A 55,994-nucleotide genomic window follows, 5' to 3' on the forward strand; every position below is an offset into this window, starting at 1 on the left:
GATAGAGCACCGCCCTCCGGAGGCGGTGGCGCAGGTTCGAATCCTGCCGGGGGCACCACGCTTGACCTGCAAGAACGAGACACAGAGCGGTGCTTGAGACTCTCCAGCGTGGCATGGTTTATGCCATTAGGGCGCCTGGCCAGCCAAGGACGGGAGACAGCGACCCGTCTTCCGTTAGGCGCGAAAATGTCTACTTGGTTTAACTTTCCGCATCTTGCAAGCAAATCAGCTGGCCCCAAGCGGGACTCAACCTCTCCTAGATATTCAGGTGACCAGGGAGTTCCGACAGACTTCGCAGAATCACGGTATCCGTTCGAGACTCCACCTTGGCGATGTGCAAATCATGCCATCGATGCTTCTCGGTCACCACGATCTCGCAATACGGCACAGCAAGGCTCATGCCGTCGATGTCGAAGATGTCATTGGGGCTCCATACCTTGGATGCGTTGCGGTGCTGCTCCGTCTTCAACAATGCTGACACGTACGAGACCGGCATCGCTCGTACAACATCTCGTGCCGCCGCCTTGTCAGCAAAAAGCACTTTAATGTCATCGATTCCCCGACGTAGCAAGCCCTCCAGCAAGGGGCCTATCAACTCAACGATGGCTTCCCGCGCCATGACAACGTCGCCGAGCTTCTGCCCTGCCCCCCACTTGGTGCCGTGATGGCGTTGATGCTGCTCGTTTTCCTGTTCTGCGCGCCGTCTATTGACTTTTAGCGCCTCCACCTCCCGGTATCCGAACTCTTTCAGCTGCGGAAGATCTACGTCCGCAGGGTCGCGAAGCATTCCACGTTCGGCAAAAAGGTCGGCTTTCATCATGAGATCGTCGAAAACGGCCTTACCCAGCCGTGCTCGGGCAAGATCACTGGCGTCACGACCATTAGCCTTGTGGCGCAGCGTGAAGCCGCCCTTCATTCCGAACGCATGACCAAAACCTCGGCCGAGCAGGGTGGCAGTCGGATACGGCTCCACCCAAGGCCCCAATCGATCGTCTAGCACTGACTCGATTTCCAGTCTGATGACGATCTGGCGGTCGAGAAGAGTGACAAAACCCGACAGCTCCTCCATCACTTCGGTGAGCCGGCCGCGCTGAGCGGGGTCCTTGATTTTCGTCATCTCCATGTAGTGGACGCCTGCTAGGACGAACACCGCCGTTCCGGCTGCTCGCGCATGGCGACATGCGTCGAGGGCTGGCCGATAGCGCTCACCGTTGACGCTGCCGCTGGCTGCTTGGGACAGGTAGATCCAGTGGTTGAGATCGAGGTAGACCAGCTTTGGCGGGGCCGTCGGCCGCACCAGCGCCTGTGGCCACAGCAGGTCCGGCAACTCGGCGGCGGGAGTGGGCATCTGGAGAGTGTCATCCAACCACCGCCGCTGGGTCTAACCGATTCGGGCACTCATGGTGCCGTGTCCTGCGTCCAGGCGATTGAGAGGCGTTCGGCGCTCGTTGCGGCGATGGGTCGGTTTGGCGGCGGCGTTCGAGGAAGACGGCGTCACGCCAGCGGCCGTGGTGCTGGGCGATGCGATCGCGGACACCGAGGTGCGGTAGCCCGCCCTGTGGTGCAGGGCGAGGCTCGCGCGGTTCCCAGGGAAGATTGACGTTTGCAAGGTCCACAGGTCGTACGCGTCGGCGGCGGTGATCTGCTTGCGCAGCAACGCTTTGCCGACACCTCGACCGCGGAGCTCGTCGCCGACGTAGACCGATGTTTCGGCAACCCCGGCGTAGCAGTCACGGGCTGACACCGCGGTCGAGGCGGCAGCCGGCGACCTGTCCATCGGATCTCGGCGACCCAGCGGTGATCCGGCAGCCACGTGACTTCCAGGGTGGCGCGACTGGGTGTCTCGATTTCGAAGGTGGCGTCGCTGGTGCCGATGCTTTCGGCGTAAATGCGCCGAGCGGCCGTCCAGTTCGTGGCTCGCAGCTCAACTCACCGGGGTCACTTCCTCGGCGGCGCCATGGATGACTCCCTTCAGTCCCCTGTCGGGGCATGCCTGGAAAGCCTCTCAACTAACGGGAACCTCAACGCGCCTTCCGATCACTGGATGCGGGTGCCGGTGACTACGTGGTTGCACAGGCTCATGTGCCGAAGTCACGGGAGCTGTTCAAGACCAGCTTGGGTTGATCTTCGCAGTCATGACGACACCCGGCTGGCTATGGAGCAGTACAGGCTTCACGGGTGGCCCGGCGCCATGCGGCGGCGCGTAGCAGGCGCAGGCCGTTCAGTCCGACGATGACGGTGGACCCCTCGTGGCCGGCGACTCCGAGTGGCAGCGGGAGGGTGCCGATGAGGTCCCACAGCACGAGTGCGGTGATGAACGTGGCGGCGATGGCCAGGTTGGCGATCACGACGCGGTGCGCGCGGCGGGAGAGCGCGATGACGGCGGGGATCGTGGTGAGGTCGTCGCGGATGACGACGGCGTCGGCGGTCTGCAGGGTGAGGTCGGCTCCGCCGCCGCCCATTGCGATGCCGGTGTGGGCGGCTGCCAGCGCGGGGGCGTCGTTGATGCCGTCGCCGACCATGGTCACCCGATGCCCGTCGGCTTTCAGGTCACGCACGGCGGCGACCTTCGCGTCGGGCAGCAGTTCGGCGCGCACGTCGGTGATGCCGACCTGGGCGGCGAGCCGGGTGGCGGTGGCGAGGTTGTCCCCGGTGAGCAGCGTCGGGGCGGCGTTGGTGAGCCTGGTGAGCGCGGCGACCGTGGACGCCGCTTCGGTCCGGAGCTGGTCGGTGATGCCCAGCACTACCGACGGGGTGCCGTCGAGAAGCACGATGACGGCAGTGTGACCGCGTTGGTGAACGGTATCGACGATGGCGGCGATCTCACCTGATCCGTTCGCTGGGGGCACCAGCGCCGGTGAGCCGACCTGGACGAGGTGGTGCTCCACCCGCGCGGAGACACCCCGGCCGGGCTGTGCGGTGAACTCGTCGGCGGCGGGCAGGTCGAGTCCTCTGGCTCGGGCCGCTCGCACGATCGCGGCGGCGAGCGGGTGCTCGCTGGGGTGCTCCGCGGCGGCGGCCAGCCGCAGCAGCCGGTCCTCGGTGAGCCGGGCGTCGGCCACGGTGTGGATCTCGGTGAGTTCGGGGGTGCCGCGGGTCAGTGTTCCGGTCTTGTCGAACGCGATCCGTGTCGTGGTGCCGAGCTGTTCCATGATCACGGCGGACTTCACCAGCACGCCGTGGCGCCCGGCGGTGGCGATGGCCGCCAGCAGTGGCGGCATCGTGGCGAGCACGACGGCGCACGGTGAGGCGACGATCATGAACGTCATCGCCCGCAGCAACGATTCCTGCACTGCCGCTCCCCACAGCAGCGGGGCGATGAAGATGACCAGGGTGGCGATGACCATGCCGATGGAGTAGCGCTGCTCGATCTTTTCGATGAACAGCTGGGTCGTGGCCTTGGTTCGGCTCGCTTCCTCGACCAGGGTGGCGATGCGGGCCACGACGAAGTCCTCGGCGCGGCGGTCCACCCGCACCCGCAGGGAGCCGGTGCCGTTGAGGGTTCCGGCGAACACCTCGCTCTCGACGGCCTTGTCCACCGGTAGCGGTTCCCCGGTGACGGTGGCCTGGTCGACTTCGCTCGCCCCGCCGATTACGGTGCCGTCGGCGGCGATCCGCTCCCCCGGCCGGACGAGGACCACGTCACCGACCTTCAAGTCGGCGGCCTCGACAACGTGCTCACCGTCGTCGGGGGCGATGCGGGTGGCGGTGTCGGGGGCCAGGTCGAGCAGGCCGCGCACGGAGTCCTCGGTGCGGGCGGTGGCCAGTGCTTCCAGTGCGCCGGAGGTGGCGAAGATGACGATCAGCAGCCCGCCCTCCAGCACCTGCCCGATTGCCGCCGCCCCGATCGCGGCGACCACCATCAGCAGGTCGACGTCGAGGGTCTTCTCCCGCAACGCTTTCAGTCCGGCCAGTCCCGGTTCCCAACCGCCGGTGGCGTAGCAGGCCAGGTATAGCGCCCACCACAGCCAGTCCGGTCCACCGGACAGGTGGACGGCCAACCCGGCCAGGAACAGGGTCAGCGACGCGGCGGCCCACCGTGTCTCCGGCAATGCGAACAGCCGGGTCCGACGACGCGGCGACCTCGCGACCTGCGGAACAGGCGTGGGACGGGTCGGCGTGGCGGTGGACGAAGCCACGGGGCACCTCCAGGAGCAGTGGTCGACCACCCGAACGATAACAGAACATATGAAGACGTCTTCATGCATAAGACTCGCAGTTAGACTCCGCCCCCATGGGACATGGCGCGCAGGGCCACGAGCCACCGGCCGGCCGACTGGACGCCGAGGCCGCCGCGCACGTCGCGACCACACTGCAAGCCCTCGCGACCGCCAGCCGACTGCTGATCCTCAGCGAACTACGCCAAGGACCCCGCCCGGTCACCGAACTGGCCGAGGCGATCGACATGGAACAGTCGGCGGTGTCGCACCAACTACGACTGCTGCGCAACCTCGGCCTGGTCACCGGGACCCGCACCGGACGCAGCATCGTCTACAGCCTCTACGACAACCACGTCGCCCACCTGCTCGACGAGGCCGTCTACCACAGCGAGCATCTCCGACTCGGTTTGGCCGACCGCCCCGGCAACGACTGACATCGTCGTCTGGTTCCCCACCTTGTCCGTCTCGTTCGAGGCTGACGTCGAGCACCGCGAACGCGGATTCCCCGTGAGTGCATGACATGTATCGCCCAGTCGCATCACTATGACTATATTTGGTGTTGATAATCGTTGTCGTCAAATCGCATTGAGGGTTCCCATGTCCGCGTCAGCGAACGCGATCAGCGACGCACGTCGCCGCCCCATGCCCCCTACCCTCGGCCCCACGGCTGGCGAGGTCGTGAGAGTGCGCGCCAGACTCGGCAGGATGCGCGCCCTCGGCAATCGGGGGCTGCTCGCCGCCGACGCGGCCCTCGTGCCGGGCGTCGGTATCGATGACGCGCAGGCTGTTGCGTACGGCGGCAGCGCTGGGCGCAACATCGGTGAGCGGTTCCGGTCGGTGGTCTGTCCCGGCGACCTCGCCATGCCGGTCGGCCGCGGCGGCCAGGACAACACACGCAGTGAGTTCGAGGCCTTGTCGAACGCCAACGGATGCACTGCCGCCCACATCGTCGCGCCGCCTCCCTCCGGACTCTGCCTCATCAAGGCCGCGGTGTCGTGAGTGCACATGGGGATTCGTGACATGAGCGGGCAGGTCCTCAACCGAGGTACAGAGGCGCGCATGACACCTCAACGCCAGTCGGTGCTGCGCGTGTTGGCCGACCTGCCCGGCCCTTCCACGGCCAACGCGATCCATCACCTGCTGCGAGCCGGGGGCGGACAGATCGGGTTGACCACCGTCTACCGACACCTCGCCTCGCTCGCGGAGGAGAGCATCATCGGCATCACGCAGGACGGAGCAGGTCGACACCTGTTCCACCTGAGAACCGACAGCCACGGCCATTACCTCACGTGTGTGCGGTGCGGCCTCACGGTCGGCGTGGACACCACTCCCGTCGCGCGGTGGGCCGCGGAAACGGCGGCGAGCCACGGGTTCACGGGCATCCGGATGTCAGTCAACCTGGCGGGTCTGTGCGTGCAGTGCCGATCCGACCCGCTGGGCGGGGTCACCGCGGCGAATGGGCCACCCAGGTGACGAGTACGGGCGATCGGGTGGCCGGCCTTCACGCCCGGCACTACGGCGGTGCACGGTGAACGTGGTGATCTGGACCGTTTCCGCCACGGGAGGCCGTTATGACTGTGGAATCCACGACGTCGTCGCAACCGCACGCCGGTGGTTGCAGCTGCTGCAGCGGCTGTACGGGGCCGGGCTGCGGCTGCTGTTCCGGCTGCTAGCGCAGTGTCCTGCGGTGCGCGTCCGAGCAGTCAACTCGGACGGGCACCGACACCGACCAGCACCCGTGCGCGGAGCGCCGCTGTTCCTTTCATCAAGGCCAGGTAGCGGGCTTTCACCGCCGCCACGCTGTCGTCGTCCAGGTCCGCGAGCACCGCGCGGACAGCTGAACCGGTTGCGAACTTCCACGCCAGTTCCGGCGTGATGGGAACATCGCGTTCCACCGGGTGGACGACGACGTCCGCCAATCCCTTGTTCCTCAACCATGCTGCGAGTTTGTCGCCCGTGTCCAGGCGCGCAGCCTGGTCCGCTGCCGTCGGACGGCTGGGCGGTGTGCCCGTGTGCTCGGCGAGCGCTTGGAACAACGGTCCGATCACGTCGTCCACGCTACTCTGCCGCCACGTGGTCACGGTCATGGTGCCGCCAGGACGCAACAGGCCGATGAGGTGCGCCACCGCGGTGTCCATGTCGGGCAGGAAGAAGACGCCGAACCCGCTCTGCACCCGGTTGTAGAGCCCGCGGTCCGGGGGTTCCCACCCTGCCGCGTCCCCGTGGTGGAAACGCAGGTGCGGCATGTCGGCGGCGCGCTCGGCGCCTTGGTCGAGCAGTGCTCCGGAGAGGTCTACCGCGTGCACGACGCCGTCCGCACCGACGGCCCGTGCGGCCGGGATCGCGGTCGAGCCCGAACCGCAACAGACATCAAGCACCCGATCGCCGGGTAGCGGCCGGGCGTGCTCGACGGCCTCGGCGCCGATCGGATCCCACAGCAGTGGCGTCCATTCCGCGAACTCGGCGCTGCCTTCGTCGAACGCCTTCGCTATCCAGGACTTCACCCGCACTCCGCTCTTCATCCTTCGACAGATGGATCGAGTAACGACAATCATGTTCGTGTACGTTCGCGTTGACCTTGCCACGCGCCGCGACGGAGCGGAAGAGGACCGGTACCGAACGAACCCGGACGGCACTGTGGATTCCGGGCACGGCCAGACCGGACACCAGGTCGAGTAGTACAAACCACCGCTGGAACCAGCGAAGGAGGGTTGAACCATGATCAGCATAGATCCCACGGACCCGGACCCGGACACGACGGGAGCGGACGGCTACGCCGTTAACGCCCAGTACTACGACCTGATCTTCCCTGCCGCACAGCGTGATGCGATGAGCGCGGCATTGACCACCCTGCTGCCTGGCGCACGAAGGGTGGTGGAGATAGGCGCCGGTACCGGCCAGTTCACCGAGGTCTTGGTGGCGAACCTGCCCGAGGACGGCGAAGTGTTCGCTGTGGAGCCTGCCGCCGTGATGCGCGCGGCGCTGACCACCCGACTGGCGGCGCTGGGCGCACCTCCGGTGACCGTGTTGCCCGACGACGCCCTGACCGCCGAGGTCAACGGTCCGGTGGACGCCGTGGTGTTGCTGCACGTGCTCACCCATTTCTCCCCTGTTGATCGCAGGGCCCTGTGGGCGCGCTGGGTTCCTCGCCTCACTCCGGGCGGGTTGGTCGTGGTGGACGTGCAAGCGCCGCAGACGCCGGTGGACGTTCCTCCCACGGTCATGCCGGGCCGCACCCTGGGCCGCCGCCGTTACGACACGGTGAGCCGGGCGGCCGTGGAGGGCGACGGTCTGGTGTGGACGGTGACCTACCGCGTCCACGAGGGCGACCGGCTCGTGTCGGAGGATTCCGTGTCGTTCCCGTCGTTCATCGCCTCCGACGCGGTGCTGCACGCCGAATTGCGGGAGGTCGGGTGCCGACCGGTGACCGACCCTCCTGCCGGCGTGCTGGCGTGGCGAGCAGGGAACGGCCCCGGCTGACGGGCGAGGCCGTTCCCTCAGTCACGAGCGGCGCCGGCGGCCGTCACAACAAGCCGCGCCGGTAGGCCGCGACCAGGCGACGGGGCACCGACAACTTGCGGCCGTCGAGGGTGGTGACCGGAACCAGGTCGGGCACCACGGCCTTCCACTGCGCGCGGCGGTGGCGGGTGTTGCTGCGCGAGGTCTTCCTCTTGGGAACGGCCATGTCAGTGGTTCCTCTTCCCGTAGCGGCGGTTGAACTTCTCGACCCGGCCCGCGGTGTCCATCACGCGCTGGTTTCCGGTCCAGAACGGGTGGGAGTCCGAGGTGACGTCCACGGTGATGAGCGGGTAGGTGTTCCCGTCCTCCCACTGCACCGTCTGGGTCGAGGTCACCGTCGACCGGGTCAGGAATGCCTTGCCCGTCGACTGGTCCCGGAACACCACCGGGTGGTAGTCGGGGTGGATGCCCTGCTTCACAATTCCTCCATCTCGTCGTGCCACTCGGCGAACGGGTCGGCGAACTCCAACTCGTCCACCAGTGCCAATTCCTCGTCGGTCACCAGCGCGGCGCGCAGCGCGGTGACGATCTCTTCCCGCGCTTCGGGGATCGCGGTGATGACGACCAGCTCCTGCGACCGGTCGCCGTAGTCCGGGTCCCACGTCGCCGAGGCCACCGCCCGGCGTTCGGCCGGGAACTCCGACCAGTCGTCCACGGCGGCGAGCCACGGTCCGAGGTTGCCCACGCTCAGGCCGCCACCCGCGGATTCCAGCCACAGCGCGGCATCCGGCTGGCTCGCCACCCATACCCGGCCGCGGGTGCGCACCACGCCGTCGAACAGGACGTCGAGCGCCTCGTGCAGCCGCACGGGGTGGAACGGCCGTCGTTCGACGAAGTGGACGACGGCCACTCCGTGGGTGGGTTCCAGCGGTGGTTGTCCGCGCAGCAGAGTGCCGAAGCCGTCGTCGAATCCGCCCCGGCGCGCGTCGTCGGGGATGGCGGCCAGCAGCGTGGGTGCGTCCAGCGTGTGTCGGTCGCGTCGTGGTGCGCGTGGGTTGAGCCGGTCCAGCACGGCGTCGAGCACCGGATCGGCCCCGGCACCGGTGAGCACCAGTGCGTCGGCGAACTCGGCCTGCCCCACGACGACCTGCGCCACGGTCCGGTCGTCGCCCTCGACGGCACCCAGGCTGCGGTCGACCAGCGAGTCCTCGCCGGTGGCGTCGGCCAACCAGGTGGCCCGGTCGACCACGGTGATCACGGCTTCCACCCGGACATCGGCCTCGCGCAGGGCGAAGCAGACGGCCTCGGGCTCCAGTGCGGGGTCCAGGTGGACCACGACCCGGCCGCCGAGCCGGTCGAGCAGCGGCAGCAGGTCCAGGCGCAGCGTGCAGGAGACGCAGCCGTGCGCGAGTTCCAGCACGGTCAGTTCGCCGTCGACCCACCGGCGCACCACGCCGTCGGCGAGGTCGCGCAGGTCGTGGCGCACCAGCACCGATCCCGGACAGGCGCGCCAGAACTCCTCCGCCACGTCGTGCTCGGCCAGCCCGGCCACCAGTACGACCTCTGTTCGCATGTGCGCTAGCCTAACGGAAACGATTGTCATTTCGGAAATGGAGGTTGGCGTGTCCTCACGGCACTGCCAGGTGACCGGGCGCAAACCCGGCTTCGGCAAGCAGGTCTCGCACAGCAACCGGCGCACGTCCCGGCGCTGGCTGTCCAACACCCAGCGCCGCCGGTACTGGCTGCCCTCGGAGAACCGGTTCGTCGCGCTCACGGTGTCCGTCAAGGGCATCAAGACCGTGGACCGCCGCGGCATCGAGTCCGTGGTCGCCGAGCTGCGCAAGCAGGGGGTGAAGCTCTGATGGCCAAGAGCACCGACGTGCGGCCGATCATCAAGCTCCGGTCCACGGCCGGGACCGGCTACACCTACGTGACCCGCAAGAACCGTCGCAACGACCCCGACCGGCTCGTGCTGCGCAAGTTCGACCCGGTCGTGCGGCGGCACGTCGACTTCAAGGAGGAGCGCTGATGGCCAAGAAGTCCAAGATCGCCAAGGATCGGCAGCGGCGCGAGGTCGTCGCCCGCTATGCCGAGCGCCGGCGTGAACTGAAGGAACTCATCCGCGCGGACCCCGTCCGGCGGGGTGAGGCGTTGGCCGCGCTCCAGCGGTTGCCCCGCGACGCCAGTCCCACGCGGCTGCGCAACCGTGACACCGTCGACGGCCGTCCACGAGCGTTTTTCCGGGCGTTCGGGCTTTCCCGGATCAGGTTGCGGGCGATGGCCCATCGGGGAGAGTTGCCCGGCGTGACCAAGTCGAGCTGGTAGGAGGAGACGTGCCCCGCCCCGAACGCCCCGCCAAGCGCCGCTCGAACCTGCTGACCAAAGAGGGTTTGGCCACAGCGGACTGGAAGGACGTGACGCTGCTGCGGAAGTTCATCTCCGACCGCGGCAAGATCCGCTCCCGCCGGGTCTCCGGCCTGACACCGCAACAGCAACACCAAGTGGCCACCGCGATCAAGAACGCCCGCGAAATGGCCCTGCTCCCCTACCCCACCAAAGGCCGCTGAGCGCGTCGGTGTGCTCCGCCCATCTCCACGATCACCGGGTTGACATGACTTCCGATACGCGCGTTCCCGTCACCGTGCTGTCCGGCTTCCTCGGCGCGGGCAAGACCACACTGCTCAACCACGTGCTCGCCAACCGCGAGGATCGCCGGGTGGCAGTGGTGGTCAACGACATGAGCGAGGTCAACATCGACGCCTCGCTGATCTCCGGCCGGGGCGGCGAACGCCTGGTCGAGCTCACCAACGGCTGCATCTGCTGCACCCTGCGCGAGGACCTCCTGGAAAGCGTCGGCGCCTTGGCCCGAGAGGGCCGCTTCGACACCATCCTCATCGAGTCCACCGGGATCTCCGAGCCGATGCCGGTCGCGGCGACGTTCGAGTGGGCCTTCGAGGACGGCACGAGTCTGTCCGATCATGCCCGGTTGGACACCATGGTCACCGTGGTCGACGCTTCCGGGTTCCTCGCGGAGTTGGAGCGCGGCGACCGGCTCGACGAGCGTGCCCTCGCCGCGGCCGAGGGCGACGAGCGTGGGATCTCCGACCTGCTGGTGGACCAGGTCGAGTTCGCCGACGTGCTGGTGCTCAACAAGACCGATCTCGCCACGCCCGAACAGTTGGCCACCACCGAAGGCCTGTTGCGCAAGCTCAACCCGAACGCGCGGCTGATCCGCTCGCACCGAGGCGTGGTGGACATGGCCGACGTGCTCGACACCGGCCGCTACGACCCCGTCACCGCAGCCACGTCACCGGGGTGGGCCGCGGAGCTGGCGGGCTCCCACACCCCGGAGACCGAGGAGTACGGCATCCGCTCGGTCACCTACCGCGCCGACCGCCCCTTCCACCCCGCACGCCTCGCCACGGCCTTGGAGGACTGGGAGGGGGTGTTGCGCAGCAAGGGTTTCTGCCACATCGCCAGCCGCCCGCACACCCTGGCCGTGTGGTCGCAGGCAGGGCCGAACCTGTCCATCGAGCCCGGTGAACTCCTCGACCGCCACACCGCGCGGCAGGAACTGGTGTTCATCGGTGTCGATCTGGAGCGCGGCGAGCCCCGCCGCAGGCTCGACCCGGCGTTGCTCACCGACGCCGAACTGGCCGCCGGCCCTGCGGCGTGGCGGCTGTTGGACGACCCGCTGCCGCCGTGGGACGACCTCGAAGTCCACGACCACGAACACTTGGTTCCGTTTGCTCGTCTCCCGCTGGGGCGCTCAACGAACGGTGGGCGTGGACTCCTCTGAGTCCACGCCCACCGTCATGGCGGAATCCGCGTCAGCTGCTTCGCCTGCGGCGCGTGAGGACCAGCGCGACGGTACCGGTCGCGGTGAGCAGGACGGCGATCAGGACGGCCGTTCCCACGCCGCCGACACCGGTGGACGCCAGTCCGACCGGCTTGGGCGCGGACGGCCCCTGGTCGGTAACCGGGACCGGGTCAGTAGTGGTGATGGCCGTACCGGCGGACGTGGTGGTGCTGGTGGGTGTACTGCTCGGAAGTGCGCAGGAGCCGCTGGCGGTGGGGTCCACGTCGCCGACGGCGATGGTGAACACGTCGCTGTCGGCGACCGTGCGGCCGTCGGTGAGGGTGGCGGTGACTTCGATGGTGATCCGGTAGGTGCCCTCGCCGCCGAAGGCCCAGTTGGCGTGGGCGTGAGTGCCGAGCGGGACGGCGGTGGTGTCGGGCAGGCCGTCACCGGAGTCGACCAGCACGACGGGGGCCAAGCCGGTGAGGAAGACGCCGAGGCGACCGGGTCCGTCCACCGAGGTCACCCGGAGGTCGACATCCCCGGCGACCTCTTGGGGGCTGAGGGATTCGGTGTTCCAGCCCGCCCACACGATGCCGGGGATCTGGGTCTGTGGGATGAGCCAGACCGGTGCGCCCGGCGCGCCCAGGAACGAGTAGGCGGGGTCGGCGGGCACGGTGTTGCGCGCGGCGGGGACCAGGTGCAGCACGACGTCGGCCGGGTCGCGCCACACGGCGCGGTCGGGCCCCTGAGTGCCGTCCTTGATCTGGGTGCTCAGTTCGCCGTCGAGGAGGCGCGGGGCGATGAGGTCGATGTGGCCGTCGTTGAGGACCACGCACGACGTGGGCGGCGCTGAGGTCGTCGTGCCCGTAGTAGTCGTGCCCGTGGTCGTGGTTGCGCTCGTGGTCGTCGTGGTTGTTGTCGCGGTGGTCGTGGTTGTCGTGGTGGTGGGGTCGGTTCCCGTGCCGGGTTTCACGGTAGTGGGGTCGACCGCGCCGACGGCGATGGCGTAGGTCGTGGTGTCGCGCAGTGACGTGCCGTCGGGGGTGGTGGCCTGCACGGTGAAGGTGAGCCGGTAGACGCCCTCGGCGGAGAACGTCCAGTTGGCGTGGGCGTGGGTGCCCAGCACCAGCGGGTGTTGCTGCGGGAGTGGCTGGGCGGTGTCGAACACCCTCGGTAGGGGGTCGCCGACCGGGCCGGTCTGGAACACGGTGAGCTGTCCGGGGGCGGGGCTGCCCGCGGTGTCTCCGCCGATGGCGTCCAGGGTCCAGCGCACCGAGTCGGGGTCGACCTGCTCGGCGGTCAGGGATTCGGTGTTCCACCCGGCCCAGACCACGTTCGGGTCTTGGACTTCGGGGATGAGCCACAGGTCGCTGCCCACCGGACCGAGGAAGGCGTACTCGGGGTTGTCGGGGACCTGGATGCGGGACTCGGGCTTGATGTGCGTGACGACCCGTTCGGGGTCGCGGACCGTCGGCGGCTCGGTGCCGCCGTCCTTGTAGCGGATGTCCAGCGCGCCGTCGACGACCACCGGGGCGAGCAGGTCGACGTGCCCCTGATCGACGACGGTCACCGCTTCCTGAGCAAAAGCCGGAGTGAAGGCCGGCGTCAGAGCCAGTGCGGCGAGCGCGGTAACCGCGAAAGCTGCGAGCGCGGCCCGTGTGCGGTTTGGGGTGGTCACGAAATCTCCTGGGCGGGACGGCGGCGGGTGAGCACGAGAACGGCGGCACCGGTCACGATGAGGCCGAGCGCCAAGCCCGCGGTGGCGGGCACCGCCGCGGGGCCGGTGGACGCCAGGCTGGTGGGCGTACCGGCCTGCCGGTCGGTGGTGCCGGGCTGCTGTTGCTGTTGCTGTTGGTTCGTGCCGGTTGTGCCGTCGCCGACGACGAAGGTGTAGGTCTCGGTGTCGGTCAGCGTGCCGCCGCCCGCGCCGGGGGCGGCGACGGCGAACGTCAGGCGGTAGCGGCCGGGTTCGGCGAACGCCCAGTTGGCGTGGGCGTGGGTGCCCAGCGCGACGCTGTGGTTGTCGGGCAGGCCGTCGGTGCTGTTGAAGATGACGCTGGGTGCGCCGAACGAGCCGGTGGTGAACAGGCCGAAGGCCCCTGGTCCGTCGACCGCGGTCAGCGTCCACGTCATCGGGCCGGACACCTCGGCCGGGCGCAGTTCCTCGGTGGACCAGCCCGTCCACAGCAGGTCGCCCTGCTGGGTCTGCGGCAGCAGGAAGATCTGCTTGCCCGCCTCGCCGAGGAAGGACAGCACCGGTTGTGCCGGGAGTTCGGTGCGTGCGGCGGCGGTGATGGCGAACTCGACGTCGGCGGGTTCGCGCCAGGTGGTCGTGCCGGTGGCTGTGCCGTCCTTGACCTGGATGTGCAGGCCGTCCGCGAGCAGGCGGGGCGCGAGGGCGTCGACGTGGCCGTGGTCGAGGGTGACCCGGCCGGTCGCGGTGGGCGATGGCTGCGCGGCCGCCGCGAGCCGCGGCTGCGGTTCCGGTTGTGCTGGTGCCTGTGCGGCGGTGACCGGTGCTTCGAGGAGCGGTTGTGGTGGCGCGGCGATCGCGGGTCGGGCTTCTTCGGCAACCAGGATCGAGTAGTCGTGCGTGATCGTCAGCGGGCTGCCGTCGAGGGTGTGGGCGGTGGCCTCGACCCGCAGCAGGTGCTCGCCGGGCGGGGGCGCGTCGACCTCGACCGTACCGCTGGAAGCGACGGGGACCACGACCGGTTCGTCATGTGCTGCCGCGTCGAGAGCGGCGGGTGTGGAGGCGTCCGCGACGGAGGTGCGGAGCTTCACGGTGTCGCCGAAGACGGTGCCGGGCTCGATGGCCGTGGTGTTCCAGGTCAGCGACACCCGCTCGGTGGCGGCCGGGACCGCGAGGGGTTCGGACTCGGCGTCCAGTTCCAGGCTTCCGTTCTCGATCGCGAGCACGGCGTCGGCGACGGGTTCGGTGTGCGGTGTGGTCGGTGTGGGTTCGGCGGCAGCGGTCGGTGCCGTCATCAGCAGCGCGGCGGCCACGCCGAGCAGCGCGCCGGTTCGGGCGTGGGTCACGACTTCTCCTGGGTGAGGACGGCGGCGGGAGTAGCCGCTGTGGCGATGGCGGCCTTGCGGGGTTGGGTGAGCAGGCCGTGGCGCGGTGCGAAGAACCAGCACAGCAGGAACACCGCGGTGAGGGTGAGCACGATCAGGCCGCCTGCGGCCAGGTCGAACGCGTAGGACAGGTAGAGGCCCAGCACGCTGCCGCCCGCGCCGATGAGCGGGGCGAGCAGCATCATCACGCCCAGGCGGTCGGTGAGCAGGCGGGCCGCCGCTGCGGGGGTGACCAGCAGGGCGAGCACGAGAACGTTGCCGACGGCTTGCAGGGAGATGACGATGGCCAGGGTCACCATCACGTGCAGCACCACGTCGAGCCAGAACACCGGCAGTCCAACCGCGCGGGCCTGTTCACGGTCCAGCGTCGCGGCCGTGAACCGGCTGTTGAACAGCGCCGTGCACAGCAGCACCGCCGCTCCGATCACTGCGACCGAGACCACGTCGGAGTCGCTGATGCCCAGGATCGAGCCGAACAGGAACGACTCCAGCGAGCCGCCGTAACCGGGGGCGGTGCTGAGGATGACGATGCCCAGCCCGAACGAGGCGGCGAAGAAGATCCCGATGACGGAGTCCTCCTTGAGCCTGCGGTTCTGGGTGAACACCGCGATCAGCAGCGCGGTGATCACCCCGGCGACCGCGCCGCCGAGCACCAGGTCCAGGCCGAGCACGAAGGCGATGGCGATGCCGGGGAAGACCGAGTGGGCGACCGCGTCGCCGATGAACGCCATGCCGCGCAGCACGACGTGGCTGCCGATCACGCCGCACACCAGGCCCGACATCAACGCCACCAGTAGCGCGCGGCGCCAGAAGTCGTACTCCCACGGCGCGATCAGCGCCTCCAGGAACGCGGTCACCTGGTCACCCCCAACGTCTTGAGCAGTTGCTCGGACCGGTCCAGGCCGAAGGTGCGCAGCCAGATGTCGGTGTCGGCCAGGGCGGCGGGTTCGTCGTCGGCGATCACGACGCGGTTGAGCAGGCACAGGCGGCTGCACAGGGTCGTCGCGGCGGCGAGGTCGTGGGTGGTCATCAGCACCGCCACCCCTTCGTCGCGCAGTTCGGTCAGCAACGTGCTCAGCAGTTCCTGTGTGGGGGCGTCGATGCCGGTGAACGGCTCGTCGAGCAGCAGTACCTCAGGCCGCAGGGCCAGCGCTCGTGCGACCAGGACGCGTTGCCGTTGGCCGCCCGACAGCTCGCCGACCGGCCTGGTCCTCAGGTCCGCCATGCCGACGCGGTCCAGGGCCTCGGCTACGGCCTCGCGGTCGCGGATGGCGCGGCGGCGCAGCAGCCCGGTCAAGTGGGTGCGGCCGGTGGCGACCGCACCTTCGACCGTGATGGGAAAGTCCCAGGCGAACTCGTGGCGCTGGGGCACGTAGCCCAGCGAGCCCTGTGCCTGGCGCGGCGTGCGGCCGTCGACGACGATCGAACCGCGGTGGACCGGGATCAGTCCGAGGGCGGTGCGCAGCAGGGTCGTCTTGCCGGCGCCGTTGGGGCCGATCAAGCCGACCAGCTCCCCGCGCCGCAGGCGGAAGTCCACATCGGACAGGACTTCACGGCCGCCCAGGTGCACGGTCACACCGGAGATGTCCAGCACCGTGTCAGTCATTGCTCCTCCCGGCGGTACGACGGGACCGAACGACGAGCGTCGTGGCAACGGCCAGCACGACCACACCGCCTGCCGCCGCGATCCACACCAAAGGAAGCCTTCCGGCAGTCGTGTCGGCGGGTTGTGCCGCGGCCGGGCCGGAAGGAGAAGTGCTGGGTTCGGCCGTGGGGAACGCCGTCGCCGGATCGCCTGGTCCGACGTGGACCTTCAGCGTCGCGCGGTCGCCGCGGCCGTCGGCGGTGGCCATCTCGACATCCAGTGAGTAGGCGCCGGGTGCGGTGAACACCCAGTTGCCGTGCACGTGAGTGCCTGCTTCGACACCGGTTTCCTGCGGGTAGGGCCGTTCGCTGCTGAAGATGGTCTCCGGTGTGCCGAAGTTGCCGGTGAGGAACAGCTCGAATCGGCCGGGGCCCTCGACGCCGAGCAGGCGCCAGTCGACCTCGCGGCCGACGACGTCGGCGATGCTGGGGTCCTGGGTGTTCCAGCCCGGCCACACCACGTCGGGGTCCTGGACCTGCGGCAGCACCCAGACCTCGCCGCCCGGCGTGCCGAGGAATTTGTAGGCCGGGTCGTCGGGAACGGTCGTCTTGGCCGCGTCCGCGACTTGGAGCACCACGTCGGAGGGGTTGCGCCACACCGGCCCGTCACCGGTGTCGTCACGGATCTCGACGGTCCACTTCCCATCGACCAGGCGTGGGCCGAGGTCCACGTGGCCGTCGGCGATGACAACGGGCGCGGGCTGGGCGTGCGCTGCAGGCGGGAGGAGCAGCAGCACGGCGGCAGCCGCGAGCACGGCCTGGATCAGGCGAGGCACCGGGCGACCTCTTCCGCGTTGTGACGCATCATGTCCGCGTAGCTGCGGGTGCGCTCGTCGAAGGAATCCCCGTACAGCAGGCAGACCTGGACGCCTTGGTCGCGGGCCACCTGGCTGAGCACCGAGCCTCGTTGGGCGAGGTTGGGTTCCATGAACACGGCGGGCACCTTCAGGTTGCGGATGGTCTCGGTCAGCTTGCGCACGTCCTCGACGCTGGGTTCCTGCGCGGGGTTGGGCACCACGAACCCGGCCACGGTCATGTCGTAGGCGCTGGCGAAGTAGCCGAACCCGTCGTGGGTGGTGACCAGGTGGCGGCGCTGCCGGGGCACTGCCGCCACGGTCTGGCGGACCTGCGCGTCGAGCTCGTCGAGCCGGGCAAGGTACTCGCGGGTGTTGCGGTCGTAGTCCGCCGCGCCGTCGGGATCGGCCGTGCGCAGCGTGTCGCGCATCAGCTCGGCGTAGGCGCGGCCGTTGCGCACGTCCTGCCACAGGTGGGGATCGATCTCACCGTGCACGTGCTTGCCCAGCACCGCCTGCGGCAACTGGTGCACCGAAGCGCCCGCCGCGCCCAGGAACGCGAACCTCGCGTCGCCGGGCACGGTGGCGATCGCCTTGTTCGGCACCTCGATGACGGCCTGCGAGGCGGGCACGACCTCTTGGGTGGTGCCGCCGGCGCGATCGTTGAACGTGTACAGCTCACCGCTGTCCAGGTCGACCGTCAGGTCGGTGTGCCCCTCGTTCAGCACGGTGCCCGCGATGCCGGTCGGGTCGACTCCTACCGCGAAGGTGAACGTGCCCTCTCCCAGAGGTTTCTGCTCGCCGTCGTTGAGCAGGGACGCGCGCAGCGTCAGGCGGTAGGTGCCCGGTGCGGTGAACGCCCAGTTGAGGTGGGTGTGGGCGGCGGGAGGCAGAGTGGTGGAGTCCACATCGGACATCCCGTCACCGGAGTCGAAGTACACCACCGGTTTGCCCAGGGATTCGGTCAGGTAGGTCACGAGCTTTCCGGGGCCTTCCACCGCGGTCGCGGTCAGCCGCACTTCCGAGGTGCGGGTGGCGCCGCGCGCCTTGCCGTCGCCGCGCACGCGCAGGCCCAGCCACAGCACGTCGAGCCCGACGTTCTCCACCAACGGGATCACGTGCGCGCCGTAGGTCTCCGATGCCTCGGCCAGTGAGACGTTCGGCGTTCCCTCGCGTGCGTTGGCGTCGATGGCCTTGATCAGCCGCTGCTCTTCCAGCAGCAGGTGGTTGGTGAACGTCACGTCCGCCGCGGCGACCTTCTTCGCGTCGGCGGGGGTGGGCTCGTAGGAGTGCGGGTCGCCGCCGGGTGGTACGAGCGAGTCGACTCGGACGCGGTCTCCCCCAACGTTGCGTACCAGGTCGGCGAGGATCTCGGTGGTCGTGACCACGGACAGACCGTCACCTCCGCTTCCGGCCTTGCTGGAGGTGCACGCGGTGGTGGCGAGCAGGACCGCGCACAAGGACGCGGCAGCCCGTGAGGGCGCACGCAGGCGCATCTGTTCTCGAACCTCCAGACACCCGTCGTCGGACCGACGGAACCTCGTGAACCTAATACAAACGACAACCGTTACCAATAGACTGAGTGGACCGACACACAGCGGCCATCCGGCCCTGTTGACAATGATTGCCGTTGGCAACACTGATGATGTCGCATCACGTCGCTCCCCCCCGCGACGGCGGCCGTCGTGCCGCGGTGCCGTCTCCTCCCCGTGACGGCACCGCGGTCGCCCGCCCGACGGGGCCGAGACCGCGAAGACCCACCGCCACCGGCGCCGCGACACCGGGGAACGGAACAAAGCCCATGGCCTCCACGTCGAACGACCGCCGCAATCCCACAGGTCCGTCCACGGAGAACCCGGCCGAGGCCGAGGCGGTTTTCCTCGACGCCCACCTCGCGCTGCTCGCCGATCTGCCTGTTCGACATGGTGACGCGGTGGCGGACATCGGCCCCGGCGCGGGTTCGGTCACAGTGGCCCTGGCCCGCGCGGTGGGCGCCTCCGGCCGGGTCTACGCGGTGGACCACGACCCGGAGATGCTCGAGGCGGTGGCGCGGGCAGCACGTGCGGCCGGTGTGGCGGAGCGTGTTGTGCTGATCCACCACGACCTGGACGACGGTCCGCCACCCCTGCCGGAGCCGGTGGCGGCGGTGTGGTCGTCGACGTGCGTTCACCATGCGTTGGACTGGCGCGCCGCCGTCGCCGGACTCGCCGAACTCCTGAGTCCCGGCGGCGTGCTCGCGCTGGCCGAGGGCGGACTGCCCGCGCGCTGCTTGCCCTGGGACGTCGGAGCGGGGCGGCCCGGCCTGGAGATCCGCTTGGACGAGGCGCACAACCGCTGGTTCACCGACTGGTTCGAACACCGACCAGGGGTGACGCGGCCGGACCGGGGCTGGGTGGACCTCCTCGCCGACGCGGGCCTGGTCGACGTCGGCAGCCGCAGCGCGCTGGTCGACGTGCCGACGCCGCTGCCCGAGGACGAGCGTGCCGCGGTCGTGCGCGAATTGGCCGCGCGGGTCGATCGGGCACGGCGGTTCCTCACCGAGGATGACGTCGAGGCGTGGTCGCGCCTGCTCGATCCCGCTGACCCGGCGTGGTTGGGCAGCCGCACGGATCTCGCGCTCCTCACCGCTCCCACGGTGCACCGGGGCCGGGCGCCGGACCGCACGTAACCGAGGACATCGTGAAGCACCAGCGTGATCACGCGGGGTCATCGCGACGGCGCTTCACGCCCGGATGTCGACCTCGTGCTGGGTGGGACTGATCCATTCGGTCGTATTGATAATGATTATCGTGTGCAACACTACCGCTGCGGTCCACCCGGACCGCGAACCCGCACGATGGGAGTGCACACCCGTGCGCACGACTGCACACATCGCTTTGCTCCTGGCCGCGGCGACCGGCCTCACCGGCCTCGCCGCCGCACCCGCCACCGCGACACCGGTCACCGTCATCAACTCCGGCCACGTCGACGTCTTCGGCGTGGCCTTCGAGGACGGCGCGTTCGACCTGCACGTCCACGACGAGGGCGCCGAAGCGGAGTACGCCCCGTCCGAGGTCCTCCTGGTGGCCGAATCCGCGGCGCGCACGACCGTGCCCGCCGACCCCGCCTACGCCTTCCTCGGCGCCCCCGGCCGTCCGGTATGGGTGTTGCCGCAGGTGCAGGACCCGAACCTGCTGTGGCCCGGCATCGCCGCCGAGGAGATCGAGCCCGGCGTCTTCGTCGACGGCACGCTGCGCCTGAAGGTCCAGCGCGTGCGGGGTCCCGGCGACTTCAGCATCTTCACCACCGACGCCGTCGGCGCGCCGACCGTCCTGGTGGACAGCGGCAACGGTCTGCCCGACCGCATCGATCTGGTCGCGGGCGATCACCAGCACGCGAACTGGGCGTTCGAGGCCGCGGGCACCTACAAGGTCACCGTCCGCGCTTCGGGGACCCTCGCCGCCACCGGCGAGAAGGTCGTGTCCGAGCCCGCCACCTACAGCTTCAAGGTGAACCGATGATCGCCCGCCTCGCCGCCGCCGCGCTCGCCGCCGGAATCGCCCTGCTCACCACCGGCACGGCCCACGCGGCCGTCACCCTGTCCTCCGGCCACGTCGACGCACTCGACGTGGACTGGACCGGCAGCGCGCTGACCCTCGACGTCCGCGACTCCACGGTCTCCCCCGCCGTCGACCGCGACCCGTCGACGGTGACGTTCAACGCCGTCTCGGCGAGCCGGACCACGGTGCCCTCCAGCGCCGCTTACTCGTTCCTGGGCACGCCCGGTTCCCCGGTGTGGATCCTGCCGCAGAGCCAGGTCAGCGGAATCCTGTGGCCGGGCTTCGACACCGCGGGCGTTCCCAGCGGCGTTCTGCAGGGCAACACTCTGACCGTGAAGCTGGTCTCGGTCACCGGGCCCGCCGACTTCTCCGTCTACACCACGAGTTCCTTCGGCACCCCGACCGTGTGGTTCGACAGCGGCAACGGACTGCCCGACACCCGCTCGTTGGCGGTCAACACCCACGCCCACGCCAACTGGGCGTTCGAGGCGGCGGGCACCTACACCGCCGTCTTCGAGATCACCGCCACCAAGGCCGCGGGCGGCACGGTCACCAGCGGTCAGAAGAGCTACACGTTCACCGTGCAGCTCTGATCTGACCGCTTACAGGAACAACTTCCTCGCAGGGAAGCCGGGTCCGCGGCACCGTTTCGACGGTGTCGCGGACCTTCGTGGTCGCTGCTGCGGCCGCTCTGTCCGCGAACGATCGACACCAAGCACGGGGCGTCAACACGACGCCCGCATGCGGGGTTCGTCCTTGCCGGTCAGTGCTCGTCGTAGTGCTCGCCGTGCGCGGCGTGGCGGTGACCGTCGTGCACGTAGTCGGTGTGGTCGCCGTGCGGGACCGCCACATGGCCACAGCCCTCGCCGTGGGCGTGGTCGTGGGCGTCGTGGGCACCGGGTTCGCAGTCGTCGAAGTGACCGTCGTGCGCGCGGTGGAGATGGCCGTCGTGGGCGTAGTCAACGTGGTCCTCGTGCGGAACGGAAACGTGACCGCACCCCTCGCCGTGGACGTGCCCGTGATCGGTGTGCTCGAGATGTGCCGTGGTCATGATCGACCGCCTTCCCACTTCGCTTATAACGCCCTCACCCGGACGCCTCAGCATCGATAACTGAACGTAACGAGATATTAGGCCATGCGCATGAATGACGCAGACCGAGAACTCGATCAGCCCAAGCCGTTCATTGAAATGAAAATCATTTCTATTTATGCTGTCGGCATGGAGAACTCGGTGATGCTGGTGGCCGGACTCGGTGAGCACAGCGTCGCCGAGGAGGTGTGGCGAGCCACCGCCGGCTCCACCCTGGTCCGCCACGACCTGAGCAGGCTCGCCGACGGGATCGTGCACCGCTGGATCGACGGACTGCTCACCGAACTGCGTCTGGAACACGGGTGCGTGTCGTGCACCATGAGGCTGGACCTGATCCCCCTGCTGCGAACCCTGCCAGGCCCTGTGGTCGTGCACCTGGACCCGGCCCTGGAGCCCGAGGCGGTGTGCCTGGCCTTGGAGGGCGAACCGGTTCGCGTGGACGCCGTGGTCACCGTCGTGGACCGGGCGACCTGGCTGGCCGACGCGACCGGCCACGACTCCTTGGCCGGTCGCGGCCTGAGTGCCGCCCCCGGTGACCGCCGCACCGTGTCGCAACTGGTCGTGGGCCAAGCCGAGTTCGCCGACGCGCTGGTCCTCACCGGACCGTCGGGCGATGACCGGATCGAGGCGGTCCTGGACCGCCTCAACCCCTCGGCACCCCGGCAGGAGGTGGCGCACCTGCACGTGCCGACGCTCCTGGCCGCGATCGACCGCGACGCTCGGCGCGGTGAGGTGGACGACCTGTTCAGTCCTCTCCTGCGCGGCCGACCGCCCCTCGAGGCCGCACACGGCGTGCACCTGACGCACTTCACCGCCCGCCGCCCCTTCCATCCCGCGCGCCTGCACCGCACACTGGTCGCCCTCGCCCAAGGCGTGGTGCGCATTCGCGGCCGCGTGTGGCTCGCCAGCCGTCACGACACCGCGCTGTGGCTGGAAGCCGCGGGCCGGGCGATGCGCATGGCCGACGCGGGCCCTTGGCTCACGACCGCCGGCACCTCGCCCGACACGGACGCCCGCCACGCGGACCTCACCGTGGGTCAGGAGCTTCACCCTGGCGACCGTGAACAGGAACTGGTGATCATCGCCCACCGCTCGTCGAGCGAGGTGATCACCTCCGCGCTGCGCGAAGCGCTGATCACCGACGAGGAGGCGGCACTGGCCGGGGAACTGCGCTTCGCCGACCCCTTTCCCGGCGCGCACGAAAAGCAGTCCTGACCGCCGGCGCGGTTGTCGTAATCAGGGCGCGGGGCGTGCCCGCGGCGGACTCGACGGGTTTCGTGCTCGCGCGCAGCACGCGGAGCCTCCGCCGGACGCGCCACAGTGCGACGAGGACGCCCACGAGCAGAACCGCGGCGGCCAGCATCGTCCAGGACACCGCCCAGAGCGTGGTGTCCGCCGAGGCCGGCTCCACCGTGCCCGCCAAGTCCTGGGTGGCCGAGGTGACGGGCTCGGCCCGCACGTGGACGTCCAGCGGTCCGAGCGGCCAGACGCCGGTCACAGTGTGGGTCAGCGTCACGGCGTTGCCGGGCAGCAGTTCGGGCAGCACATCGCCCGTGGTCGCGCGTTCGGAGAGGCCGAACAGCGCGCTCACTTCGACGGACGGGCGCAGCGCGAGGCGCAGGTTGCCGTCGTTGACGACCGTGTAGGTCACATCGACCGCACCGGTACCAACGGGGTTGAGCGTTCCCCGGTACACGGCGGTGGGCGACTCGACGCGCACGGAGGGGACGACCGAGCCCGCGACACGGACGAAGAGCCTGCTGCCGACTCGGCGTTCGACCTCCACGGGTGTGTCGCCGGAGGAGACCAGCGCGGCGACGAGACCGCCGACATGGTCACCGGGTTCGGCGTCGGCGGGAACGGTGATGCTGAAGGGCACGACCACCGTGCCCGCGGGGGGATGACTACCACGGGCGAGGCGAGCGACACCCAGTTGCCGACCATTGTGGACGGTTCGTCCCTGGCGAGCAGGTCGAACCCGCCGGTGCCAGTGTTGACCGCGTCGCCCGCGTAGAGGTCGACGGAGAGGTCGCTCGCGCCGAGGTTGCGCACGGCCAGGTGGTCGTCGTACCGCATGCCGGGCTCGACGACGTAGTCGAAGCGCGGGCGACCGTCCGGCCCTGCCGCCGAGGCGGGCGCGACCGACCAGGTCAGCCGCTCGGCGCCCGCCTGCGGGCCCGGCTGGGCACCGACCGGTGTTCGGTCAAGCGGTCACTACCGATTTGTGCCTGCCAGGACGTGCAGCGGTTCGGGGTCGCGTGCGGCCAGGTAGCGACAACTCTGCGGTGGCTGGAAGTCGGCGTGATCGCGAAGCCACCGCAATGCATAGGGATCCGGGAGTTGCCGCGGCGATGTGACGGTCAGCGCGCAGCCCGATTCGGCTACGGCCAAGTACACGTCGAACTCGGCTCGGGTAAGGCCAAGATTCTTGCCATGGCGCCGCCACAAGGCGTTGGGTCGGTCGACGTCGACCGCGTCAAGGGTGGCGAGCCCTACAACGGACATCACTGGCGAGCTGGCGTAGATGATGATCGTGGTTCCCGGTACCGCGGATACCCGGATCCGGCGCAACTCGACAGTCTTGGATCCTTCGAGGATCGCCTCGGCGAACCGAGGACGCAACGACATCAGCAGCGGCCTGGTGGTGGGTATCCCCACCGCTCATACGCGTGCTTGACGTCCGCGTCTTGGCCAAGGAACAGCAGTTCGCTGGCCGCACCATTGGCCTTCGCGATGACATCACGAAGCCAAGCGGCGTCGCTGCCACCGGTCTTCACCTCCGGAGTGCTCTTAACCTTCGCAGGCCTGCGTTGCAGTATCTGATCCTTCAAGCCCTCCATCGCGCTTTGTCCAGTCAACGGGATGATCTCGACGTATCGGGTTGCCTTCAACCTTCCGAGGAAGGCCCCAATTAGCTCATCCCGGTCGACATAGAAGGGTTCAAGCCGAAGGAGAGGCAGCAATCCGGCCCTGCGCAGATGGCTCGCAGGGGTCCTGACGGCGCTGCGGGCGGTCGTCCACTGCTTGGCGAGGTGTTCCGCCTACTCCCATGCCACCGGCTCCGACACCCAGGTGAGGATGCCGATCTTGTCGAGATCCTTCGCGAGATCGGCAAGGCTGGCGATGTCCGGCCCGACGGCGCCATAGGCGTTAGCATCCACAACGACGGCTCGGTTGATCAGGGAGTTCCGATAGATTCCGCAGAATCACTGTATCCATCCGGGACTCCACCTTGGCCATGCGCAAATCGTGCTACCGCTGTTTTTCAGTCACCACTATGTCACAATACGGCACCGCCAAGCTCATGGCGTCGATATCGAAGATGTCGTTGGGACTCCAGCTTTTGGATGCATTGCGATGCTGCTCCGTCTTCAACAATGACGATACGGACGAGACGGGCATCGATCGCACAAACGCACGTACTGTTGCCCTGTCAACGAAAAGCGCCTCAATGTCAACACTTCCCCAATGCCGCAGCGCTTCCAACAAAGGGACCTTCAGTTCGATTCTGACTTCCTGCAGAGTGAGGAGGTCGCCGAGCTTTTGCCCTGTTCCCCACTCCGTGCTGTGATGACGCTGATGCTGATCGATTTCTGCTCTGCTCGCCGCGTATTGCCCTCTTGCGCGACGGCCTCCCGGTATCCTAGTTGCGCCAACTGCGGAAGGTCTGCGTCCGCAGGGCCACGGAGCATCCCGCGTTCAGCAAAGAGATCAGCTTCCATCATGAACTTGTCGAAAGCAGCGTTGCCCATACGTGCTCGAATAAAGTCGCTGGTGTCGCGACCATCAGTCTTGTTGCGAAGCGTGAAGCCACCCTTGATCCCGAACGCATGACTGAAACCTCGGCCGAGCAGGTTGACGGTCGAGCACGGCTCCGCAGAAGGCCCAAGCCGAGCATCGAGCATTGTCTCGATTTCCAGTCTGATGACGGTTTGGCGATTGAGAAGAGCGCTGAAGCCTGATAGCTCCTCCATCACGTCAGCGAGCCGGCCGCGCTGAGCGGGGTCCTTGATTTTCGTCATTTCCATGTAGTGGGCGCTCGCTAGGACGAACACCGCCATTCCAGCTGCTCGCGCATGCCGACATGCGTCAAGGGCCAGCCGATAGCGCTCACCGTTGACGCTGCCGCTGGCTGCTTGGGACAGGTAGATCCAGTGGTTGAGATCGAGGTAGACCAGCTTTGGCGGGGCCGTCGGCCGCACCAGCGCCTGTGGCCACAGCAGATCCGGCAACTCGGCGGCGGGAGTGGGCATCTGGAGAGTGTCAACCAACCACCGCCGCTGGGTCTAACCGATTCGAGCACTCACGTTGCCGTGTCCTGCGTTCAGGTCCGTGCGCGGTGTTCGACGCTCATTCCGGCGATGGGTCGGTTTGGCAGCGGCGTTCGAGGAAGACAGTGTCGCGCCAACGGCCGTGGTACCGGACGATGCGGTAGCCCGCGCTGTGGCGCAGAGCGAGTCTGGCGCGATTCTCCGGGAAGATCGACGTTCGCAAGGTCCACAAGTCGTCCCTGCTCATCAGCGACCTCACCTTTGGACTCCGACCACGACGGGATTCCGACGTGCACCAGCAGGAGGACTGACCTCGGCTCGGTGAACGGTGAGCGCGCCGTGCATCTTCGCGCTGTGCTCGTCGAGCCCGATGATCTCCACGGTCTTGTCGCGTGCGGCGTGCTTGGTCGTGATCGCGTCCGCCGAAGAGGCGACCCAGGGCGTGCGCGGTGATGAGGTCGATGACGACCTTGCCGGGGTCGCCCGCGTAGCCGAACTGGGTGACAAGGTCATCGCTGGAGGCGAAGAACAGTGCGCTGTTGACGGCGTGGACGACCTGTTCGCCGTCGGTGTCGACGGGCGTGGTCACCGCCGCCAGGCGTGCGACACGGCGAGCGATGGTCACCATCGCGCAGGACGTCGCGTTCAGGACAGGCGCTCGAGGGCGTCAACGGCCACGGTGACACCGTCCTGTGCCCGAATCAGCTCGCCGAGGTGTTCGGCGCGTTCACGAAGGGCGACGTCGTTCACCACCCTGGCCAGCCGGTCGGCGGTGAGGTCCTGCTGCCGCAGCGGTGCGGGTGCGACGTCCACGGCGTGCATGCGGGCGGCCCAGTGCGGCTGGTCGGCGACGAACGGGCACACCACCTGCGGGTGTCCGGACGCGAGGGCGGCGCCGGTGGCGCCGCTGCCTCCGTGGTGCACGATCGCGCTCATGCGGGGGAACAGCCAGTCGTGCAGGGCTTGGTCGATCACGAGCACATCGCCCGACTCCACCTCCGGTGCGATGCCACCCCACCCGGTGGCCACCACGGCCCGGACCCCGGACGTCCGGACCGCTTCGGCCACGAACGCCGCGGTGCGCTGAGCCCCTCGCCTGGCCATGCTGCCGAAGCCGAGTCGGAACGCAGCACAAGTCGCCCCGCGCCCTACGGTGAAGCGGGATCCCGTCCCGTCGGCGACTTCCTTTCCACAACATCGGGTCTGCGTCAAGTCCGGTCGGGCAGCAGCGGTGGCCGCCATCGCCAAGTGGGGTTGCCATCGGGTGCGATTCCTTTGCGCCACAAGGACGCGGGTGTCATCCGGATCATGGTGACCATCGCCCGATGAGCGGCTTGCGAGGTGGTCCGGTGGCCGTCTTTGCGGGCGCCGCGAGCGGTGGTTTGGGTGCGTGGCCGACGGTCGGCGTCGTAGCGGCGCAATGCCGCGTCGACGGTCGACTCCCCCGCGAGCGCGGTGGCCAGGACTACAGCGTCCTCGATGGACTGCCCGGCGCCTTGGCCGCGGTCCGGGCTCATCGCGTGCGCCGCGTCGCCGAGCAGTGCCACCCGTCCCGTGACGTAGCTGGGCAACGGGTCCAGGTCGTGGATGTCGATGCGGATCAACGCCTCGGTCGGGGTTGCCTCGATCAGGCGCGGGATCGGGTCGTGCCAGGTCCCGATGCGGCGGATGAGTTCGGTCTTCTCCTGGTCGGAGCGGACGTTCGGCTGACTGGCGGTCGTGACGTAGGCCCAGTACGCGCGGCCACGTCCGAGGGGGTGGATGAGGAAGTAGCCGCCAGGACCGAGGGTGATGCTGCCGGGCAGGTCGGTGACCTCGGCGATGCCCAACCAGGCGGTGCGGCCGAGGAACCGCGGCGGTGGAGCGTCCGGCCACAGCAGTCGGCGAACGGTGCTGCGGATGCCGTCGGCGGCGACGACCAGATCAGCGGTCAACTCGCCGTCGCCGAACCCGACAGCCGCCCTGTCCGCCTCCTGCCGCAGTCCGGTGACCTCCGCGCCCGTGCGCACCCAACTGCCGGGCAGCGCGTCCAGCAGCACCCGGTGCAGGTCGGCGCGGTGGAAGGCGAGCATCGCGGTCACGTCGCCGGGCCGGGCGCGTTGCAGGTAGCGGCCGTCGGGTGTGCGCAGGTTGCCCGCGGCGTGGGTGGGCACTCCGGCTGATCGGGCCTGCTCGCCGACACCGAGCGCGTCCAGCGCGCGGAGGGCGTTCGGGGCCTGGGACATTCCCGCGCCGATCTCGCCCAGCACCGGCGCCCGCTCCAGGACCGTGGCCCGCCAACCGATGTGGCGCAGCGCCAGGGCTGCGGCCGCACCGCCGATGCCGGCGCCGATCACGATGGCCTCTCGGGTCACGATGTCTCCTCGTCGGCGTGCAGGGGTGGTGCGTTGTCGAAGACGGTGGCCATCCACTCGAAGGTGGCGTGCGCCTGGCGGACGCGCTTCGCGCGGTCGTCGTCCGAGCCGACCAGGTCCAGGCCGTCGCGGGTGATGTCCAGGAACGAGGTGATGCCGGCGATCTGCTGGCGCACCACCGCCGACCACGCCTCCTCGGCCATGCGGTGGTAGACCGTGCGCTCACCGGGCCGGGTCCGCCAGGTGAGGAAACCCATGCTCGACAGCAGCCGCAGGTTGGAGGTCAGCGACGCGCGGCTGGCGCCGATGGCGGCACTGATCTGCGCGGCGGTCTGCTCCGGCGCATCGCAGACCATCAGCCACCCCAGCACCCGTCCCGCGATCGGCGGCACGCCATCGCGCGCCAGGTACATGGCCACCCGCTCCACCCACTCCAGCAACCGCTCCTGGTCGTCCATGTCGAGCCAACCTCCCAATTACAGATTTTTCAGCACGTACTAAAATACCTGTATCGTGGCGAGCAGGCGCCCTCGGGGCATGACATCGGTGAGCCGGGAAGTCTGGTCGGCCCGCGACCCGCCACGGTCGCGGAGAGCGAGGAGGATTACCGGTGGCCATCACCAGACCGCTGCTGGCCTGCGGTGTCGCAGCCGGTGTTCTCGTGCCCGTGCTGATCTGGGCCGACGGCGCCACCCGCCCCGGCTACAGCCTGTGGCACCACGGCGCCAGTCAACTCGGCACCGGCGAGAGGGCCTGGCTGCTGGTGCTGACCTTCGTCGTCGGTGGTTTGCTGCTGATGGCTTTCGCGGCCGGGCTGCGTCAAGCGCTGCGCCACGGCCCAGGCTCCACCTGGGGGCCGCTCCTGGTGGCGGCGGCCGGAGCAGCGCTGGCCGTGGCCGGTGTGGTGCCCACCGATCCCGCGCTCGGCTACCCACCGGAGCTACCGGCCGTGGTCACGGTCGGCGGTCGGGTACACGGCCTGGTCGGGCTGGTCCTGTTCGCCGGGCTGAGCGCCGCCGCGTTCGTCCTGCCTCGCGCCCGCACCAGGAATCCTCGCGTGGACACCGGCCGCGGATGGACGACCTACTCCCGCGTCTCCGGCACCCTCATCATCATCTTCGCCGTCGCCGCGGGCATTGCGTACCGCCTCGATGTCCAGGACGTCTGGCGACCCGCCCCCGCCGGTCTGCTCGAACACGCCGCGCTGCTCGCCGGATTCTGCTGGATCATCGCGCTGGCCGTCCGACTGCTGCGCGAACCCACCTCATGATCCACACCATGGCCACTCAGGTGACGGACGGGTCGACAACCTCGCCCACCAAGGACACCACCACGTCGAGGTGAGCGGAGGTGGTCAGGTGGCCGACACCGGGAAAGACCCGGAGATCGAGGCCCATCGTGCGGCGGACGGCCGGTGCCAGTCGACGGGGCGGCAGGAACCGGTCGTGCTCCCCCACCCCGACCACGCACGGCAACTCGGCGCGACGGGCCAGCAGTGCGACGGGCAGGGGTGGAGGGGCCAGCGTCGTGCGGCACGCGGTGGCCATGAGGGCCATCCACTCCACCTCGGTCTCGGGCGGCTCCTCACCGGGAGCGACGAACAGCCGGAGCATCCGGCGGGCGTGCTCGGCTGTGGGACGCACCAGCCACACGGCCGATGCCAGAGCCAGTGCCGGGTCCACGCCGAGTCGGATGAACCCCGCAGGTGAGACCAGCGCCCGCGCCGCGATCCGGGGCGAGTCGGCCGCCAGGACCACTGCTGCGCCCAGAGAATTGCCCACCAGCACGACACCGTCGGCATCCACAGCCGCCAGGATCTCGTCCAGCACTCGGCCGTACCAGGCCAGCCGGTCCCGGCGGGGCCTGCGCGGGTCGCTGAGGCCGGGTTGACCCGGCAGATCCACCACGGTGGTCGCCCAGTGGGCCGACAGCGCCTTCAGCCACGGCAGGGCAACCGCGGCGTTGAAGCCGGTCCCCGGCACCAGAACGACCCGCGGCGGCCCGGTTCCGGCGGAGGTGAGTTCCACCCGACCGACGCTGGTGTCCACGGTCGTGTGGGTGAGGGGGAAGTACGCGCGTGCCAAGGTTTCCGCACACCACCGCCGCACCGCGCGTTCACCCCGTGGGCTCTTGTACACGGTCGGCATCGCGCCAGTGTGTTCGGTGGCTCGTGGTTCGTCCAGCCCTGATCATTGAAGGCGGGTTACGCAACGCAGGTCGGCGTCAGTCGTTTCCAATCTCTCCCCGAGGAGTGTCGTGGGCGACCGCGCAGCGCAGACCGCCGAGTATCCGGTGGTACGACGTGTGCTGACGGCACCAGCAACGAAGAGGACCCGCGGGTTCGGTACGTCCCGCGGCGGAGGGATGAGCAAGGACCCTGCGGTCCAGACGTCCGGTCTCACCAAGCCGATCAAGATCGGTAGCTCGATCCGCTCGTCCAGGCCTGCACCACCCTGATCGTGAAGCATTGACCTGGCCACAGAACAGTGCGGTCTGCGAACGGTCGTTCGGCCCGCAGGACCGAGGCTGATGGCCGCGAGGGCTTGTCGACCCGTTGATACCGACGACGGTCAGGGCAGCCACATCGCACGTATGACAACCGCGAAACGGTTGCGGATCAGGTCGGCTGATATGCCGACGTGATGCGCTCCAGGGCGGCCACGGCGACCGATACCCCGTTCTCGGCCCGCACGCTGCGGCCCAGTTGCTCCGCTGTTCGCGCCATGTCCGGATCTCCGGTCACGGTGGTGATGGCGGTGGCGAGCCTGGAGGCGGTGAGGTGGCGTTGCGGCACAGGTGTGGGCGCGACGCCACGTTGCTGGGCCAGCCGGGCCCAGAACGGCTGGTCGACGGCGAACGGGCACACCACTTGCGGACGTCCGGCGGCGAACGCGGCGCCGGAGGTACCGGCACCACCGTGGTGGACCACGGCGGCGACACGGGGAAACAACCGCTGGTAGTCGACCTCGTCCACGACCAGAACGTCGTCCCCTGGCGTACTGTCGGACAGCCCACCCCATCCGGTACCGATGACCAGACGTGTCCCGGTTCGACGGGCGGCCTCCAGGACCTCGGCGGTGCTGCGCCGCGGGTCACGGCCCGACATCGAGCCGAACCCGACGAACACCGGCGGGTCACCGGCAGCCAGGAAATCCTCGACACGGTCCGGCAGCCCGTCGCCCGACGCTGGAAGGACCCAGTACCCGGTGGTGGTCACCGAGTCCGGCCAGTCCGGCGGCGGGGGCAGCACGGCGGGGCTGAAGGCGTGCAGGACCGGAGTGGGGCCGTTGTCGGGGCCGCGCAGCGGATCGTGTCGTCCGCGACGACGCGGTAGGCCGAGTGCGTGTTCGCGCCATCGGTCGACGACTCGGCCGAACATCACGGCCGGGGCGGTCATCCCGAGGTAGGTGGCGCGATGGGCGATCGCGGGCAGCCACCCCGGAAAGGTCACCCCCGGCCAGGGGAATTGCCTGGTCGGCACGTACAGGGGGATCGGCAGCGCCAGCACCGCCGGAACACCCAGCGCCTCGGCGACGTGCTGCCCGGCGAGGATCTGACCGTTGTGCACCACCACATCCGCGCCGGCTCCCGCACCCTGCGAGGCGACGGTCCAGCAGTCCTGCAGCACCTGGGTGAACATCGACGGCATGGTCCGCGCCTGCCGTAGCCGGGCGCGTATCCCACCTTCGATCACCGTGCCCGCGTTGGCCGGGTCGTCCATCAATCGCATCGGGCCGTCGTCCACGCCGGCGAACGGCACGCCGTGCCCAGCGACGAAGCCGGCGAACCGGTGCGGTGCGGTGAGCACCACCTCGTGGCCCGCGGCCAGCAGTCCCCGCCCCAGTGCGACGAACGGTTGGACATCGCCCCGCGTCCCGAGCGTCATGATCAAGACCTTCATCGGTGTGTCTCCCTTGTCAGGTCAGGTCAGGTCAGGTCAGGTCAGGTCAGGTCGCGTCGGTTGAAGGACCACACACCCACGGCGAGCAGGACCGCGGTCATGGCCGCGAGGATCCCCGCGTCAACCCACTGCACGCCGTTCCTCAACGGCTCACCCCCGAGGTAGTGGTGAAACGGCGACAGGTCGCGGGCCCACCCGACGCCCAACTGGGCGCCGAAAGTGTTGGCCGCGTAGGCCAGCACGCCGATCCCGGCGCTCACGCCGAGTACCAGGCCGCGCCCGGCGCCTGCCGCTCCCAGCGCGATGGCCAGCGCGCCGAACGTCATGGCGAGTAAGGCTGCGTTGAGACATTGACCGGCGAACCCGCCGATCAACACGGTGTCGAGCCGGGCACCCGACCGGATGGCGAGCATCACGGCGAACACCACACCCGCGATCACGGTCGCGCCGGTGGCCAGGGCGGCGAAGCGGTGCACCAGCAGGCGGGTGCGGCTGACCGGGTGGGTGATCAGCACGTCGAGGTGACCGGCCTCCTCGTCACCCGCGAGGGCACGGGTGCCGGTGGCGATCCCGTACATCGTGATCAGCAGCGGAACGAGCAACCCGAACGTGGTGGACTGCAGGTACCCGGCGGCCGAGGAGATGTCGTCGAGCCGGAACGCGTCCCGCAGCGCTTGGGGGAAGGTGGCCAGGACGTCGGTCATCGCACCACCGGCCAGTTGCGGATAGAAGCTCGCGTACATCGCGGCGACCGCGGCGGTGCCCAGCGCCCACGCGCTCAGCGCCCGTCGGCCGTCCCGGACGGTCTTGGTGAACACGTTACGCAGCAACACTGTCGTGTCCTTCGTAGTAGGTGAGGAACAGTTCCTCCAGGTCGGGTTCCTCGCTGAGCAAGTCGACGATCGTGTGCCGTGCGGCGTGCTTGACCAGCGCGTCCGGGCTGCCGTGCACCCGGCAGTCCAGAACCGTGTCCACAATGGTCAGGTCCGTGACGTTCGGCAGCGCGTCGAAGTCCGCGGTGGGTACCGGAGTGGCGAACGTGATCCGCACGCGGCGGACCGCGCGGTGACGCAGGGCGGCGACGCTGTCCACGGTGACCAGACGGCCGTCGCGGATGATCCCGACCCGGTCGGCGACGCGTTCGACCTCGCTCATGATGTGCGAGGACATGAAGACCGTCTGCCCCGCCGCCTTGGCCTCGGCGACCAACCGCAGGAACGTCTGCTGCACCAACGGGTCCAGCCCGGAGGTGGGTTCGTCGAGGATGAGCAGTTCCGGCTGATGCATGAACGCCTGCACCAGACCCACTTTCTGCCGGTTGCCCTTCGACAGCGCCTTGATGCGTGCGCCGAGGTCGAGATCGAGCCGTTCGGCCAGTCCGGTGATCCGGGCACGGGAGATACCGCCGTGCAGGTTCGCCAGGAACGTCAGGCAGTCGTCGACGGTCTGCCGGGTGTCGACCACGAAGTCACCCGCCAGGTAGCCGATTCGCCGCTGCACGGCGACCGCGTCCGACCGCGGGTCCAACCCGAGCACGCGCACCGTCCCGCTGGTCGGGCGGATCAGATCGACCAGCATCCGGATGGTCGTCGACTTTCCCGCGCCGTTGGGGCCGAGGTAGCCGAACACCTCGCCGCGGGCGATGTCGAGCGACAGGCTCGCGAGGCCGCGGCGATGCCTGTAGGTCTTGGTGAGCTGGTCGAGCCGGATGACCGATTCCACGCTTCTAGACTGTACTGAGTGTTCGCAAATTTCCAAACACTTAAAACTGTTAGGATCGCGTCAAGACGATCGAGGGAGATGCATGTCCGACACCGCCGACGCGGCCGAACAGCTCGCACTGATGCTGACCCAGAGCGGTCTGCAACGGATGACCGCACGCGTTCTCGCGGCGTTCCTGTTCGCCGAGCAGGACACCGTCACCGCGGGCGATATCTCCGAACGACTCGCGATCAGCGCCGGTTCGGTGTCGACCGCCATCAAGTCCCTCATCGGCGTCGGCCTGATCGAACGCGTGCCGGCGCCGGGCAGCCGCCGCGAACACTTCCGCGTCCCCGACGAGGGCTGGGCCACGTTGATGTCCACCCAGAACACGGTCGTGCAGATGATGCAGGACGCGGCAGACAAGGGCATCGAGGCCGCCGGTGAAGACAGCATCGCCGGTCGACGCCTGGCGACCATGCGCGACTTCTACGCCCACGTCATGCACGAACTGCCCGCCGTCATCGACCGCTGGCGCGCCGAACGCAGCACCGGCAAGTGATCCGCCTCCAGCACAGGCGTTCGACCGTGTGATGTGCCGCCGGGCCGTTGCCAGTTCAGGGTGGATTGGGTGGATAGGGCGCGGCTGCCGTCGTCAGGAGGGTTGCCATCGGCAGTAATGCCGTGGCGACACAAGGGCGCGGCCGTCATCCGAATCATGTGACCATCGCCCGATGGTCAGCCTTCGAGGTGCCCGGTAACCCTCTTTGCGAGCGCCGCAGCAGTGGATTGCGCGTGGCCCGGCGGTCGACGTCGTAGCGGCGTCATGCGGCGCCGACTGCCGGCTCGCCCACGAGCGTGGCGGACAGGCCGGCGGCGTCTTCGATGGACCGCCTGACACCTTGGCCGCGATCCTGGGCTCATCGCGTGCGCGGCGTCGACGAGCAGCCATCCACCCCGTAATGCAGGTCGGCACCGGGTCCAGCTCGTGACTATCGATGTGGATCACAGCGTCGGGCGAAGCGGTCTCGATCAGACGTGGGATCGGGTCGTGCCGGGCACCGACCCGGCGGGCGAGTTCGACACGCTCCCATTCACAGCGGCACCCAAGCTGGTCGACGATCACGGCTTCCGGCGCGGTAACGGGCCCTCCAACCTCCGCAGCAGGTCGGCGCCCCCTGTATCACCGCTTGCCAGGGCCACTGCCGCCCCACGCACGACCGGAGCAGTCGCCACTGGGCAAGGCCGGTACTCGGTGGTACGTTGTAGCGGTACCCGGTAGCACCGAGTACCGGGAGATCGAAGAGGGCTCACGATGGACGATCTGACGGAGATGCTGAAGGGCACGCTGGAGGGCTGCGTGCTGGAGATCATCGGCAGCGACGAGACCTACGGGTACGCCATCACGCGTCGGCTGAACGATCTCGGTTTCACCGACGTCGTCGAGGGGACGGTCTACACCATCCTGCTTCGACTGGAGAAGAACGGGCTCGTCCAGGTGGCGAAACGACCGTCCGAGGTGGGCCCACCGCGGAAGTTCTACGCGCTCAACGACGCCGGACGCGAACAACTCGCGACGTTCTGGGTGAAGTGGGAGTACATCACCTCACGGATCGACAAGCTCAAAGGGAGCGGGAGATGAACTTCTGGGAGACCATCACGGGCAGCGATCTCACCAGGGAGTGGAAAGCTTTCGCGGCCAGGGCCGAGGTATTGCCTGCCGATTATCGAGCGGCGTGGGGAGAGGTCATCGGTCATCTCTTCCCCTACGGGGACTTCACCGGTCGCAACCTGATGCCGATCCTCGACGGTGCCCTGGGACTGCTCGAAGAAGCAGCGGCTGACGGGCTGGGCATCCACGAGGTGCTGGGTGATGACATCCGGGGCTTCTGCGCGGCGCTGGCCGGCGGAGAAGGAGCTCGGACCTATCGCGACCGGTGGCGCGAGCAGTTGAACAGGAACGTCGCGAGGAAATTGAGCCGACTAGGGGGCTGACGTGGGCATTCGGGACATCATCGAGGGCAAGAAGCAGTGGCGGGCGCACCTGGCGCGGGTCAAGGCGCTCCCGCCAGACTACCGGATCGTCTACCAGGAGATGCAGCGGTACATCTTCAAGGTCGGACCGATCGACCTGTATAACGGGACGCTGCTCTCAGGGATCGTCGACTTCTTCGAAGAGGGCGTCGCGGCCGGCAAGGGAGTCCTGCAGCTCATCGGCGACGACGTCGCCGCTTTCTGCGACGACCTCCTCAAGGATTCGCGCACCTACGCGGACGTCTACCAGGAGTCCATCGGCAGGGAACCTGGCACGGCCGAGAAGTAGTTCCTGCTGCCCGAGTGCACCGGCGGGTGCCTTGACCACCGGGATGTCATAGCCCCGGTCTGTGTAGAGCCGCCGCCGAGAAGCGCACATCCCGCCACCAGGCTGGAATTTTCCACCGCGCTGAACACTTCGCGTTAACCCTTGATCGTTCGTTCGATACCAGTGCGAAATCGAGTCCGCATCTCGTATTTCATTGCGGATCATGGTCACGTTGCCCAGCGACTCCGTTTCGTCAGCACGGTGGCGGTCCTGCCTTCGAATGGTGGGCGATCAAGGCTGCCGCGATCAGTTCAGCGTTCGTGGCCGCCGGGCTGCGCCAAACAGGCCGAGACAAGACCGTGCTGGACGTTATAGACCAGGAGACTGCCTACCGACCCGGAAAGTCCGAGAAGCCTGTCGAGATGCACGGGTGCGCACCTCGACGGTGACAGGAAGAAAGGAAATCATGGCCATCACACCTTCAGCCTGGACCGGCATGGTGTCGGTCGACGACACCGCGCTGTACGTGCGCGACACCGGCGGCCGCGGACGCCCGGTGGTCTACCTCAACGGCGCCTATGCCGACCAGACGCACTGGCGGCGGGTCGTTGCCGACCTCGGCAGCGACTACCGGCACATCACCTACGACGAGCGTGCCCGCGGCAAGTCCAAGCGCTCGGCGGACTATTCGTTCGAGGCGTGCATCCGGGACCTGGACGCCGTCCTCACGGCGAGGGGTGTGGACCGGCCGCTGGTGGTGGGCTGGTCCTATGGGGGCATCCTGGCCTGGCACTGGGCCGACCGGAATCCGGACCGCGTCCTGGGGGTGGTGACCGTGGACGCCTTTCCGATCGGCCTGACCGGAAAGGCCGGTCAGGAGCGGATCCGGAAGCTGTTCCGCCGGATGCGGTTGTTGTTTCCGATCGCCGCCCGGCTGGGATTGGCCGCGCGGATGACGGCCGACCAGCACGCCGAGGTCAACATCGAGCTCAACGAGATCGCCGCCGCCAGCGTGCCGGTCCTCGACCGTATGACCTGCCCCGTGCGGTTCGTCCTGGCAACAGGTGACAGCCTCGGGACCCAGGGAGGGGAAATGGACCAGGGGCGGACCGTGCTCGAACCGCTGCTCGCCGGCAACCCGAACCTCAAGGTGAGCGCGAAGGTCGCGAGCAACCACAGCAAGATCCTGCGCAACGACTCCCCCGCGGTCGCCCAGGCCGTACGTGAGCTGGCCTCCACCTGCGGTCAGGCGGCCCGCAGGTCCACGTGACGGTGATGTGCAGCCGACAGGGCCCAGTCGGTTCGGTGCGCCGACCGACCATGTCCTCAGGGTGTTCTACGCCGCATCGCGCCCCGAGGACATGGTCGGGCTCGTGCTGATCGCGGTGTCGACGTCGCTGAACGGTCGGAACAGGGGGTAGCCCACAGTTCGGGTTGGATCATGCGGGTCACGGCGGCAGCGACGGCTTGAACCCGGACTCCGCGGCCCTGCGGTGCCCGGCCGCTCGCGTCATCGACGCCTGCGACCACTCGGACGCCATTGAATGCGAGACGTGCTCGATACGACTTCCGCTGACGATGTTCGCGACGACACCGTGCAACTACGTGAGGAACTCCTCGCCGAGGCGCTGGATTGGATGGTGTCGCGAGTGAGCACGTTGTCCAACGACCGTCCTCATGAGACAGCAGGCGTCACGCGGACCTTCTAGCATGGGTTTCGCCCGCCGCTCCGACCCGCTGGGAAGGTTTCATCATGACCGACTGCGACATGTCCGCGTTGCGGGAACGCGCCGGCAACGGCGACAAGGACGCGGTCGACGAGCTCATCCAGCTCGCGGGTGAACTCGGTGACATGGATGAGCTGCGACGACTGGCCGACCAGGGCAACGCGACCGCTGCCGACGAACGCGTCCAACTCGCCGGTGAGCGAGGCGATCGCAACGAGTTGCGGCGACTGTCCGACAAAGGAAACTCCACCGCCACCGACCAACTGGTCGAACTCGCGACCGAGTTGGAAGACCTGGAGGAGTTGCGCCGCCTTGCCGCCCCAGGGCCACACCGCTGCCCGCGAGCAACTCAATGAACTGACCCACGGGTGACCCACCGGCTGTGAATCGTCGTCACGCCGACGGCACGTTGCCGACGAGCCTGCCCGCGGTCGATGTTCGCTGCACGGGAATGGACAGGACGTTCCGGTCGTACTCCTCCTCGGGCACAGTGGCACGGGTGGCCCTGATGGTGGAGGCCAGGGCGAGCCCTGTCAGGGCGCACAGCAGGAGTACGGCGGCGTCGCCGCGCGACTGCGGGGTGAACGCCAGTTCACCGTGTCTGCCGAGCACGAATCCGGCGTGCAGGCACCAGCAGACGACAGCGGTGGCCAGGGTCGCGCCGACGGAGGACAGCAGGGCGATGAGGTCGACGACCGCGACGAGCGCTAGCACCGAGAGAATCGGCTGGCCGGTCGCGCCGACGGTGACGGCGAGTGCGGTGGCGGTGACGCCGAGGACCGCACCGAGGGGGAATCCGAAGCCACCGGGCATCGGGGGTGACGTGCGTATGTGTCCAGTGCAGTCCGTGCACGCCCGCGGTGGAAGGTGCCTTGCCACGTTCCGCACACCGGGGGCGCGAATATTGACGCGTCCCTGATCTCTACCGCCACGCGATGGTGTGTGTGCGTCACAACCACCACGTGCTGAACGTGGCGGCGGCGGCAGGCGTGGCCGCGTTGACGTCGACGTTTCCGCGAGTTGCCGGCCTACACCGTGGGTGTGCCGAAGCAGCGGGTGTTCGTGCTCATCGCCGAGGTCGAGCCCGAACACGTGTGGCAACGAGTGCTGCGGAACCAGCGCGGCGCTGTACTCGCGCGCGCTGCGGCGGCGCACCGATTCCGTGGTGTGCCGCTTACGCTTCCACATCGGCCCGTTGGACGCGCCTCGGCGGTCGTCGTCACCATGGCGTCAACGTATTCGGCTTCCACGTCAAGAGTTCGTGCGAAACGGTGTCCGCTGGGCAGGAAGGGATCAGGCTGAGCCCGTGGACGACTTGACTTGCGCGCTCGTGTTGATCGGTGTCTTCCTCCTGGTGGCGCTGGGGCTGCGTGCGGTGCAGTCCTGGCCGGTCGGCGCACCGGACGCACGCGAATCCGACGACCACCTACTCGACTAGGAGCGCCCGGTGGCCGAAGAACAACCGATCCCGACAACAGGGCCGATGATCACCGTGGAGATCGCCGTCGTCCTGGCTGAGGACGCCGCGGATCCCGATCTTGCTGTGGCCGTCGCTCACGTCTCACCCGCGCTGGTGGTGTCCGACGGCTCGCGCGTCGATGGCGACGCGTCCGGTGAACTGCTCGTCTTGGGCTTCGCCCGGATTCCGCTGGACGCCTTCGCCCCTGCCGTTGCGTGGATGGTCATGACGCGGGGAGGCGAGGTCGTGGCCCAGCGCTCGGGCCCGGAGTGCCTGGGTGATCCGGTGGAAGCACTGCGGCGATACGCGAAGTCGACGACCGCACCGCTGGTGAAAGGCCAGGTCGTGCTCACCGGTGCCCTGGGCCCGGCAGCGCCGGTGAGCGAGGGTGACCTGGTCATGGCCCATATCTCCGGGCTGGGCACGGTGAGCGCGATGTTGCAGGCCAGCACGAAGTAGCGCAACCACAGGTGGCTCAGGCTCAAGCGGTGAGCTCCCCCGCCGCCAGGATGACCTCCAGCAGGTGCGAGGCGGTGACGACGCGTGGATCGTGTCCTTGTCGCTCACCAGCAGCAAAGGGGTGCGCAGCCGCGTCATGGTGGCGGCGCACTCGATGACGGTGGCTCCCCGGACACCCTGGGCAGCTCGTAGCGATTCTCCCTGGGCGGCAGCAACTCCTTGACCGTGCGCCCGTCGAGCTTGCTCACACAGGCCTCCGCGCCGCCGCGCTCGTCGTACCCCCTCGCCAACGACGGGTCTTCCAGCACGTAGCCAGGCACGATGAACCGGAGCAGTCCCCGGCAACGCTTTCGTGCTCACCGGCGATCACGAACCCGTGGCGTCGATCCCTCGACCCCGATGAACCAGCCTTCGACCGACGTGATCGCTACAGACACCGGTTTCGTTTGAACATCCGGTGCAACACCAAGCCGGACAGGGAAATCACCCCCATCGCAACCTCCGTACCTCGGGATGGTCAGGCGTTGGGGCGCAACCGGAAATCGCGGCCGTCACTCCGCTCCTGCCCTCCGTTTGCGTCGAGCAGTCTGCAGACGTGTGCGCGACCATGAGAGTGCTCCTTCATGTGTCTGCAAGGAGACAAGTCCGGGCGGTAGCCGAGACAACCGGATGCCGCCCAGATCGAAGGACGGCAACATCAGGCCGCCGCGGCGGTACCCACTCCCGCAGTGCGAGTCGAGTTCTCGTGATCCTCTCGGACCGTTCGGGGTCAGACTGCGGGTTCAGCCGCCGACGTGGATGCCCGGCCGTCGGTCCGGGTCGGGTTCGCTGGTGCGGATGATCTCCCGCACGACCGGCGCGGTATCACCGCGGCCGAGCAGCAGGTAGCGCAGCAGGTGCCCCAGAGGGTTGCCTTCGCTCCACTCGAAGTGGCAGTGCGGGCGTACCCCGGTGGCATCGCGCAACGCCAGCAGGATCGCCGCGATGGCGTTGGGCGCCGCCGGACTGCTCGCGCGCAGGACGCGATATCCGTCGACCTGCACCCCTCGAACGTGTAGGGCTTCGCTGAATCCGGAGGGGTCGATCACGTCGATCTCGAGGAACAGCACGTCGGCCGTGCCTGGGACCGGGTTCATGCCGCGTTGTTCGGTCTCCTTGGCGCGGTACTCCTCGGCATCGCCGGCTTGGCGACGGTTGGCGATGATGGTCAGGTTGCCGTCGCAGGCGATGGAGTCGGTGATGAACCGGCGGGCGTCGTCGTCGAACTCGATGTGCTCCACCCGCAGCTCGGTGGTCCGGGAGACGCGTGACACCAGTGAGATGGCGATGATGCCGAGGATGAAGAAGAACGAGATGGTGATGCCGTCGGGCTTCTCGATCACGTTCTCGACCAACGCGTAGAGCAGGATCAGGGTCAGCACGGTGAACGCGATAGTCGCCTTGCGCTGACGGCGGCGAGCGGCGGAGATGGCCACGGCGACCGACGCGGAGACCATCATCGCCAGGATGCCGGTGGCATAGGCGCCGGCTTGGGCGTTGACGTCGGCGTTGAAGACGATCGTGACCGCGATGCAGATCGCGGTGTAGACCAGCACGACCGGCCGCACGGCGCGCGACCACTCCGGCGCCATGCCGTACGAGGGCAGGTACCGCGGAACAATGTTAATCAACCCGGCCATCGCCGAGGCGCCCGCGAACCACAGGATCAGGATGCTGCTGATGTCATAGGCGGTACCGACCCACTCGCCAAGCAGTTCGTGGGCCAGGAACGCCAGGGCACGGCCGTTGGCTTCGCCGCCGGGCTGGAACTGCTCGGCGGGGATCAGCACGGTGGACACGAAGCTGGTCGCGATCAGGTAGACCGACATGATCACCGCGGCGGCGGTGAGCAGCTTGCGGGTGTTGCGGACGCGGTTGTCCAACCGTTGCTCCGCGGTGGAACCGTCCGCGGCGACCAGGGGCATCATGCTCACCCCGGTCTCGAATCCCGAGAGTCCCAGCACCAGCAGCGGGAAGGCCAGGATCGCCGGACCGATCACTCCGGTGAGCCCACCGCCGCCGGTGGTCAACGCCTCGACCCACCGATCCAACGCGACCGGTTCGGCCAGCACCTGCATGACACCGGCCACGACGACCACGGCGTTGAGCACCAGGAACACCGCCACCAACGGGATGGCCACACCGACGGCCTCGCTGAACCCGAGCAGGAACACCGCGCCGAGGATCAGCAGCAGCACGACGGTGACGAGCACTTCGTGCCCGTGCAGGAAAGCGGGAGCGTGCGGGTTCTCCACGGCGTGCACGGTGGCATCGGCCGAGGACAGGGTGATGGTGATGATCCAGGAGGTGGCCACGAACCCCAGTAGCACCAGCACGAACACCTTGCCCCGCCAGAAGGGCAGCAGGTTCTCCAGTATCGCCACCGAACCCTGTCCGTGCGGGCTTTCCCTGGCGACCCGCCGGTACATCGGCAGCATGCCGAACAGAGTCAACGCGACGATCAGCAACGTAGCCAGCGGCGAGAGCGCCCCGGCTGCCAGCGCGGCGATACCGGGCAGGTAGGACAGGGTGGAGAAGTAGTCCACCCCGGTCAAGCACATGACCTTCCACCATGACTGGGGCGTGGTGTGCTCGTCACTGCTCTCCGGCCCCACCACGGGTTGCACCCGGTGCTGCAACAACCACCGGCCGAGTCCGCTCGACGGCGCCGCACGCCGCACCGGGCTGTCCACCCGTGCCGGCACCGCGAACTCAGGTGTATCGGTCATGCCACATCTCCAGTCGGTAATCACCGTGCCGAACGCACGGACACAGAGTCGGTATCCCCGGCAAGTACCCGGTGACTGTCCACCCGGCGCGCTCAGAGCCAACAGGGGTGATCACAAGCCCGGTCGCCGCCGTGGCCGAGATCTGCGGGGACGTCGCCATGAATCAGGATGTGCCGAGGTCACCGGGCACTGGCTCGTAGCCGATCCGCTCGCTCCAGAGGGCTGCAGACTGAGCCGGTCTTGTCCGCGCTGTCGCTCTCGACGACGTCGCTACCGAAGTGCACGAGCTGCTCGCCGCGCCGCCGCTGCGCCCACGTGCGGCCATCGGTCAGCGCCGCCATACCCGGCCAACAACACCAAGTGCCCCGAAGGGGCCAGACCGTTCACAAGCCGAAGTCAACCCGTGGGCGTGTCCTGTACTTGTAAAGGCCGGGCATGTGAGCCGTAAGGATCGCGTAAAGATCGGCGGCGACGGGCTCGGATGGCTGTACTGGTGAACTCTGACGACACCTGCTCACAAAACCGGACGGCGCTGGTGGGCACCGAGCATGATCAATATTCGTAGAATCCGACGACACGGGGCCCGTCCTCACAGCCGATTGTCGCCGCTGCTCGCTGCTGATCCAGGCCGTTGGCCCTCTCTGCGCTGCAGGCGCTCCACTGGGACCAGTGGCTACGACATGGCGGAATGTCCAGGACAAGCGGACCCGACAACCATGTCCCACACCGGAAATGACGTCGAAATTTACCAATGCTGCGATGCTCCGGAATGCGGTGATGTCGCTGTTACCGGAGAACCGACGTCGAGATTGACGTACAAACCACTCCAGACCGCACCACTGTCGATCGTCGTACCTCAAGTGGGCGTGTGTTGTCGAGACCGTCAGTGTCGATCGAGTGGTGACGACCTGCCCTGGATCGGTATGCCATTCCGACACCAGGACGAGGCCGGAGGTTGCGACGACGAGGCGGGACCAACCAAACAGATTGCGTCACGCTGCTCTGCCTTGAGTGCCGTCATGTCCCAATGACGACGCACCCGTGATGAGCGCCGCCAGCGCGCGATGGCCACGAAGCCCTCTCGACCGTCTCGCAAGCTTCTGTCAATAAATCGAAACAAACTGTCCACATTCTGACCACTATTAGAAGATTTCGATTTTGAACATCAAGCTGCCACCACTCAGCGACGAGGTACTTGCATTCGTTCACAATATTGCGTAGCGCTTGGCGAGCGTTCGACGATACGACTCATGTGCAGCCCAGGAAAATTTGCTGCACCGGATCAGGGGAGTTGAACATAGTGAGCCTTTTTCATCCGGCGGTGACCTCGTAGTTCTGTAGCACGTGGATGGCTTTGGAGTAGTTCTGTAGCACGTGGATGGCTTTGGCCAGTCGGCCGGCGCGGCGGGGGCAGCAGCGGAGTTTGCGGAGGATGCGCCAGGTCTTGAGTTGGGCGTTAGCACGTTCGCCGGGACCGCGGAAGCGGGCATGGGCGCGGTTGGCGTCCTTCTGGGACTCGGGCTTGTTGCGGCCCTTGTACGGGGTGATCACCTGGTGGCCGGTCTGGTCGTACCCGTGGTAGCCCTTGTCGGCCAAGGCGATCAGTCCGGTGTCGCGGAGTGCGGCGAGGATGTTCCAGATCCGGGCGGCCGCGGTGTCATGGGTGCTACCCGGCAGTTGACCTGATACCCACAGGATCGTGCCGTCCGGCGAGGCGATCACCTGCAGGTTCACCCCGTGCATCTTGTGCTTGCCCGAGTAGAAGGGTCGGTCGGCGGCGATCCGGTCGATCGGGATCAGGGTGCCGTCGACGACCACGTAGGCCAGGCCCCGTCGTTTCGCCGTGCGCAGTGCGGCCCGCAGCTTCGGTGCCCGTGCGGCCAGGAGTTCGACGGTTTCGTTGACATAGCGCCAGCAGGTCGTGGTGGAGACGCCGAACCCGGCGCCGATCTCGGCGAAGGTCTCGCCCTTGCGCAGGTACACCAGTGCCAGCAGGGCCTGCTGGCCTGGATTGAGCTTGCGCCATACCGAGCCCGACCGCCGACGATGGGCGCGGACCAGGCCGGACACGAAGGTCAGGGTCTGATGTGACAACGGCAGTGCGGCACGGTAGAACAGCATGCGAAGCCCTCGGTGTAACAGGACTGATCTTGGTCGACAGCCCTCCTACCGAGGGCTTCATCCGCTGTCACACCGACACACCGACGATCCTCGGCTTGTGGCCCACATCCCTTGCCCGCCAAGGCATCCGAATCAGGATGAAAAAGGCTCAGTGAACAAGAGTTCCCGACTTGGCTATTCCGGACGTCGCATGGCGCTGACGGCATGCGTCACTGTCGCTTCGGTGACCTTGGCGATGACCGGCGCCTCCATCGCGCAGGCGGACACGGTTGACGACCCTGCGGTGGTGACGACCGTGACTGATGCGTCGGTCGTCGAGCAGGCCACCGAGGCCGCTCAGGTGGTCGCCGCCGTTTCCGACGGCACGACCCCGGCGAGTGTGGAGATCTCCCAGGAGGGAGACACCCTTGCCCGCACCGCCACCGGCGCGACCGTGACCGTGCCCGCCGACCCCGCGGAGCAGATCACCCTGAGCACTCCGACCGGTGCGAGCATGGCGATGAGCGTGCCCGGCGCGCACGAGGCGGAGAACGCCGTGGTGGTCGACGGCACGACCGTGTACACCGAGACTGCGGCCCAGACCGACATCGCGGTCAAGCCCACCTCTACTGGTGTGCAGGCACTGATCACGATCGACGGTCCTTCCGCCCCCACGTCGTTCGACTTCGGCGTGACCGTTCCCGAGGGCGGGCAGATCGCCCTGCAGACCGACGGAGGAGCCGTGGTGCTGAACGCGGCCGGCGAACCGGCGGCGACCATCGCCACGCCGTGGGCACGCGATGCCAACGGTGCCGCGGTGCCCACTCGGTTCGAGTTGCAGGGAACCACGCTGCGCCAGGTCGTCGAGCACGGCCAGAACACCGCCTACCCGGTCGTAGCCGATCCGGCCTGGTTCGTCGTCATCGGGGCTCGGATGCTGTTCATGGTGGTCGTCGGGCAGGCCACGAAGTGGTGGTACGAGCGCAACGGTTACAGCTGCACCACCTACGGTCCGTTCTGGTGGCACATGCTAACTTGCGCCAAGCCCGTCCGGTAGGTGCTTGAGGGTGGATGCCCGGCGTCCTACGCCGGGCATCCACCCGCTAAGTCGTCCAGGACACGAACCGCCAGAAATCCCGAAAGTTGAACGGACAGGCTTCTTCAGCTGGTGTTCGAACATGAACCCACTGTCCACCTGCGACAAGTCGCGACCGTCCACATGCGGCAGTAACGTAAGTTATGAGTAAAGCCACTACTGCGTCCACCACCCGACGCAACCAACATCATCGTCCGTCCCAAGCGCAGGGCAGTGTCGAACAACTGCCCAGCGGCTCCTGGCGGATCCGCGTCTACGCCGGGGTCGACCCGTCCACCGGGCGGTCCCGCTACGCCAGCGAAACCATCCCCGACAGCCCGACCGCGCTCATCGAGATCGAGGAAGCCCGTCAACGGCTCCTCACCGCCGGCCGCGGCAGCCATCAAGGCCACGGCGACAGCACCGTGGCCGGGCTGGTCAACCGGCACATCGCGCTGCTCTCCCTGACCGAAACCACACGCCAGCGATACTCCGAACTGGCCGCCACCCACATCGTCCCGATGATCGGCCACATCCGGATCCGCTACCTGACAACCGAAACCCTCGAAGACTGCTACGCGCAACTCCGGCGCTGCCGCGACCACAACTGCCACACCACGGGGCGCCGACGACAAACCCGTGAGCACGTCTGCCGCCCCCTGGCGGCCTCGACCGTCCGCAAACTGCATTTCCTCATCGGCGCCGCCTACCACAGCGCCCTGCGATGGAAGTGGCTCGCCCGCAACCCCGTCGTCGACACCCGAGCCCCCTCCGCCGGACCACCTCGGCCACGACCACCCAGCCGAGAACAGGCAACCCGGATCCTGGCCGCGGCCTGGACCGATCCCGACTGGGGCCCCATGGTGTGGCTGGCCATGGCCAGCGGCATACGCCGCGGTGAACTGTGCGCCCTGCGCTGGACCGACCTCGACACCGCACGACGACTCCTCGTCGTCGAACGCAGCATCGCCCACCTCGGCACCACCCTGTGGGAGAAGGACACCAAACTCCACACCCGCCGCCACATCCTGCTCGACCACAAAACCATCGCCATGCTCACCGCCTACCACCACTACCGCCGACAACGAGCAACACAACTCGGCGGCACCCTGCCCGACGACGCATTCCTCTTCTCCCCCGCACGCGACGGACACACACCACGCCCCCCGGCCACCGTCACCCAGTGGTACCGGCACCTGACCCGCGCACTGGGCATCGCGACCAGCTGGCACAAACTGCGCCACTTCAACGCCACCGAACTCATCACAGCCGGAGTCGACCTGCGCACCGTCGTAGGACGACTCGGCCACGCCGACGGCGGCACCACCCTCAAGTACTACTCAGCATGGATCCGCGAAGCCGACCAACGCGCCAGCACCACCCTGGCCCGCCTACTCCCCTTGCCCAGCAGCACCGACAACCCGCCCGGCACACCGACCCCGTTGACCACCCGCCGCGGACAACCGACCTCCTACCTCACCATCGCCCATAACCTCCGCGACGACATCGAAAACGGTCGTCTCCCCTGCGGGGCAACAGTTCCCTCCACCGCCGAGCTCGCCGCGACCTACCACGTTGCACCCAGCACAGCCCACCGCGCCATCACCCAACTCGCGCACGATCACCTCGTCGCCACGACGCCGGGTCACCGCGCCATCGTCACGGCGCACGACGCCGAACCACGAGAGGAGGGCTCAACCCCACACCGCCAGGCCGAGGCAATGACCGCACCAGTGACGGCGTCCGGCATTGCGCGGTCGCCTCGAACTCGTCATCGACCAGCGACGGCTCGTCCACGCAAGCCGAACCTGATCAGGTGCGCCCGGGAGGCATCACCGGTCGCCTAGCCCGATAAGCCAGCCGGGTCCAACGCAGCCGCGCCACCCTCCGACGCCTCCATCGCCGCTGACGCTCGACAGATCAGAACGGCCCGTCGAGGCAGACGACACTGCGCTGAGTAGTCGTACTCCATGACTGCAGCCACCAGCGGTCCCGACGTGCGAGATCGCGGAGGCCTCTGCGCGCTGCCGCAGTCGACATCACGCCCCGACTCCATCACCCGTTTACTTATTGACACAGAAGAGCCACATGGGCGTACTCTCATGTCAAGAGGTAAGGAGGCGGCATGCCGGACGGTGACTACCTAGCGTGGCGAGCTGGCGGCAAGTGGCGCAAGGTCGCCAACCTGCTGAAAGCAGGCGCGTCCTCGACCGAGGTCGAGGACGCCATGGTGGCAGCGATCGCCGACTCCATCCGTGCATCCGGCGGTGTTCCCCAACTGGCCGAGGTCGCGGAGAGCGTCCGACTAGCCGCAGTCCAGGACAGCCACGAAGCCCTCGTGCAGATCCCCATGCAGTCACGCGCCGGCGTCATGGGCCGACTGCTCGACGAGGTAGCACCAGCGCTGGCGTCCTCGATGCAGGAACGCATGAACCTGGTCTCGCCCGACACGGCCACCGAGGCTCTCGCGGAGCGCCTGCTGGAACGAGTCGCCGGGGCCGGGCTGGATCACATGCTGCCCACCCTCATCGCCGATGGGTACTACACCATGGCTCAGCTACGCGATCTGTTCACCAGTCTGTCCAAGTCCCCGCCCATGGCCGCACTTCGCGATCGCTTCATCCGCCACCCCACTGGTGAGGGTCTGCGCGCTCCGGACCGCCGGTCACCCACCAAGCCTCTCGAGGAGCTGCTGCGCACCGGATTGGACGACCTGTGAAGACTGTGGACGTGACTCCTTCCGACGCGGTGGTCAGGTACTGGTCGGACGAATCCCCGGACGAGCAGCGCGTCCGGTTCGGCGTGGACGCCCGACTCGATGGTGGCGGTGTGGTCGACCTGCTGTCGCGTCACCTTCCGGTGGTGGCGGCGGATCTGCTCGACTTCGCCGGAGCGGTCTACGCGATCGACCGGATGGTTCGACGGCCGCGTTACCTCGGCTACGACAACGGCCCGGATTGGGGTCGCGGGATCCGCGCGATCATTGCGGTTCGCGAGCCGGACCGGTGGACAGCGGCGCTGGAGTCGGTCCACTCGCTGCTGGAGTGGTTGACCGACGACCAGTGGGACTGTTCGTTCGTCCCGGCCGAGGGCACGGGCTTGTTCTCCGGGCAGGGGTACCTGCTGGACGTCCTGCCGGACGGCTTGGAGCCCATGCTCTTCTCCGGCGGCCTGGACTCCTCGGCGGGCTTGGCGACCCAGGCTTCCCACCAAGCCCTTCTTCCGGTCAGTGTCGTAACCAACAACCACATGCTCGGAGTGCAGCGCACAGTCCTGGGTCGCCTGGGCCCCGATGTCGACGAGGACCGCCACATCCGCTTCAACATCAATCTCACCCGTGGACTGACAGGAGACTTGGCCAGGACCGAGTCTTCTCAACGCTCCCGCGGGCTGGTGTTCCTCGCTGCCGGTGTGGCCACCGCGTTGACACTGGATGTTCGTCGTCTGTGGTTCTGTGAGAACGGCATCGGCGCGGTGAACCTCCCCTACATCCGATCTCAGCTCGGCGCCCAGGCGACGAAGTCGGCTCATCCGAAGACGACGGCGGGGATGGAGAACCTGCTTCGCGAACTCACCGGGAACGACTTCACGATCCACAATCCGTTCCTGGGCATGACCAAGGCTCAGGTGCTCTCGGCCGTGCCATCGACGGCGGTCGCGGCGATGTCGGCGAGCGTGTCGTGCGACACCAGCTTCGCCTCACGGGTGGCGGGCCATCCGCGCTGTGGTGTGTGCACCTCGTGCCTGCTGCGCAGGCAGGCAGTGGCCGCATCAGTGCACCCGTCGATCGATGACCACCTCGCCTACAGGAAGAACGCCACCGCCTCCACTGAAGGCTTGGTCGCGATGCTGTGGCAAGCCTCGCGCATGCAAGCCTGCCTGGAGGCTGACGCACCGTGGTCTGCGTTGATCGACGAGTTCCCGGCGTTGACACGTACCGCCGGGCTGGTGTCACGCGAGACGCTCGCCAGTATGTTCGCGACCTACACCCAGGAATGGCCGATCTTCATGGACTCGCTAGGTTTGCGCGTCGATGACTGGTTCGGCACACGGCTTCAGGATGTCAGCGATGGGTGTCACAGTGGATGAGCACGAGTCGACCGAGGCATTGGCCACACGGATCCGCAGCGCGCGGGAGACCGTCCGGCTGACCCAGGCCCAGGTGGCGGCAGAGCTTGGAGTCAGCCGCCCGACGCTGATCTCCATGGAGAAGGGCACTCGCGCGGTCAGTTCCGCAGAGCTGGTCAAGCTCGCGGAGCTCTACGGGCAGGACGTCGCGACCCTGCTGCGCCCCTCGGCCCCTCCCGCGTCGATCCGCGCCAGGTTCCGCACCGGTTTGATGACCAACTCCACCGACGGCGACCTGGAGCAGGCCGTCGACGAGTTGGAGCGGTTCGCGGACGGCTACCTCGACCTGCTGCGTCGATCCCAGTTCAGGCTTCCGGGACGACCGCCCGCAGTCAGGTCCACCGACTACCTCGGACCCGAGAGCGCGGGGGAAGCCCTCGCGACCGAGGAACGCAACCGGCTCGGACTCGGTGACGGACCACTTCAAGTGCTGCGCGAAGTCCTGGAAGTCGAGGTCGGCCTGCGGATCTTCTTCCTCGACCTGCCCTCCAAGGTCGCCGGCCTGTTCATCCACGTCGACCCGCTGGGCGGCTGCGTGGGCATCAACCGCAATCACCCACCGCAACGACGCCGCTGGACCATGGCCCACGAATACGCCCACTTCCTGGCCTCACGCGACCGGCCCGAAGTCACCCGGCTCGGCGCCGGTCGCGTCAACGACACAGAACGCTTCGCCGAGGCCTTCGCCGCCAACTTCCTCATGCCCCGCAACGGCATCGTCCGTCGCTTCCACGAGCTGAAACAGGACAGCGACGGCAAGGCGACACCAGCCACCCTCGTGCAACTCGCCCATGCCTACCGCGTGTCGGTCCAAGCCCTGTGCCTGCGACTGGAAACCCTCGACCTGATCAAGCCGGGTACCTGGGATCGACTCAAGGACAACAAGTTCCAACCACGCGCCGCCGCGGACATGCTCAACCTCGCACCCATCCAGGACAACGGGGCCCCACTCCCGTATCACTACCGCACGCTCGCCACCCAACTTTTCATGGACGGGGAGATCACCGAAACGCAGTTCGCCCAGTACCTGGACATGAGCATCGTGGAAGCACGCACGGAGTTCCACAAACTGACCTCCACGCAGGATGTCGGCGAAGACGGACAGTCACAGATCGTCGATCTCCTGGACAGCGTGGAGTGACAGGTAGTGCGAAATCAGCTGCTCTTGGACGCATGCATCGCGATCAACCTACTGGCAACGGACAGTGCCTCGGAGATCACGGCGGCCCTCGACATCCACTTCCTCATGGCCAAGCAGGCAGCCGCGGAGTGCGGTGAACTGCACGTCGACCAGGAAACCATCACCGTGTATCGACGAGGACGAGTGTCGGATACACCGCCTCTGGCTCACGTGCTGACACTCGTCGGCCCTGAACTTGACGCCTATGTCGAACTGGCGCGCGACATCGACGACGGTGAAGCCGCGACAATCGCTATTGCCTGCTCGCGTTCACTGCCCATGGCGACCGATGACCGGAAGGCTCGACGGGTCGCCGTCGAGGCCGGCATCGCCGTGCCGACAGGAACCACGACGATCCTCCGGCAGTACACAGAGGCCATCGGGCAGAGTCGGCAAGAGATTGCCGTACTTCTCCAGCGCGTACGGGACGAAGCCAGCTACATTCCCCGCCACACCGACGAGAACTTCGCCTGGTGGCAGCACCACATACAGCACTAATTGAAACGCGTAGCATTGCGCAGAGCATCAATCATCTCAGAGAACTTGAACCATACATTCAGACCTATTGGCCTTCACGAGAGAATAACCATTGATCTGCTTATTCTGCAAATGTGATTCACTCGACTCCAGAAGCGTTGAACACGTCATACCCGAATCTCTTGGCAATACCACCCTCACCCTGCCGCCGGGTGTCGTTTGCGATAAATGCAATAACTATTTTGCACGCAAGGTCGAGAAGCCCCTTATGGACTTGGCCAACGTTAACGCGCTTCGCTTTCATCAACGCGTATCGAACAAGAAGGGGAGAATACCGCCGCTTGCCGGAACTGTCGGACCCGATGCGGAAGTTCTTGCACGACAGTTTGCTTTAGGTTCGAATATCGGCTCCGTCGAGGTATCACCCGAGGCATTTGATCTAATCTTTCACCATGGCGCTAATGTGATCAACCTTCCCACCCCTCAGGATACATGGGACGAGAAAGTAACCTCTCGATTTCTGGCAAAAGTCGCCCTGGAAGCTATGGCCACGCGCCTCGCTTTTTCCGAAGAGGGTCTTCACTACTTGGCCACAGAGCCACAATTTGACCCCATCAGGGAATATGCACGGCGTGGATCGCGACATCCTTGGCCCTACTATAGCCGCAGGATCTACGACTCGAATAAGTCATGGACTCTCGCCGACGGCTCAACAGTGCAACGAGTATGGGAGTTTGAAGTTCTACACACCGAGCGGGGAGAATATTATTTCGCGCTTGCCCTGTTCGGACTTGAGCTAACCATAAACTATGGCACACCAAGCATAGTCGGCTACCTCGAATGGCTCGGTAAACATGCCGACGCCAGTCCTCTCTACTACGACAAGAATGTCAACAATCCAAATAATGGAATCTGAAACAAGAGCACAATTTAGATGGCAGTTGAACACTTCAGCAACCATGCCCTTCCGGCCACACCGTTCAGACACTCAACAATTAGTGAGCCAGGTACATAGTCCACCTCATGAACAAGCCGGATCATGTGCTCGCAAGTTCGCCCTCGACACACGGGATCGGTTGCTCCAACCGGGAGCAGGCTTGGCTGTCGCGATGACAGTAGACAGAATCTCGTCGCCCCACCCGCGGCCGAGTGCATGTCGTCCACGAGTCAGCGATCAACTTGGCGAGGCAGGAGCCGCAACACGCCCGACACGAGCAGCAAAATAGTGATCTGTACCACTAAAAACTCGACCATGAACCGCGCTGCATCGTGACATCAAACGTGACACGAACCAGGGTCAACCAGAGGAATTCACGAGACCCCTGGAAGCCTGAATGAGAGTATAGTTGCAGGTAGAGACGGGTGATAGCTTCCAGGCCTTCCCTCCGGAGGCGGGAGCGCAGGTTCGAATCCTGCCGGGGGCACATCGTCTGACCACTGCGAAAAGGCCCTTGACCAGCGTGAACGCGGTCAAGGGCTTTGTTTTTTCGCCCGGCCGTCTACGGCGCTCAGGCCGAACCAGTCGCCGGAGAGCCACGAACGGGTGGCAGTTGCGAGCAGGTCGTCCTTCGCGTCTTCGGGCGGGCGGAAGGTCCCCCTCGCGTGTGGCTGTCACCCCAGGCGATGACGACCCGTTCGAGAACTGAACGGACCTGCGCTGACGTGACACGGTTCCCCGCCTCGGACCGTGCCGTTGCCGTCGGGCGGGACGGTCGCTGAACTGCGACCGGACAGCAGGCCTTCCACTGCCTGCCGCAGTGGCACGGCGATCCGGGAAATGCCCATCGGTCCCACTGTCGCCGGGCTGGTGTTCGCTGTGATCGGGATGGTCGTCAGCGTGTTCGCCGTCCTCAGCACCGTGCGGCCCACGTGGGCGAATGCGGTTGTCAACTCCAGCGCGTCGAGACAGTACGTGGACAACTTGTTGCCATCACGGGTATCGGGGGCGGGTGGCGCGTTTGCTTGAGGCCTGGGCTGGTGGTGGGGCTGGGGAGTGGGATGGGTGGGGATGAGGTGTACGACGTTTGCCTGTCCTTCGCGGGTAGTGAGCGGGTGTACGCGGAGGAGCTTGCCGGGGTGTTGCGGGAGCGGGGGGTGTCGGTGTTCTACGACGCCTACGAGACCGAGGACATGTGGGGGCGGAACCTGTACGACCACCTGGTCGACGTCTACCGGAACCGGGCGCGGTTCTGCGTGTTGTTCGCTTCCGCGGGTTATGCGCGGCGGGTGTGGACGACGTTCGAGCGGCAGGCCGCGCAGGATCGGGCCATCCACACCGCTGAGCCCTACCTGCTCCCCGTGCTGTTCGACGAGACCGAGGTGCCGGGGATCCACCGGACCACGGCGTGCGCCGACGCGCGGTCCACGTCGCCCGCCGAGTTGGCGGCGATGCTGATCGCGAAGCTGGGGCGGGTGGCGGAGGCCGTCGCGGTGCCGTCGTCGGTGGTCGTGCTCGTGACGGACGAGGCCGATGCCGAGCTGGACCGGGTGCTGGACACCGCGCTCGAACGGTGCGGGATCGGGGTGGAGCGGGAGCGGCGGTGGTCGACCGCGCGGCGGGTGGTGGCGGTCGTGCCGGAGTCGGTGGCATCGGTCGCGGACGTGGTGGCGGACCTGGCTTCCGCCATCGCCTCCGTGCACGAGGAACGTGGATCCGCCGCCACGGGCGGGAAGTTGCGGATCGCCGTCCACTGTGGACAATTTTCCGGGGATCGGCGGAGCGTCGACGTCACGGGCACGGTGGACGCTGCTGCCTCCGCCGTGGTGGGGGAGGTGCTGGCCGCTGCCCGCAAGGGCGTCTGCGCCGTGGTGGTGTCGCAGCGGGTGTACGACAAGGTGGTCCGCCACGGTCACGGCGGCAGCAACCCGGCCGCGTTCCGGCGGGTCCGGCTGCCCGACGGGGTCGGGGTCCACGTCCGGGTCGTGGGGTACCCGCGACCGCCGTCCGGAGACGAGGCCGAGAAGACGCCGGGGCCGGTGGTCACGAAGGTCACCACGTTCAACGGACAGGTGACCGCGGGGCAGATCGGTGACAACTACGGCTCCGGGGTCGGCGATGGGCACCGATGACACGACCGACGCGGCCGTGGATCCGGATCCCGTCACCGCCGAGGACTCGTCGGACGAGGAGCGGAAGGACGAGGACGACGAGGGGTTCTCCGCCGCGCAGACCAAGGCGTCCGACCCGGACAGCGCGCACGAGTGGAACGCCCTGCGGGACATGCTGCACACGGCGAAGCAGATGCTGGGCGGGGTCGGCGGGACCGCGAACTTCTTCTTCCGCGAGACGAGCGTGGGCCAGGTCGGCGACAACTACGCGACCGGCAACTCCAGCCACGTGGGCATGGTGGTGGACAGCGGGCCGGTGCCCAGCACGACGTTGGCGCGGATCCGCGAGTCCTACGTGGAGCCCGCGCGGTACTCGGCGCTCCGCAGGGCGCTCCAGTCGCACCAGGTGGTGGTGATCCACGCCCGCGGGGGGACCGGGCGCACGACGACGGCGCTGCGCCTGCTGGACGAGCTGTGCCGCGAGGGCGTGCTCAAGCTCGACCCCGACGTGAACCTGAAGACCCTCGACGGGCAGAACTTCAAGGGCCTGCACGGTTACCTGCTCGAATCGCTGGACCCGGACCAGGCGCGCGACCTGCGCTCGTTCCACACCGAGCGGCTCAGCAGGCTCATGCGGGACACCGGGTGCATGCTCGTCGTCATCGCCGAGGACTCCACCGAGCTGCCGGTCGCGGACATCGGGCACCTCGTCGTCGACGACCTCGGCGGGGTCGAGCCCGCCGAGCTGATCCGGCGCCACCTGTCCTGGGGGATGGCGGTGTCCGGGGCCGGGGGAACGGGTCTCGCGGTGCTGGAGGACCCGGAGGTCGAGGAGATCGTCGCCGAGCTGACGGACGACGTGCCGCGGCGGGAGCTGGCCCACCTCGGCTCCCTGCTGGTGGACGTGGCCGCCGGGCGCATCGACGTCGCGACCGTGCGCGAGCGGTACTCCCGCACGAGCCGCGCGAACTTCCTCGACTGGTTCAACCAGCAGACCGACGTCGAGCAGCGGGCCTTCATGATCTCGCTCGCGGTGTTCAACGACGAGTCCGTGCAGCTGGTGTCGCAGGCGGCGACGATGCTCGCCGACCGGATCAGGAGGATCGAACGGCGTCGCCCCGGCGAGCGGGGCAGGGCGCTGTTCGCCACGCCGCTGGGCAAGCGCCTGGAGGACGCCCGCGCGGAGGTGGTCGAGTCGTTGGAGGACACCGCGTTCGGCCCGATCGCCGTGCGGAAGGTCAGGTTCCGCAACGACAACTACCCGGCGTGGGTCCTGGAGCACCTGTGCACCGAGTACGACCAGGGGATGGAGGTCGTCGAGGACTGGCTGCGCGGGCTCGGCGGCGCCCTCGGTGAACGGGTGCGCGTGCGGACCGGGATGGCGGTCGGGTTCCTGAGCCTCTTCGACTTCATCGGCATCCACAACCGGGTGGTGCTGCCCTGGGCGGAGTCGGACGACCCCGCGATGAGGGACTCCG

General features: G+C 67.7%; 58 protein-coding genes and 2 pseudogenes (1 of these 60 running past the window's edge). 32 read left to right on the top strand and 28 right to left on the bottom strand.

Annotation, left to right across the window (positions count from 1 at the left end; genetic code table 11):
• Positions 1-256 precede the first annotated feature (256 nt).
• From VFZ92_RS02260 to VFZ92_RS02270, 3 genes and pseudogenes are all read right to left on the bottom strand, one after another.
• Positions 257-1,348 carry a hypothetical protein gene (locus VFZ92_RS02260; RefSeq protein ID WP_330873968.1) on the bottom strand — a complete coding sequence of 364 codons (1,092 nt, stop codon included), beginning with the start codon at positions 1,346-1,348 and terminating at the stop codon, positions 257-259.
• Positions 1,349-1,472: 124 nt separating this feature from the next.
• A pseudogene (locus VFZ92_RS02265) lies at positions 1,473-1,923 on the bottom strand (GNAT family N-acetyltransferase); the annotation flags it as partial.
• A 230-nt stretch (positions 1,924-2,153) separates the two neighbouring features.
• Positions 2,154-4,139 (bottom strand): heavy metal translocating P-type ATPase, encoded by a 1,986-nt coding sequence (locus VFZ92_RS02270; protein WP_330873969.1) that lies wholly within the window; start codon positions 4,137-4,139, stop codon positions 2,154-2,156.
• 95 nt (positions 4,140-4,234) lie between these two features.
• On the opposite strand from VFZ92_RS02270, the gene VFZ92_RS02275 reads away from it, so the two are divergent.
• From VFZ92_RS02275 to VFZ92_RS02285, 3 genes are all read left to right on the top strand, one after another.
• The gene (locus VFZ92_RS02275) at positions 4,235-4,594 is read left to right on the top strand and encodes a metalloregulator ArsR/SmtB family transcription factor (protein WP_330873970.1); all 360 of its coding nucleotides are present in this window, start codon (positions 4,235-4,237) and stop codon (positions 4,592-4,594) included.
• Between the two features lie 271 nt (positions 4,595-4,865).
• Positions 4,866-5,159 carry a hypothetical protein gene (locus tag VFZ92_RS02280; protein ID WP_330873971.1) on the top strand — a complete coding sequence of 98 codons (294 nt, stop codon included), beginning with the start codon at positions 4,866-4,868 and terminating at the stop codon, positions 5,157-5,159.
• Positions 5,160-5,180: 21 nt separating this feature from the next.
• A complete protein-coding gene (locus tag VFZ92_RS02285; protein WP_330873972.1) occupies positions 5,181-5,633 on the top strand; it encodes a transcriptional repressor in 453 nt (150 codons plus the stop codon).
• A 230-nt stretch (positions 5,634-5,863) separates the two neighbouring features.
• On the opposite strand, the gene VFZ92_RS02290 is transcribed toward VFZ92_RS02285, so the two are convergent.
• Positions 5,864-6,664, bottom strand: a complete 801-nt coding sequence (locus VFZ92_RS02290; protein ID WP_330873973.1) for a class I SAM-dependent methyltransferase — start codon at positions 6,662-6,664, stop codon at positions 5,864-5,866.
• Positions 6,665-6,878: 214 nt separating this feature from the next.
• On the opposite strand from VFZ92_RS02290, the gene VFZ92_RS02295 reads away from it, so the two are divergent.
• On the top strand, positions 6,879-7,640 hold the full coding sequence (locus VFZ92_RS02295) for a class I SAM-dependent methyltransferase (RefSeq protein WP_330873974.1): 762 nt from the start codon (positions 6,879-6,881) through the stop codon (positions 7,638-7,640).
• A 43-nt stretch (positions 7,641-7,683) separates the two neighbouring features.
• Here VFZ92_RS02295 and rpmF read toward each other — a convergent pair whose 3' ends face one another.
• From rpmF to mrf, 3 genes are read right to left on the bottom strand one after another with little or no spacing between them, the layout of a single operon-like run.
• Positions 7,684-7,845: a 50S ribosomal protein L32 gene (gene rpmF, locus VFZ92_RS02300; protein WP_330873975.1), complete on the bottom strand. Its 162-nt coding sequence runs from the start codon at positions 7,843-7,845 to the stop codon at positions 7,684-7,686.
• A 1-nt stretch (position 7,846) separates the two neighbouring features.
• Positions 7,847-8,098: a type B 50S ribosomal protein L31 gene (locus VFZ92_RS02305; protein ID WP_330873976.1), complete on the bottom strand. Its 252-nt coding sequence runs from the start codon at positions 8,096-8,098 to the stop codon at positions 7,847-7,849.
• The gene (gene mrf, locus VFZ92_RS02310; protein WP_330873977.1) at positions 8,095-9,192 is read right to left on the bottom strand and encodes a ribosome hibernation factor-recruiting GTPase MRF; all 1,098 of its coding nucleotides are present in this window, start codon (positions 9,190-9,192) and stop codon (positions 8,095-8,097) included. Before mrf ends, VFZ92_RS02305 begins: the two co-directional genes overlap by 4 nt.
• A 37-nt stretch (positions 9,193-9,229) precedes the next feature.
• On the opposite strand from mrf, the gene rpmB reads away from it, so the two are divergent.
• The 5 genes from rpmB to VFZ92_RS02335 are packed head-to-tail and all read left to right on the top strand — an operon-like array spanning position 9,230 to position 11,418.
• Positions 9,230-9,481: a 50S ribosomal protein L28 gene (rpmB, locus tag VFZ92_RS02315; RefSeq protein ID WP_330873978.1), complete on the top strand. Its 252-nt coding sequence runs from the start codon at positions 9,230-9,232 to the stop codon at positions 9,479-9,481.
• A complete protein-coding gene (gene rpmG / locus VFZ92_RS02320) occupies positions 9,481-9,648 on the top strand; it encodes a 50S ribosomal protein L33 (RefSeq protein WP_033439124.1) in 168 nt (55 codons plus the stop codon). Before rpmB ends, rpmG begins: the two co-directional genes overlap by 1 nt.
• Positions 9,648-9,944 (top strand): 30S ribosomal protein S14, encoded by a 297-nt coding sequence (rpsN, locus tag VFZ92_RS02325; protein ID WP_330873979.1) that lies wholly within the window; start codon positions 9,648-9,650, stop codon positions 9,942-9,944. Before rpmG ends, rpsN begins: the two co-directional genes overlap by 1 nt.
• Before the next feature lie 8 nt (positions 9,945-9,952).
• Complete coding sequence (gene rpsR, locus VFZ92_RS02330; RefSeq protein ID WP_330873980.1) at positions 9,953-10,186, top strand: 30S ribosomal protein S18; 234 nt, start codon at positions 9,953-9,955, stop codon at positions 10,184-10,186.
• A 44-nt stretch (positions 10,187-10,230) separates the two neighbouring features.
• On the top strand, positions 10,231-11,418 hold the full coding sequence (locus VFZ92_RS02335; protein ID WP_330873981.1) for a GTP-binding protein: 1,188 nt from the start codon (positions 10,231-10,233) through the stop codon (positions 11,416-11,418).
• 31 nt (positions 11,419-11,449) lie between these two features.
• Here VFZ92_RS02335 and VFZ92_RS02340 read toward each other — a convergent pair whose 3' ends face one another.
• The 6 genes from VFZ92_RS02340 to VFZ92_RS02365 all read right to left on the bottom strand — a co-directional run bounded on the left by VFZ92_RS02340 (position 11,450) and on the right by VFZ92_RS02365 (position 18,433).
• Entirely contained in the window at positions 11,450-12,991 is a 1,542-nt protein-coding gene (locus VFZ92_RS02340; RefSeq protein WP_330873982.1) for a choice-of-anchor M domain-containing protein, read from the bottom strand.
• A gap of 104 nt (positions 12,992-13,095) precedes the next feature.
• Positions 13,096-14,460, bottom strand: coding sequence for a choice-of-anchor M domain-containing protein (locus VFZ92_RS02345; RefSeq protein ID WP_330873983.1), 1,365 nt, complete (start codon positions 14,458-14,460; stop codon positions 13,096-13,098).
• Positions 14,457-15,356 carry an anchored repeat-type ABC transporter permease subunit gene (locus tag VFZ92_RS02350; protein ID WP_330873984.1) on the bottom strand — a complete coding sequence of 300 codons (900 nt, stop codon included), beginning with the start codon at positions 15,354-15,356 and terminating at the stop codon, positions 14,457-14,459. The genes VFZ92_RS02345 and VFZ92_RS02350 overlap by 4 nt, the downstream gene beginning before the upstream one ends.
• Positions 15,353-16,105: an anchored repeat-type ABC transporter ATP-binding subunit gene (locus VFZ92_RS02355; protein ID WP_330873985.1), complete on the bottom strand. Its 753-nt coding sequence runs from the start codon at positions 16,103-16,105 to the stop codon at positions 15,353-15,355. The genes VFZ92_RS02350 and VFZ92_RS02355 overlap by 4 nt, the downstream gene beginning before the upstream one ends.
• Positions 16,098-16,919 carry a TIGR03773 family transporter-associated surface protein gene (locus tag VFZ92_RS02360; RefSeq protein ID WP_330873986.1) on the bottom strand — a complete coding sequence of 274 codons (822 nt, stop codon included), beginning with the start codon at positions 16,917-16,919 and terminating at the stop codon, positions 16,098-16,100. Before VFZ92_RS02360 ends, VFZ92_RS02355 begins: the two co-directional genes overlap by 8 nt.
• The gene (locus VFZ92_RS02365) at positions 16,907-18,433 is read right to left on the bottom strand and encodes an anchored repeat ABC transporter, substrate-binding protein (protein WP_330873987.1); all 1,527 of its coding nucleotides are present in this window, start codon (positions 18,431-18,433) and stop codon (positions 16,907-16,909) included. Before VFZ92_RS02365 ends, VFZ92_RS02360 begins: the two co-directional genes overlap by 13 nt.
• Before the next feature lie 305 nt (positions 18,434-18,738).
• Between VFZ92_RS02365 and VFZ92_RS02370 the strand changes: the two genes are divergently transcribed.
• From VFZ92_RS02370 to VFZ92_RS02380, 3 genes are all read left to right on the top strand, one after another.
• Positions 18,739-19,605: a class I SAM-dependent methyltransferase gene (locus VFZ92_RS02370; RefSeq protein WP_330873988.1), complete on the top strand. Its 867-nt coding sequence runs from the start codon at positions 18,739-18,741 to the stop codon at positions 19,603-19,605.
• 184 nt (positions 19,606-19,789) lie between these two features.
• On the top strand, positions 19,790-20,437 hold the full coding sequence (locus VFZ92_RS02375; RefSeq protein ID WP_330873989.1) for a choice-of-anchor M domain-containing protein: 648 nt from the start codon (positions 19,790-19,792) through the stop codon (positions 20,435-20,437).
• Complete coding sequence (locus VFZ92_RS02380) at positions 20,434-21,069, top strand: choice-of-anchor M domain-containing protein (protein ID WP_330873990.1); 636 nt, start codon at positions 20,434-20,436, stop codon at positions 21,067-21,069. The genes VFZ92_RS02375 and VFZ92_RS02380 overlap by 4 nt, the downstream gene beginning before the upstream one ends.
• Before the next feature lie 170 nt (positions 21,070-21,239).
• On the opposite strand, the gene VFZ92_RS02385 is transcribed toward VFZ92_RS02380, so the two are convergent.
• On the bottom strand, positions 21,240-21,527 hold the full coding sequence (locus tag VFZ92_RS02385; RefSeq protein ID WP_330874064.1) for a hypothetical protein: 288 nt from the start codon (positions 21,525-21,527) through the stop codon (positions 21,240-21,242).
• A gap of 90 nt (positions 21,528-21,617) precedes the next feature.
• Between VFZ92_RS02385 and VFZ92_RS02390 the strand changes: the two genes are divergently transcribed.
• Complete coding sequence (locus tag VFZ92_RS02390; RefSeq protein WP_330873991.1) at positions 21,618-22,781, top strand: CobW family GTP-binding protein; 1,164 nt, start codon at positions 21,618-21,620, stop codon at positions 22,779-22,781.
• Here the strand turns inward: VFZ92_RS02390 and VFZ92_RS02395 are convergent.
• The 7 genes from VFZ92_RS02395 to VFZ92_RS02425 form a co-directional block, all read right to left on the bottom strand.
• Positions 22,702-23,445, bottom strand: coding sequence for a hypothetical protein (locus tag VFZ92_RS02395; RefSeq protein WP_330873992.1), 744 nt, complete (start codon positions 23,443-23,445; stop codon positions 22,702-22,704). The genes VFZ92_RS02390 and VFZ92_RS02395 overlap by 80 nt on opposite strands.
• A 335-nt stretch (positions 23,446-23,780) precedes the next feature.
• Positions 23,781-24,194, bottom strand: coding sequence for a hypothetical protein (locus tag VFZ92_RS02400; protein ID WP_330873993.1), 414 nt, complete (start codon positions 24,192-24,194; stop codon positions 23,781-23,783).
• A gap of 869 nt (positions 24,195-25,063) precedes the next feature.
• Positions 25,064-25,819 (bottom strand): hypothetical protein, encoded by a 756-nt coding sequence (locus tag VFZ92_RS02405; protein ID WP_330873994.1) that lies wholly within the window; start codon positions 25,817-25,819, stop codon positions 25,064-25,066.
• Positions 25,820-25,916: 97 nt separating this feature from the next.
• Positions 25,917-26,465 (bottom strand): hypothetical protein, encoded by a 549-nt coding sequence (locus VFZ92_RS42375; protein ID WP_414719789.1) that lies wholly within the window; start codon positions 26,463-26,465, stop codon positions 25,917-25,919.
• Positions 26,466-26,482: 17 nt separating this feature from the next.
• The gene (locus VFZ92_RS02415; protein ID WP_330873995.1) at positions 26,483-27,079 is read right to left on the bottom strand and encodes a glycosyltransferase; all 597 of its coding nucleotides are present in this window, start codon (positions 27,077-27,079) and stop codon (positions 26,483-26,485) included.
• Entirely contained in the window at positions 27,046-28,191 is a 1,146-nt protein-coding gene (locus VFZ92_RS02420) for an FAD-dependent monooxygenase (protein ID WP_330873996.1), read from the bottom strand. Before VFZ92_RS02420 ends, VFZ92_RS02415 begins: the two co-directional genes overlap by 34 nt.
• Positions 28,188-28,649 (bottom strand): transcriptional regulator, encoded by a 462-nt coding sequence (locus VFZ92_RS02425; RefSeq protein ID WP_330873997.1) that lies wholly within the window; start codon positions 28,647-28,649, stop codon positions 28,188-28,190. The genes VFZ92_RS02420 and VFZ92_RS02425 overlap by 4 nt, the downstream gene beginning before the upstream one ends.
• A gap of 152 nt (positions 28,650-28,801) precedes the next feature.
• On the opposite strand from VFZ92_RS02425, the gene VFZ92_RS02430 reads away from it, so the two are divergent.
• Positions 28,802-29,461: a DUF998 domain-containing protein gene (locus VFZ92_RS02430; protein WP_330873998.1), complete on the top strand. Its 660-nt coding sequence runs from the start codon at positions 28,802-28,804 to the stop codon at positions 29,459-29,461.
• Between the two features lie 16 nt (positions 29,462-29,477).
• Here VFZ92_RS02430 and VFZ92_RS02435 read toward each other — a convergent pair whose 3' ends face one another.
• From VFZ92_RS02435 to VFZ92_RS02450, 4 genes are all read right to left on the bottom strand, one after another.
• Positions 29,478-30,218 (bottom strand): alpha/beta hydrolase, encoded by a 741-nt coding sequence (locus tag VFZ92_RS02435; protein WP_330873999.1) that lies wholly within the window; start codon positions 30,216-30,218, stop codon positions 29,478-29,480.
• Between the two features lie 590 nt (positions 30,219-30,808).
• Positions 30,809-32,092, bottom strand: a complete 1,284-nt coding sequence (locus tag VFZ92_RS02440; protein ID WP_330874000.1) for a glycosyltransferase — start codon at positions 32,090-32,092, stop codon at positions 30,809-30,811.
• A 41-nt stretch (positions 32,093-32,133) separates the two neighbouring features.
• The gene (locus VFZ92_RS02445; RefSeq protein WP_330874001.1) at positions 32,134-32,925 is read right to left on the bottom strand and encodes an ABC transporter permease subunit; all 792 of its coding nucleotides are present in this window, start codon (positions 32,923-32,925) and stop codon (positions 32,134-32,136) included.
• The gene (locus tag VFZ92_RS02450; RefSeq protein WP_330874002.1) at positions 32,912-33,850 is read right to left on the bottom strand and encodes an ABC transporter ATP-binding protein; all 939 of its coding nucleotides are present in this window, start codon (positions 33,848-33,850) and stop codon (positions 32,912-32,914) included. Before VFZ92_RS02450 ends, VFZ92_RS02445 begins: the two co-directional genes overlap by 14 nt.
• A 46-nt stretch (positions 33,851-33,896) precedes the next feature.
• Between VFZ92_RS02450 and VFZ92_RS02455 the strand changes: the two genes are divergently transcribed.
• The 6 genes from VFZ92_RS02455 to VFZ92_RS02480 all read left to right on the top strand — a co-directional run bounded on the left by VFZ92_RS02455 (position 33,897) and on the right by VFZ92_RS02480 (position 38,178).
• Positions 33,897-34,355 carry a GbsR/MarR family transcriptional regulator gene (locus VFZ92_RS02455; protein ID WP_330874003.1) on the top strand — a complete coding sequence of 153 codons (459 nt, stop codon included), beginning with the start codon at positions 33,897-33,899 and terminating at the stop codon, positions 34,353-34,355.
• A 753-nt stretch (positions 34,356-35,108) separates the two neighbouring features.
• Positions 35,109-35,435 (top strand): PadR family transcriptional regulator, encoded by a 327-nt coding sequence (locus VFZ92_RS02460; protein ID WP_330874004.1) that lies wholly within the window; start codon positions 35,109-35,111, stop codon positions 35,433-35,435.
• Positions 35,432-35,788: a DUF1048 domain-containing protein gene (locus tag VFZ92_RS02465; protein ID WP_330874005.1), complete on the top strand. Its 357-nt coding sequence runs from the start codon at positions 35,432-35,434 to the stop codon at positions 35,786-35,788. Before VFZ92_RS02460 ends, VFZ92_RS02465 begins: the two co-directional genes overlap by 4 nt.
• Position 35,789: 1 nt before the next feature.
• Positions 35,790-36,116, top strand: coding sequence for a DUF1048 domain-containing protein (locus VFZ92_RS02470; protein ID WP_330874006.1), 327 nt, complete (start codon positions 35,790-35,792; stop codon positions 36,114-36,116).
• A gap of 409 nt (positions 36,117-36,525) precedes the next feature.
• A complete protein-coding gene (locus VFZ92_RS02475) occupies positions 36,526-37,365 on the top strand; it encodes an alpha/beta hydrolase (RefSeq protein WP_330874007.1) in 840 nt (279 codons plus the stop codon).
• A gap of 483 nt (positions 37,366-37,848) precedes the next feature.
• Complete coding sequence (locus tag VFZ92_RS02480; RefSeq protein WP_330874008.1) at positions 37,849-38,178, top strand: hypothetical protein; 330 nt, start codon at positions 37,849-37,851, stop codon at positions 38,176-38,178.
• Positions 38,179-38,215: 37 nt separating this feature from the next.
• Here VFZ92_RS02480 and VFZ92_RS02485 read toward each other — a convergent pair whose 3' ends face one another.
• Positions 38,216-38,635 (bottom strand): hypothetical protein, encoded by a 420-nt coding sequence (locus tag VFZ92_RS02485; protein ID WP_330874009.1) that lies wholly within the window; start codon positions 38,633-38,635, stop codon positions 38,216-38,218.
• Between the two features lie 493 nt (positions 38,636-39,128).
• On the opposite strand from VFZ92_RS02485, the gene VFZ92_RS02490 reads away from it, so the two are divergent.
• A complete protein-coding gene (locus VFZ92_RS02490) occupies positions 39,129-39,260 on the top strand; it encodes a hypothetical protein (protein WP_330874010.1) in 132 nt (43 codons plus the stop codon).
• Between the two features lie 9 nt (positions 39,261-39,269).
• Positions 39,270-39,740: a fumarylacetoacetate hydrolase family protein gene (locus tag VFZ92_RS02495; RefSeq protein WP_330874011.1), complete on the top strand. Its 471-nt coding sequence runs from the start codon at positions 39,270-39,272 to the stop codon at positions 39,738-39,740.
• Between the two features lie 782 nt (positions 39,741-40,522).
• Here the strand turns inward: VFZ92_RS02495 and VFZ92_RS02500 are convergent.
• Both VFZ92_RS02500 and VFZ92_RS02505 read right to left on the bottom strand, forming a co-directional pair.
• The gene (locus VFZ92_RS02500; protein ID WP_330874012.1) at positions 40,523-42,508 is read right to left on the bottom strand and encodes an amino acid transporter; all 1,986 of its coding nucleotides are present in this window, start codon (positions 42,506-42,508) and stop codon (positions 40,523-40,525) included.
• 1,311 nt (positions 42,509-43,819) lie between these two features.
• Positions 43,820-44,629, bottom strand: a complete 810-nt coding sequence (locus VFZ92_RS02505; protein WP_330874013.1) for a transposase family protein — start codon at positions 44,627-44,629, stop codon at positions 43,820-43,822.
• A 190-nt stretch (positions 44,630-44,819) separates the two neighbouring features.
• Here VFZ92_RS02505 and VFZ92_RS02510 point away from each other — a divergent pair, with 190 nt between their 5' ends.
• From VFZ92_RS02510 to VFZ92_RS02550, 10 genes and pseudogenes are all read left to right on the top strand, one after another.
• Positions 44,820-45,665, top strand: a complete 846-nt coding sequence (locus tag VFZ92_RS02510) for a hypothetical protein (protein ID WP_330874014.1) — start codon at positions 44,820-44,822, stop codon at positions 45,663-45,665.
• Between the two features lie 182 nt (positions 45,666-45,847).
• Complete coding sequence (locus tag VFZ92_RS02515) at positions 45,848-47,530, top strand: tyrosine-type recombinase/integrase (RefSeq protein ID WP_330874015.1); 1,683 nt, start codon at positions 45,848-45,850, stop codon at positions 47,528-47,530.
• Between the two features lie 278 nt (positions 47,531-47,808).
• The gene (locus VFZ92_RS02520) at positions 47,809-48,402 is read left to right on the top strand and encodes a hypothetical protein (protein WP_330874016.1); all 594 of its coding nucleotides are present in this window, start codon (positions 47,809-47,811) and stop codon (positions 48,400-48,402) included.
• Entirely contained in the window at positions 48,399-49,772 is a 1,374-nt protein-coding gene (locus VFZ92_RS02525; RefSeq protein ID WP_330874017.1) for a 7-cyano-7-deazaguanine synthase, read from the top strand. The genes VFZ92_RS02520 and VFZ92_RS02525 overlap by 4 nt, the downstream gene beginning before the upstream one ends.
• Positions 49,753-50,952, top strand: a complete 1,200-nt coding sequence (locus VFZ92_RS02530; protein ID WP_330874018.1) for an XRE family transcriptional regulator — start codon at positions 49,753-49,755, stop codon at positions 50,950-50,952. Before VFZ92_RS02525 ends, VFZ92_RS02530 begins: the two co-directional genes overlap by 20 nt.
• A gap of 6 nt (positions 50,953-50,958) precedes the next feature.
• On the top strand, positions 50,959-51,489 hold the full coding sequence (locus tag VFZ92_RS02535; RefSeq protein WP_330874019.1) for a hypothetical protein: 531 nt from the start codon (positions 50,959-50,961) through the stop codon (positions 51,487-51,489).
• A gap of 91 nt (positions 51,490-51,580) precedes the next feature.
• Positions 51,581-51,727, top strand: a pseudogene (locus VFZ92_RS42380) (HNH endonuclease); the annotation flags it as partial.
• A 9-nt stretch (positions 51,728-51,736) separates the two neighbouring features.
• Positions 51,737-52,384 (top strand): hypothetical protein, encoded by a 648-nt coding sequence (locus VFZ92_RS02540; protein ID WP_330874020.1) that lies wholly within the window; start codon positions 51,737-51,739, stop codon positions 52,382-52,384.
• Positions 52,385-53,466: 1,082 nt separating this feature from the next.
• Entirely contained in the window at positions 53,467-54,537 is a 1,071-nt protein-coding gene (locus tag VFZ92_RS02545; RefSeq protein WP_330874021.1) for a TIR domain-containing protein, read from the top strand.
• Positions 54,524-55,994, top strand: partial view of a hypothetical protein gene (locus VFZ92_RS02550; RefSeq protein ID WP_330874022.1) — the 5' portion only. Its footprint extends 701 nt past the window's final position; only the first 1,471 of its 2,172 coding nucleotides appear in the window; it begins with the start codon at positions 54,524-54,526; its stop codon lies beyond the right edge, outside the window. The genes VFZ92_RS02545 and VFZ92_RS02550 overlap by 14 nt, the downstream gene beginning before the upstream one ends.

It is taken from the genome of Umezawaea sp., assembly GCF_036375055.1.
In the GTDB taxonomy this organism is placed as follows: domain Bacteria; phylum Actinomycetota; class Actinomycetes; order Mycobacteriales; family Pseudonocardiaceae; genus Umezawaea.

What these genes read in the sequence shown, in the direction of transcription:
- VFZ92_RS02260 (WP_330873968.1), bottom strand. Translation starts at nt 1,348, where the DNA reads ATGCCCACTCCCGCCGCCGAGTTGCCGGACCTGCTGTGGCCACAGGCG.
- VFZ92_RS02275 (WP_330873970.1), top strand. Translation starts at nt 4,235, where the DNA reads ATGGGACATGGCGCGCAGGGCCACGAGCCACCGGCCGGCCGACTGGAC.
- VFZ92_RS02280 (WP_330873971.1), top strand. Translation starts at nt 4,866, where the DNA reads ATGCGCGCCCTCGGCAATCGGGGGCTGCTCGCCGCCGACGCGGCCCTC.
- VFZ92_RS02285 (WP_330873972.1), top strand. Translation starts at nt 5,181, where the DNA reads ATGAGCGGGCAGGTCCTCAACCGAGGTACAGAGGCGCGCATGACACCT.
- VFZ92_RS02295 (WP_330873974.1), top strand. Translation starts at nt 6,879, where the DNA reads ATGATCAGCATAGATCCCACGGACCCGGACCCGGACACGACGGGAGCG.
- rpmF (WP_330873975.1), bottom strand. Translation starts at nt 7,845, where the DNA reads ATGGCCGTTCCCAAGAGGAAGACCTCGCGCAGCAACACCCGCCACCGC.
- mrf (WP_330873977.1), bottom strand. Translation starts at nt 9,192, where the DNA reads ATGCGAACAGAGGTCGTACTGGTGGCCGGGCTGGCCGAGCACGACGTG.
- rpmB (WP_330873978.1), top strand. Translation starts at nt 9,230, where the DNA reads ATGGAGGTTGGCGTGTCCTCACGGCACTGCCAGGTGACCGGGCGCAAA.
- rpmG (WP_033439124.1), top strand. Translation starts at nt 9,481, where the DNA reads ATGGCCAAGAGCACCGACGTGCGGCCGATCATCAAGCTCCGGTCCACG.
- rpsN (WP_330873979.1), top strand. Translation starts at nt 9,648, where the DNA reads ATGGCCAAGAAGTCCAAGATCGCCAAGGATCGGCAGCGGCGCGAGGTC.
- VFZ92_RS02335 (WP_330873981.1), top strand. Translation starts at nt 10,231, where the DNA reads ATGACTTCCGATACGCGCGTTCCCGTCACCGTGCTGTCCGGCTTCCTC.
- VFZ92_RS02355 (WP_330873985.1), bottom strand. Translation starts at nt 16,105, where the DNA reads ATGACTGACACGGTGCTGGACATCTCCGGTGTGACCGTGCACCTGGGC.
- VFZ92_RS02365 (WP_330873987.1), bottom strand. Translation starts at nt 18,433, where the DNA reads ATGCGCCTGCGTGCGCCCTCACGGGCTGCCGCGTCCTTGTGCGCGGTC.
- VFZ92_RS02370 (WP_330873988.1), top strand. Translation starts at nt 18,739, where the DNA reads ATGGCCTCCACGTCGAACGACCGCCGCAATCCCACAGGTCCGTCCACG.
- VFZ92_RS02380 (WP_330873990.1), top strand. Translation starts at nt 20,434, where the DNA reads ATGATCGCCCGCCTCGCCGCCGCCGCGCTCGCCGCCGGAATCGCCCTG.
- VFZ92_RS02385 (WP_330874064.1), bottom strand. Translation starts at nt 21,527, where the DNA reads ATGACCACGGCACATCTCGAGCACACCGATCACGGGCACGTCCACGGC.
- VFZ92_RS02390 (WP_330873991.1), top strand. Translation starts at nt 21,618, where the DNA reads ATGAATGACGCAGACCGAGAACTCGATCAGCCCAAGCCGTTCATTGAA.
- VFZ92_RS02400 (WP_330873993.1), bottom strand. Translation starts at nt 24,194, where the DNA reads ATGTCGTTGCGTCCTCGGTTCGCCGAGGCGATCCTCGAAGGATCCAAG.
- VFZ92_RS02405 (WP_330873994.1), bottom strand. Translation starts at nt 25,819, where the DNA reads ATGCCCACTCCCGCCGCCGAGTTGCCGGATCTGCTGTGGCCACAGGCG.
- VFZ92_RS42375 (WP_414719789.1), bottom strand. Translation starts at nt 26,465, where the DNA reads ATGGTGACCATCGCTCGCCGTGTCGCACGCCTGGCGGCGGTGACCACG.
- VFZ92_RS02415 (WP_330873995.1), bottom strand. Translation starts at nt 27,079, where the DNA reads ATGGCGGCCACCGCTGCTGCCCGACCGGACTTGACGCAGACCCGATGT.
- VFZ92_RS02425 (WP_330873997.1), bottom strand. Translation starts at nt 28,649, where the DNA reads ATGGACGACCAGGAGCGGTTGCTGGAGTGGGTGGAGCGGGTGGCCATG.
- VFZ92_RS02440 (WP_330874000.1), bottom strand. Translation starts at nt 32,092, where the DNA reads ATGAAGGTCTTGATCATGACGCTCGGGACGCGGGGCGATGTCCAACCG.
- VFZ92_RS02455 (WP_330874003.1), top strand. Translation starts at nt 33,897, where the DNA reads ATGTCCGACACCGCCGACGCGGCCGAACAGCTCGCACTGATGCTGACC.
- VFZ92_RS02460 (WP_330874004.1), top strand. Translation starts at nt 35,109, where the DNA reads ATGGACGATCTGACGGAGATGCTGAAGGGCACGCTGGAGGGCTGCGTG.
- VFZ92_RS02465 (WP_330874005.1), top strand. Translation starts at nt 35,432, where the DNA reads ATGAACTTCTGGGAGACCATCACGGGCAGCGATCTCACCAGGGAGTGG.
- VFZ92_RS02480 (WP_330874008.1), top strand. Translation starts at nt 37,849, where the DNA reads ATGACCGACTGCGACATGTCCGCGTTGCGGGAACGCGCCGGCAACGGC.
- VFZ92_RS02485 (WP_330874009.1), bottom strand. Translation starts at nt 38,635, where the DNA reads ATGCCCGGTGGCTTCGGATTCCCCCTCGGTGCGGTCCTCGGCGTCACC.
- VFZ92_RS02500 (WP_330874012.1), bottom strand. Translation starts at nt 42,508, where the DNA reads ATGACCGATACACCTGAGTTCGCGGTGCCGGCACGGGTGGACAGCCCG.
- VFZ92_RS02505 (WP_330874013.1), bottom strand. Translation starts at nt 44,629, where the DNA reads ATGCTGTTCTACCGTGCCGCACTGCCGTTGTCACATCAGACCCTGACC.
- VFZ92_RS02510 (WP_330874014.1), top strand. Translation starts at nt 44,820, where the DNA reads ATGGCGCTGACGGCATGCGTCACTGTCGCTTCGGTGACCTTGGCGATG.
- VFZ92_RS02515 (WP_330874015.1), top strand. Translation starts at nt 45,848, where the DNA reads ATGAGTAAAGCCACTACTGCGTCCACCACCCGACGCAACCAACATCAT.
- VFZ92_RS02520 (WP_330874016.1), top strand. Translation starts at nt 47,809, where the DNA reads ATGCCGGACGGTGACTACCTAGCGTGGCGAGCTGGCGGCAAGTGGCGC.
- VFZ92_RS02530 (WP_330874018.1), top strand. Translation starts at nt 49,753, where the DNA reads ATGGGTGTCACAGTGGATGAGCACGAGTCGACCGAGGCATTGGCCACA.
- VFZ92_RS02540 (WP_330874020.1), top strand. Translation starts at nt 51,737, where the DNA reads ATGGACTTGGCCAACGTTAACGCGCTTCGCTTTCATCAACGCGTATCG.
- VFZ92_RS02545 (WP_330874021.1), top strand. Translation starts at nt 53,467, where the DNA reads ATGGGTGGGGATGAGGTGTACGACGTTTGCCTGTCCTTCGCGGGTAGT.